Raw genomic sequence first — 57,671 nt, 5'->3', positions numbered from 1 at the left:
CAAGACGAACGCAGAGGTCATAGCGACTCTCGATAAGCCGGTGCATCCCGAGGGCGGGATCGCGATACTCAAGGGGAGCCTGGCGCCTGAGGGTTCTGTCGTGAAGCAGACCGCGGTCTCGAAGAAGATGCTCGTGCACAAGGGCCCTGCGGTCGTCTACGACTCCGAGGAGGAGTCGATGAAGGGCATACTGAGCGGTGAGGTCAGGGCCGGGGATGTTGTGATAATAAGATACGAGGGGCCGAAGGGCGGACCTGGCATGAGGGAGACGCTGGCGCCGACATCTGCGATCGCAGGCGCAGGGCTCAGCGAGTCTGTGGCTCTCATAACAGACGGCAGGTTCAGCGGCGGCACGCGCGGCCCCTGCATAGGCCATGTCTCCCCGGAGGCAGCCGTCGGCGGGCCGATAGCGCTCGTCGAAGATGGGGATATGGTCTCCATAGATATACCGAACAGACGGCTCGATCTGCTCGTCGATGAGAGCGTGCTGGAGAGAAGGCGCGCATCCTGGAGGCCGCCCGAGCCGAAGGTGATGGGTGGGGTCCTGGAGAGGTACAGAAAGTCTGTGACGTCTGCGAGCAAGGGCGGAATCCTCAGATGAGTCTCAGATGCTTTGTCGCTGTCGACCTGCCTGAGGAGATAAAGCTCAAGATACCCGAGGTCCAGCAGAAGATCGCGATGGACGGTCTCAAGCTGGTGGAGCCGGAGCTGGTGCACATAACCCTGAAGTTCCTGGGGGAGGTGCCGGAGAGGAGAATCGATCAGATCACAGATGCGCTTGCGCGCATAAGGTTCACCCCCTTCCAGGCGCGCATCAGGGGTGTCGGCGCGTTTCCGGGCAGGACCATCAGAGTGATCTGGCTCGGAGCCACAGGCTCATTTGAAGAGCTCGCAGCCGCGGTTGAGAGCGCGCTGGAGCCGTTCGGATTCGAGCAGGATAAGCGCTTCAGCGCGCACGCGACCCTGGCGAGGGTGAAGGATCCGTCGCTGAGCCGTCTGCTGTCGGAGAGGATATCAGGGATGTCAGACCTCGATCTCGGGGAGTTCACGGTCGAGAGGTTCGTGCTCAAAAAGAGCACTCTGACGCCGAGGGGGCCGATATACGAGGACATCGCAGAGTTCAGAGCTTCTCAGTGAGGTCCTCAGAAGGATAAAGCCATCAGAGGAGGAGCGCAGGCAGATCGAGAGGATCTCATCCGACCTCCTCCGGCGGGTAGGAGAGGTCGCAGGGGCAAAGGGCGTCGCGTGCCGCGGAATTCTCGTAGGATCTGCCGCCAGAAACACATGGCTCTCCGGGGATCGCGACATAGACATATTTCTCGCCGTACCTGAGGATGGGGATCTCGGCGTGGCGTTGGAGATCGCGAGGGAGATCGCGCCCGCGCACGAGGAGAGGTACGCTGAGCACGCGTATGTTCATGCTGTCATTGATGGCTTTGAAGTAGATCTCGTGCCGTGTTATGACGTGAGGGATCCTGCAAGGATAAAATCAGCCGTCGACAGAACGCCGTTCCACTCGCTCTATGTCTCTGAGCGCATAAAGGGGCGTGAGGACGACGTTCTCTTGCTGAAGCAGTTCATGAAGGGCGTCGGTGTCTACGGCTCTGACCTGAAAACAGGCGGATTCTCCGGCTACCTGGCTGAGCTTCTCGTGATCCATTACGGCTCGTTCCTCAGGGTCCTGGAGGGGGCGAGCTCCTGGCGCCCCGGAATTAGGATAGATATTGCGAAGGGCGCGGACATCAGTGCGCCACTTGTGGTCATAGATCCTGTGGATCCGAACAGGAACGTGGCCGCTGCCCTGACTCTGGACAGGATGTCCCAGTTCGTCGCAGCGGCGAGATGCTTCCTGAAATCCCCTGACATCAGCTTCTTCTTCCCGCCGGAGTCTCATACGATGAGACCGGATGAGATCAGGGCCGAGATCGAGCGGAGGGGCACGGAGTTCATCCTCCTGGAGATCATCGCCCCTGATATGGTCGATGATGTCCTCTATCCTCAGATGAGAAAGGCCGAGGCATCTATCAAAAACCTCCTCGAGAGGGAGGGTTTCCAACTGCTACGAAGCGATGTCGATCTCCTCCGCGGAGGGGATGTCAGGGCGCGCCTGCTCTTCGAGCTCTCGATCTGGGAGCTCCCGTCTGCGAGGAGACACACAGGACCTCCGGTCTGGGAGGCGGAGCACGCATCCAGGTTTGTCAGAAGCAACCCCTCGCCGCTCTCAGGGCCGTACATCGAGAATGGCAGGCTCGTCGTTGAGATCACCAGAAAGTACAGAAGGGCTGTGGATCTGCTCAGAGGTGAGATAGACAGGATATCTCTTGGGAGGCATCTCTCCTCGGGCGAGCGGAGGATCTTATCCACGCGCGAGATGCTGGAGCAGATGGACGGGGATCTTGCGGGGTTTCTCACAGCGTATCTGAATAAAAGGGTCACAGTGTGTTAGAGTGACCCCCTCTCCACCCTGAAGAGCGGAGCTTCCTGCGCTTCGACTTTGCCGAAGCCCTTCGACGTCAAGTCAAAGATCCGGGTGTTCCCGCCAAATGCACTGCCTCACGGTCCGTTGATCACTTCTATCAGGCGAGGCTCCGCCAGTATGCTTTCTGGACGCTCTTGACCTCCTCGATCCTGCGGGTGAGCTGCGCATCTTTCAGCGGTCTGACCTCAGGAACATCGCCCTGGAATGCCCTGAGGACAGAGACGACTGATTCTGAGAGGGATTCAAGGCGGTAACCGCCCTCGAGCGCTGCGACGAGACGCCCCCCTGCGTGCCTCTCAGCTATATCCTTCACCAGTCCCGCGAGCGCGCCGAAGCCGTCCTCTGTTATCCGCATTCCACCCAGCGGGTCCATCTGGTGAGGGTCAAAGCCAGCGGACACAAGCACAATATCAGGCCTGAATTCATCGGCTACCGGCACCAGTATCTCTCTGTACACAGCCAGATATCCGCTGTCGTCCACCCCAGGAAACAGCGGAACGTTCACAGTGAAGCCCTTCCCCTTCCCATCGCCCACCTCGGTGATCCTGCCTGTTCCAGGGTAGTGCGGGTGCTGATGTGTGGAGAAGTACAGAACGCTGTCATCCTCATAGAATGCAGCCTGCGTGCCGTTGCCGTGGTGCACATCCCAGTCGACGATGAGCACCCTTTTCAGCCCCAGTGATTGAGCATACCTAGCGCCTATCGCAACGTTGTTGAAGACGCAGAAGCCCATGCCTCTGTGTGGCGTAGCATGGTGTCCAGGAGGCCTGACCAGGGCGAACACGGGTTCCGGTCTCTTCATGACGTGATCAACGCCCGCGCAGACGCCGCCGGCGGCCATGAGCGCGACATCGTACGAGTCCTTCGAGAGGACTGTGTCTATATCGAGACGCCCGCCACCACGCTCGCAGATGCTCCTCACTTGCTCGATGTAGCGGCGCGAGTGGACTGCCTCGATTTTATCGAGGGACGCAGGTCTGGGCTCTATTCTGTTCAGATTCAGCTCCGCCTCCTCGATCCTCTCCATTATGGCTATCAGGCGCTCCTTTCTCTCAGGATGCTCGTGGGTCTCGTGCATCAGGTACACAGGGTGGTAAACGATGGATGTCATATATTTGTCATCTAGCTGCATGGCGTTAAAATGTTTTTGTTTACATTAAACCCTCTGCCAGCACGCATTCAAAATCCAGCTCTGCAGCCATCTTGTCTGTATCGACCGCATGCACAGATCACAAAATGCCCAACTGCCATCACTAAAGCAAACCCTGGCATCTGAGATTCGATGTTGTTTTTCATCTCATATCTGCTGCCGGTAAAGGCCGACACCGCGGCTCTTGGGGTTAGAGCCCATCTTAGATTACGCCCTTTGTTGCTGTTCGATATGCACAGCGCGGTACAAGGACCAAAAAGGATATAATAGGGAAATACTCTATCACTACGCTATAATTCCCATCAAAGGGGGAATTTATGGAGGGTGATGAAGCTATAAGTCTGTGAGGCTGATGCCACAGGGTCTCTGCGGTGCGTTCCCTGCATGGCATATTCCAGACTTTACTGGGGCAATAGTTTTAAGAATAATCAGACTGTATGTTGCAAAATAATCCGATATGGGAAGATAGGAGGTTAAAAGATGAATAAGACTGCAATAATGATTACAGCGCTGGTAGCGGTACTAGCGACAGCGATGGTAGTCGGCGCAGTCGATAAGGTGGAGATCCGCGGTGCTGTTCAGCAGGTCGTTGATGGTGCAACAGTCACCTGGAATCCACAGAACTTCGCCGGCTTCTACTACGATATCGATGACAACATCGGCAACGAGCAGATCACGATGACCATCACTGGCAACAAGCTCGAGGAGCCGAATGGTGTCAAGTACACAACCACGGTCCAGGAGAAGGAGTTCGAGTTCGAGGGCTGGGGCTGGTATAACTCCATAGGGTTCCTCGGTGAGGAGTACTTCGCCGGATACAGCGAGAAGAAGCCCACCTGGAACGGCGCAGAGATCGATCCGGAGCTCTACAAGCAGTCCACCGACAGGAACACGCTTGTCGATGAGCAGCTGCTGAAGGTGCTGATGGATGATGATACAGAGAGGACGTTCACATCCGGCACACCGCTCAAGCTCGCTGATGGCTACGAGCTCGTCATCAAGTCGATCGATGTCGATGGCAACAAGGTCTACGTGGAGCTGATGAAGGACGGACAGAGCGTTGACACAAAGGTCGTCTCCCCGTCCAAGGAAGGCGCCACGATGTCTGACCAGACATACTACTACAAGAAGAACATCGGCGATACAAAGAAGCTCGTCATAATCGGCGTCCACTTCAAGAACGCATTCCGCGGCGCTGACCAGGATATAGCCACAGTCAAGGGCATATTCCAGGTCTCCGATCAGCCGGTGAATGTCTCCGTTGACACAGAGTACGACAAGATGAGGATCTCCAAGGTCGATGCCACATCGATCGAGATGGACAACAAGGACAACCCAATAACACTCAACAAGAACAAGGACGTCACCCTGATGGCTGGCATCCACATCAAGACAGCCGACCAGGATGTGATCGACGCTGAGAACCCGCTCAGGTTCTACATATACAAGGAGGTCACAGAGCCCGGGACATATGAGATCCGCGGTGCTGTTCAGCAGGTCGTTGATGGCGCTCAGGTGACATGGGATCCGAAGACCTTCGCCGGCTTCTACTACGATATCGATGACAACATCGGCAACGAGCAGATCACGATGACCATCACTGGCAACAAGCTCGAGGAGCCGAATGGTGTCAAGTACACAACCACGGTCCAGGAGAAGGAGTTCGAGTTCGAGGGCTGGGGCTGGTATAACTCCATAGGGTTCCTCGGTGAGGAGTACTTCGCCGGATACAGCGAGAAGAAGCCCACCTGGAACGGCGCAGAGATCGATCCGGAGCTCTACAAGCAGTCCACCGACAGGAACACGCTTGTCGATGAGCAGCTGCTGAAGGTGCTGATGGATGATGATACAGAGAGGACGTTCACATCCGGCACACCGCTCAAGCTCGCTGATGGCTACGAGCTCGTCATCAAGTCGATCGATGTCGATGGCAACAAGGTCTACGTGGAGCTGATGAAGGACGGACAGAGCGTTGACACAAAGGTCGTCTCCCCGTCCAAGGAAGGCGCCACGATGTCTGACCAGACATACTACTACAAGAAGAACATCGGCGATACAAAGAAGCTCGTCATAATCGGCGTCCACTTCAAGAACGCATTCCGCGGCGCTGACCAGGATATAGCCACAGTCAAGGGCATATTCCAGGTCTCCGATCAGCCGGTGAATGTCTCCGTTGACACAGAGTACGACAAGATGAGGATCTCCAAGGTCGATGCCACATCGATCGAGATGGACAACAAGGACAACCCAATAACACTCAACAAGAACAAGGACGTCACCCTGATGGCTGGCATCCACATCAAGACAGCCGACCAGGATGTGATCGACGCTCAGAACCCGCTCAGGTTCTACATATACAAGGAAGCAACCATTGAGGGTGCAGCTCCTGCGCCAGTGGTCGAGGAGAAGCCCGCCAACGTGACTGCGGAGAAGCCCGTCGTTGAGGAGAAGCCTGTAGTCGAGGAGAAGCCCACCAACGTGACTGCGGAGAAGCCCGTCGTTGAGGAGAAGCCCGCCAACGTAACCGAGAAGAAGCCTGTAGCTGCGGAGAAGAAGCCCGAGGAGAAGGGCGCTCCCGGATTCGAGGCTGTCTTCGCAGTGACCGGACTCCTGGCGGTCGCATACCTCGTCAGCAGGAGGAACTGAGGAGAGCTTATCGCTCTCCAGCTCTTTTTTGTGAAGTCCGGTTCAAAATCAGACCTGAGCCGTTGAAATCCCAGGTCACAGATACCTTCCTCTGGATCGTATCTCCTCGACCCTGGCGAGAACAGCATCTGCTCGCTTGTAGGCTCTTCTGTAGCCGCGCATGAACGATTCTATCAGAATATCCGCATCATCATGCGTGCTTCTCAGGGTCTGGAAGTAGACATGAACATCGACGCCCTGCGCCTCGATGCTCTGGTCGTGGTAGGCAAGGCCGAAATCTATGAGGTATATCCGGTTGTCTTTCAGGAGCATGTTGGAGGTGGTGAGGTCTCCGTGAACGATTCCAGCTCTGTGAAGCCTTCCGACCAGCTCCCCGACACGCTCTGAGAGCTCCGGCGTTATGATATCCCTGAGCTTCTTTCCATCAATATACTCCATCACGAGCTCGAACCTCGAGAGGTCCCTGATTATAGGCGTCGGGACTCCGGCACGCCTGGCCTCGGCCATTATCCTCGCCTCCATGACGGTCCTCTCAGCGCGAAGCCGCTCATCCAGCTCCTTGAGGCGGTAGCTCTTCGGAAGTCGCCACTTTCTCACCACATCACCATCCCGGGTGAGAATCGCCTCAGCGCCCCTGCCTATCTCCATCGCCATCACCCCACGAGCGCCATGCCCTGACGAGTCCAACGCATCCGGTTATCATCATATCCCCCCAGGGGGCAGCCTGTATGAGCTTCATCTTCGTTCTACTCACAAACCCACCTCTTCTGGGTCCGGTAACAAGAATCGATCTCACCTCACCAGGAACGCACTCTATATGCGCCCCATGGCCGCCATCATCGAAGATCTCGCTGTTCGTGAGCTTTCCGGCGCAGAACCGCTCCACTATGGAGTTGAGCTTCGGGGGATCCAGTGCAGATGTGTGGTGCTCGAAGATCGCCGTGATCCTCTGATCGTCCACCAGAGCGCCGATCGTGTGGCCGTTCCCTATATTTAGGACGAGAGCAGGCAGTCTGCAATCTGGATCTTCGAGAGCGCCAAAGACAGCGGCAGGACCTGTGTCCATGAGCATGACATCCATCCCCTGATCACGCAGATACCTCCAGACAGCACGCATCCTGCTCAGAGCCTCTGGAGGCTCTCGGTGCGCGAAATCCCCGATCCGGCCGCCGTTTTTTAGAGATCTCCTCATTATATCAAATCTCGTGGCCCTGTTCGATCTCTTCGGAGAGAATCCATGATCCTGGACCGCGACCGCGATCGCCTCCGGCAGATCCACATTAAAAGAGATGAGAGCGCTTCTGAGAGCCATGAGATCTATATCTCCGGTCCGGATTTCCACGCAACCCTCAGGTGGGTCCTCGGTTATCACAACCCCCATTGAACTGACGCGCTGGATGTTATCGTGTATGCTGAGAGCCGCATCCGTTGTCGCATAGACTCTGAAACCGGACGCTATATGATTCTTCACCGCAGCAGCCATAGGCCCGCCGCCCATAGTGTATCCATGCAGAAAGACATCCTTTCCCTGCTCCGTCGCCTTTCTGATCCTCCTCGCGACTATCACAGTCTGACTTGGCATGATCATCTTGTACAAACCCTCAGGCTCCACATCCTCCCTGTAAAGGAGAATGTCCTGGGTGCCAGCACCAACATCGATCGCCATCATCATACATCGCATGGGAGTGCCGGCATCTTAGATATTCCCATCGATTCATCCGCCCGGAATTTCATCCTTTTTAGATAATCATTAGCCATTTTGTTTCACAATAAGGCATCCTAATTGTACAAAATAGAAAAGATTATATGCAGAGATGGCCAACCTGGAAGCATGGGCAAGTACACTCTGAGGTGTGCCGGCTGCGGGAATGTGCTGAGCGACACCATCACCTCATGTCCTATGGACGGCGGTCTTCCCAGGGCGGATTATCTCAAGCGGAGATTCAATCCCAGGGAGCTTCCTGGCATCTGGTCTTTCATCGACTGGCTGCCTGTGGATGGATGGAATCCGGGCACAGGCGCATCGTCTGTGACCTACAAGAGCTCCGGGCTCGCAGACGAGCTGGGTCTGAACAACCTCTACATAAGCTTCTCGGGGTACTGGCCGGAGCGCGGGGCGCAGATGAGAACTTGCAGCTTCAAGGAGCTCGAGGCAGCGCCGACGATGCAGATGCTTCTTGAGAGTGGGGTGAAGGAGATCCTGGTGGTCGCATCAGCCGGAAACACAGCAAGGGCATTCGCAGAGGTCTGCTCGATCACCGGCCAGCCAGTTATCCTTTTTGTACCAACTCAATCTCTGGATCGACTCTGGACGACCATCGAGCCTGGCAGGGTGCTGGTTGTTGGGGTGGATGGGGATTACGCCGACGCGATAAAGCTCGCAGGTGTTTTATCCTCCAGAACCGGCTTCAGGCCAGAGGGCGGCGCCAGGAACATAGCGAGGAGGGACGGCATGGGCACTGTGCTTCTCGATCATGTCAGGCGCTTCGGTTCCCTGCCGGACCACTACTTCCAGGCGATAGGCAGCGGCACAGGCGGGATAGCTGTCTGGGAGGCATCGATGCGCCTCATCGGTGACGGCCGCTTCGGATGCACGCCCACACGCCTGCATCTGGCGCAGAACATCCCATGCGCGCCTGTGCATGCGATGTGGATCGGCCTGAGCCCTGAAGAGATGAATTTCGATGCGCACGGCTGCCCCGAGGGAATGCACGACGACGTGCTCTTCAACAGGAACCCACCCTATGCGGTTCCGGGCGGCGTCAGGGATGCGGTCATCTCCTCCAGTGGGAGGATATACGGCATAGACAACGCCCGGGCGGCGAGCGCCCAGAAGCTCTTCGAGGGAAGAGAGGGGATAGACATACTCCCAGCCGCGGCGGTTGCGGTCGCGGCGCTGATCGAGGCCGTAGGGTCAGGGGCTGTCGGAAGGGATGACGAAATCTTGCTGAACATAACAGGTGGCGGCGTGAAGCGCCTCGCCGAAGATCACAGCCGTATAAGGCTTGAATGCGATATCAGGGTCGATGTGGAAGATTCTGCTAATGTATTATCATCGATAGAGGAGATGATCTATGCATGATTATCACGATAAAAGGCGGATTTGATAAGGACGGCGCGCCTGAGTGCGTTAGAAGGGTGGATGTATCGAGTGGAGAGGTTATAGGCATCGTCGGGCCCACGGGTTCTGGCAAGAGCTCTCTGATATCTGACCTGGAGCAGTTCGCCCAGGGCGACACGCCGTCGGGGCGGTATGTCCTGATCGATGGCTCCCCGCCGGATCCAGAGCTGCGGCACGATCCGAGAAGGAAGCCGGTCGCCCAGCTCTCCCAGAACATGCATTTCCTGGCTGACATGAGCGTCTGTGATTTCATTTACATGCACGCCAGGAGCAGGGGCAGGGACACGGGGCTGCTCTCCAGGGTCCTGGAGATGGCGAACACCCTGACAGGAGAGCCCATACATGGAGATGACAACCTGACAGAGCTCAGCGGCGGCCAGTCCAGGGCGTTGATGGTTGCGGATATCGCGGTCATAAGCGATTCGCCAATCGTCCTCATAGACGAGATAGAGAACGCTGGCATAAGGAAGAAAGAGGCTCTGAGGCTCCTCTCCGGGGAGGGGAAGATCGTGCTGGTTGTGACACACGATCCGCTTCTCGCGCTCATGACCGGGCGCAGGATCGTCATGAGGAACGGCGGCATGGTCAAGGTCATAAGCACCACAGAGGAGGAGAGGCGCTTCTGCGATTCTTTATTTAGAGTTGACACCTGGCTCCTCTCTCTGAGAGAGCTGATAAGGCGGGGGGAGGTGCTGAGCGCGACGGAGGCAGCTATTTGAAGCTGGTGATAGTGGCGGGAACACCTGGATCCGGGAAGACATCTGTTCTGATGCATGCAATAAAAAACCTCCAGGAGATGGGGATGAGGCCGGCTGTTGTCAAGGTCGACTGCCTCTGGACAGAGGACGACTCCCGGATAAAGCGGCTTGGTGTGCCTGTGCGCGTCGGTCTCGCGAGGGATATGTGCCCTGATCACTACTCTATATACAACACAGATGAGATGCTATCTTGGGCGAGCTCGCAGGGCGCGGATGTTCTCCTGAACGAGACAGCTGGGCTCTGTCTGAGATGCGCCCCGTATCCGGACAGGGCTCTGGCGGTCTGCGTGATAGATGTCACCTCTGGGCCGAACACGCCTCTCAAGATCGGCCCGCTGCTCACGACAGCTGATGTTGTGGTGGCGACAAAGGGTGATCTTGTATCTCAGGCGGAGCGGGAGGTCTTCCGGGAGAGAGTCGTCGAGGTCAATCCCGGATGCAGGATAGTTGAGGCGAACGGGCTCACCGGCAAGGGGTCGAGGGAGCTTGCTGATCTCATAAAAGGATCTGGTGAGGTCGAGGGGGAGATGCACCTGAGGCACAACCCGCCGCTTGCAGTATGCACCCTCTGCACCGGCGAGATCAGAGTGTCGAAGAGGCATCATCGCGGGGTTCTGAGACATCTCGACGGATTTGCAGAGTACCTGGGGGAGTGAGATGCTGGAGAGGCTTCTTCCCGGCTATAACTGTGGCGAATGCGGATACAGAAGCTGCAAAGATTTCGCTGAGCACATCTCATCCGCTGATGATATATCGCGCTGCCCGTTCATCTCGCAGGAGCGCTTCCGGGATCGCGCTGAGGAGATCCGGAGGATCATCGAGAAGGGCGTCTCGCGCGAGAGGATCGTGGGCGTCATGGACGGTCTGGAGGCTGAGTTCTCGCTGGGCCCACTAAGCGGAGAGAGATCGTGCATAGAGGATATTCACCCGCTGGAGCAGTGCACCCTGAAGGCCGGGGACCTGATAAGGTACAGGCCTCTTGGATGCCCGATAACACATTTCGCAGAGGTCCTGGAGTTCGACCACGGCGTGGCGAGGGTCCGCATCGTCGGCCCGCTCCACGGGGATAGGAGTGAATACAGGGACCTTGGTATATGCATGGTCCTGGCCTTCGAGGGCAGGGTTGTACGTGGAAGAGTACCTGAGGTCGGGAGGACCGTCAGATTCCTGCCAGATCACTGCATGATGCAGAAGGTCCACTCAGGGGTTGTCGTCCACTCAGAGGGATCGAGGGTCAGAATAGAGTCAATCGATCTCAAGGTATGGTAAAACGCTTTAAGCATTGAAATCACATCCTTTTTCAGGAGGGATCTCATGCTCAGAAGGAACCCGAGAACGTCCTGGAACAGACAGGAATCGATGCCCACTGTAGCATCAACAGCCTACGTGGATGAGACTGCTGTAGTGATAGGTGACGTACGCATAGGTGAGAAAGTTTATGTCGGGCCGTGTGTCTCGATAAGAGCAGATGAAGCGACGCCGATAATCATAGGGGATGAGTGCAACGTCCAGGACGGCGCGATATTTCACGGGCTCAAGGGCAGCTCGATAAAGCTCGGAAGGAAGGTCAGCATCGCACACGGCGCCGTGATTCACGGCCCGCTGGCGATCGGAGATGAGAGCTTCGTCGGTTTCAACGCGGTTGTGCACGCGTCCACTCTGGGAGAGAGATGCTTCATAGGCCACAGGGCTCTCGTGATGGGTGTTACGCTGAAGGATGGAAGCTTTGTGCCGCACGGAAGCGTCATCGATACCCAGGATAAGGCGGACGCCCTCGGGCCGGTGCCCGATTCCCTGAAAGGCTTCAACGCCGAGGTAGTCGAGGTCAACTGCGAGTTCGCAAGTGGCTACAGATCAATGCGCTGAGCACAGGCGATGGGTTAATCAGGAACCTGTGCATATTATTTTTTATGACACAGAAGTTCTATACACTCCCGGATCTGCCATACGGCGCAAATGACCTCGAGCCATACATCTCCGAGGCGCAGCTGAAGCTGCACCACGACAAGCACCATCTTGCCTACGTCAATGGTGCGAACGCCATTCTAGAGAGGCTCGACAGGGCGAGGAGAGAGGGGACGGAGATCGACCAGAAGTCCACGCTGAAGGAGCTCTCATTCCACATCGGAGGGCATCTGCTGCACAGCCTCTTCTGGGCGAACCTTTGCAAACCACCGAGCTCCGGTCCGGTGGGCGCTCTGGCTAAGGAGATCGAGGGCGAGTTCGGCTCTTTCGAGCGGTTCAGGAAGGAGTTCACAGCAGCCGCTGTGAGCGTCGAGGGCTCGGGCTGGGCTGCGCTTGCGTACTGCATGCAGACCAGAAGGCCTATAATAATGCAGATCGAGAAGCACAACGTCAACGTGTACCCCATGTTCAGACTGCTCCTGGTGCTTGACGTCTGGGAGCATGCGTACTATCTCGACTACAGGAATGAAAGAGCCAAGTTCGTGGAGGCATTCTGGCACATAGCCAACTGGGAGGAGGCCAACAGAAGGTTCGAGGGCCTGATCGGGAGATGAGTTTAAGAGATCGGTTGCCAGATCTCTGCCTGAGGTTCCTGGGGATGGATGCTGCCGGTCCTGAGGGGCGGGGGGAGTGGAGTCCATGATATACACAATCACACTGAACCCGGCAATAGATCGGACGATGTGGGTCGAACGCATCAGTGATGAGGAACCCAACAGGATAGTCAGAGAGGAGAACTACGCCGGCGGAAAGAGCGTCGATGTCTCGAAGGTGCTCAAGAACCTCGGGGTAGAGAGCACCGCGCTCGGGTTCATCGGAGGGTTCGCCGGAATGGAGCTTGAGGGCAGGCTCCTCAACGAGGGCATCGGCACCGACTTCATCAGGGTATCTGGAGAGACGAGAACGAACATAATCATCCATGAGATCTCAACAGGTCGACAGCTCTCATTTTACGCGCGCGGTCCGGAGATCAGGCCCCATGAGCTCGTCATGCTCATAGAGCAGATCGAGTCCCTGAGGGCGCCCGAGATCGTGACGATCGGCGGCAGCCTCCCTCCAGGCCTGAGCCCTGCTGTGTACAGGAGAATAGTGGCAGAGGCGAAGAAGTGCGAGCACAACGGCTGCAAGGCAAAGGTCTTCCTGGACGTGGATGGCTCATCGCTGAGATCCGGCATAGAGGCAGGCCCTGACGTGATAAAGCCAAACATACACGAGCTCAGCGAGCTCGTTGGCAGGGAGCTGAAGGAGATAGAGGAGGTTCTCGCTGCGGCCAGGGAGATAAACAGAAAGGGCGTGGAGGTGGTGCTGGTCTCCATGGGACCTCGCGGAATAGTTCTTGTATCGGCCCACGAGGAGTATCATGCGATCCCTCCCCAGGTCAGGGTCGAGAACACAGTGGGCGCTGGAGATTCGTCAGTCGCTGGCTTCATCTACGGCATGGTCAACGGAAGATCTCTGGATGAGTGTTTGATATATGCTGTGGCGGCAGGCACGGCGACGACCCTCAGGAAGGGCACAGCCCTCGCCAGCAGGGATGACTTCGAGCAGCTTATCCCCCAGGTAACGCTCAAGACCCTGAAGCGATCGTGATGCAAGGGGCGCCGGAATCAATCGCATCAGACCAGCGCAGTCTTAGACCGCCTGGATCTGGAGGTTGGAATCGAATGCAGATCCTGCTCCGATCGTTTGGCAATCTGAGAAGAATTATCGGAAGTGAGCTCCATCTGGAAATGTGCGAGGGCTCTCTGCTCAGGGATCTCCTCCTCTCCCTGCCAGGGCATGAGCGGCTGCTCGATGGTTTGAAAATAAGGGATGATGTCTATGTGCTGGTGAACGGCAGGAGCGTGACCGATATCAACACAGCTCTCAAGGATGGCGATGAGATCGCGATCGTGCCAGCCATAATCGGAGGTTGACTGTGCTCACAGAGGCAGAGGCAGGGAGGTATGCAAGACAGATCCCGCTTCTCGGAATCGAGGGGCAGGAGCGGCTGAAGGGATCTGGAGTCCTGATAGCAGGTGCCGGCGGCCTGGGATCTGCATCCTCCTGCTATTTAGCGGCAGCAGGTGTTGGGCACATAAGAATCGTGGACTCGGATTCCGTCGATCTCAGCAACCTCAACCGGCAGATACTGCACCGCGTTCCAGGCGTACGCAAGGCTGTATCAGCTGAGGAGGCGCTGCGCTCACTGAACCCCATGATCGAGGTGGAGGGTGTTGATCTCTGCATATCAGAGAGCAGCATTGATGATCTGGTGGATGGTATTGATATCGTAGTCGATGCCATGGACAGCTTCGAGGCCAGGTACATCCTGAACTCGGCTGCGCTTGAGCATGGTCTGCCTATGGTCCATGGCGCTGTATCCGGATTCGACGGCCAGGTTACCACCATCATTCCCGGAAGGACCGCGTGCCTGAGATGCGTCTTTCCCAGACCTCCGCCGCGGGATGCGCCTCCTGTCGTAGGCGCGACGTGCGGCATTATCGGCTCGATCCAGGCGATGGAAGCGATTAAATTGCTGACAGGCCTCGGCGAGCCGCTCGCCAACAGGCTCCTCATCTGGGACGGGAGATGCGCCCAGATGGATGAGATCTCGATTGAGAGAAATGAGCGCTGCCCGGATTGTGGTCTGTGAGCATATCTGATGACATAATTTCGCGACGACCCGCGGAGGGATCATGAAGGCACCTGAGAGGATAACGATATCCATGGACGAAGAGACCGCCAGGCTCTTCAGGAAGCTCAGGGACGAGCTCGGCGTCTCTCAGAGCGAGATGATGAGAGAGGCACTGAAGTTTTACAGCCGCCACAGGGGCATATTCGAATCTGTGGAGGACAGAAAGCTGTACACACACGCTGAGATGCTCTCCGCAGGGGAGCACGTGATTCTTGACATAGACCACTGGCTCCTCTTTCTCAGCTTCATCGAGACGCATCCCGATGCAGAGGCGTTCTGGGAGAAGCATAAGGACGTATGCAAGGCTCATGCGGAGCAGTTCCGGCACAGGCTCTACAACGCAGATGTTATTCTGAAAAGGCTGGAGGCATGCAACCTCTTCAAGCTGAGCAGGATATCTGAGCGCGAGTACACGCTTATACTCTCATCGGATCTGAGCAAGAAGTTCGTCAGGACAGAGGTCGAGGAGATCCTCAGGGGCATGGGGTTCGCCGTCGAGATAAAGGAGGACTTCGGGAAGATAAGGGTTAAGCTGCTGCACTGAGGCATCAGTGCTTGAAGCCGCCTGAATATGTGGATGTAAGCTTCATTTGCACAATCTCTCAGCGGGCTCCAAGCAGAGAGCAGCTGCTGGTGGCTGTTCTGGCCCGAATACGGAAGGTTCCGATGCCCCATGGCTCACTCTGTGATGGCCCTCATCCTCCCCAGGGCGAGCCTCAGGCTCTCGTCGGATGCTGCATATGATATCCGTATGTACGGTCGTCCATTCGCCCCGAATGCAGATCCTGGCACTGTTATGACGCCGGCTGAGCTCAGCCTGGCCGCGAACTCATCGCCGTCTCCGACCCTGGGGAATATGTAAAACGCCCCCTTCGGGATCACCAGATCAACGCCGAGATCTCTGAGACCGCGAACCATCATGTCCCTCCGCCGCTGGAAGGTCGCCCTCATCTCCCGCACGCAGTCCTGCGGCCCTGTTATGGCTGCGAGCGCTGCGGCCTGTGAGATGGAGGATGCACATGCCTGGATGTACTGATGGATTTTAAGCATAACATCGATAGCTTCAGGAGGTGCGGCCAGGTAGCCGAGCCTCCATCCGGTCATGGCGTAGGTCTTCGAGACCGCGTTAACTGTTATGACGCTCTCACTGTAACTGCCGGGGCTGACGTGCTCCCCCTCGTATATGAAGTGCTCGTAGACCTCGTCCGAGATGAGGGCGATGCCGTTATCCTCGGCGAGCTCTGCCAGCCCCTTGATCTCGCTTTCCGACTGGACTGCGCCTGTCGGGTTCGCGGGCGAGTTCACTATGATCGCGCTCGTCCTTGGAGTGATGTGCTCCGCGACGGTATCGACAGAAAGCTTCAGCTCCTGATCGAGAGGCAAACCTACCGGACGCCCTCCCGCTGTCTGGACCAGCGGCCTGTACGAGACGAAGCCCGGATCCGGGATCAGCACCTCATCCCCAGGCGACGTGACGGCTGCGATGGCCAGGAAGAGGGCCTCGCTTGCGCCCGATGTCACCATTATCTGATCCGCAGAGCATGTAATTCCATTCTCACGTCCGAGCTTCTCGCATATCGCAGCTCTCAGCTCCGGTATTCCGAGGTTTGGCGTGTAGCCGGTCATCCCCTGCTCGATAGCCCTTATCGCCGCCTCTTTTATGTGTCTGGGCGTGTCGAAATCAGGTTGACCGATGCTCAGGTTGACCGCGCCAGGCCCGGCTCCATCAAAACATTTCCGTATACCAGAGCTCTCAATCTCCATGATGTGCTTCGCAAATCGCATTCCTATCACTCATCTGTTCTGTAGTTTGATATGAATCTGGTGAAGTAGTTCAGCCTTTTTAGCTCCTCGCAGAGAGCTCTCATGCGCACAGGGCCGCCACGCCAGCGCAGGCTCACGCTGACGTCCCCTCTTGAGATGGCATCGAGGATCGAATTGATGAACAAATCAAGAGCCTCCTCCCTGGAGAAGGGAACGACGAAGATGGCTCTGTACATATCGCCGCTTCGCGCGTATGATGTCAGAACATACCCTCTGCCCTCAAAATCGCCTATCTCATCGAAGTCGCAGATTATCACCCTCTCGTGCTCTGCCGCGCAGTCGATTCTTGCGATCGTTCTTATGACGCGGGATACGAGCGACGGAGTCGCGCTCCTTCCGAACCAAAGGTTTATTGAGCCGTGTGTCATGAGCAGGGATGCGCTGAGGCCGCTGACCTCCACGGAGACGAGATCCTGCGTCTTCTGAGGCTCGGGCATACGGATCCAAGGTTGAGGAGATCGGATTTAACTCTTTTCGCTTGTTCTCAGATCGCCGATCTATGTCATCCTCAGACAGCGCTTCGGTTTCGCTGCAGGAAAGAATGGAGATCAGTGTTCTCGGAATCTGTTTGATCATATTGCAATCCAGCACGCTTCCGTTTCGTCTGATCTCTCATCACCAGATCAATAGCATGCGACCTCACCGAATTCATGCGAATCCAGACGCAATTAGAATACCAGCTCGATTTCACTGGCAACTATGTGATCTCCACATTAAAGCACTTTTTCCTGCTGTGTTGAATAATTAAGAGCTTTAAGGTCGATAGCTATTGATTTTTACTAGGATTGCAATTCGTATGAATCCAGCCTATGCTATCGGATTCTCAAACATTATTCAACACAGCACTTTTTCCAAAAAGACTAAATACCTTTTTGTAGAAAAATACAATAAACAATTGGAGGTTTGTGGTAAAATGAAAAATGTCTTTATGTACTGGATAGGTATTCTCATAATAGCATGCGCAGCCATGTTCATATCAGGTCTGCTCTGATGCAATCCGGTGCAGCTGATAGATCAAACATATTGCCAGGCTATGGGCACCGACGCGACAGTAACAGGGGCGAGAGCGCTGTTCTGGAGTTCGAAACTGTTGGTTAGCTAACGCTCTTCTCTATTTTTCAACTTGCGACCATGCAAGTGAGTCAGATCGCACTCATCCATCGAAAAAACACCACTGAGCCAAGATGATTCAGGCAGTTAAACGGATAAAAGCGACTTCCTAAATGCTCCTGATCTCGGGGAAGACCATCACCTCGCCTTCCATCTCGACCACGGGATGGAGTTTTCCGATGTCCAGTCTTCTCAGCAGAGGCGACAGCAGATCTGAGCTCTCCAGGTGGTTCACTGCCACGCCCTGGCAGAACGGGTTGAAGGCTGGCAGGACGATGATGTCCATTCCGTCCATTAGACCCCTGCCGAAAAGGTAGCATGGTATGCGCATCATATCGACATCCAGCACCGGATGCTCGTGGCCAATTATCAGGTGGCCGTGCTCCCTCAGGTCCTCGTCCCCGTGATGTATCGTGTATTCGCCCTCATCGTATCTGCTCTGAGCTGTGAATCCCATGTAGGGCAGCATACCGTCGTGTGTGCCTGAGACGATGATCATATCACACCTCGACCTGATTGTTTTTAAGATCGCCTCAACCTTCCTGCGTATCCTCTGATCCGCACGTCCGAATGAATGCACCACATCCCCGGCGAGAACGAGCTTTCTTGGATTGAATCGCTTGAGGATGATATCAATCCTCTTAAGGAGCTCATCCCTCTCTCTCAGCGGAAAGAGTAGCCCCTGGGCGAAGAGCTCCTCCTCCAGACCTATGTGGATATCAGAGAGCACACATGTCTCGATCTCTCTGATGTAAAGAGCTCCCAGAAGGAAATCGAATCTTTTAATAAGATGCTCCCGCAGATCCTCGATGCTCACGCTGCGCTCTCTCCCGCGATCCTCTCCATTACCCTTCTCTGGAACTCCTTCAGGAGCGCAAGCCTGTCCTGCGCCAGAACGACATCAGGAGCTCCGATGGATGCAATTCCGAATGCCATCGGGCCTGGCGATGGGCTCCTCTTTCTCACGATCTCTATATCCCCGCTGTTTATTGCTCCCACAACGCTCTTTATGTTGTCAAGCTCGAACTTGTCCTCCACGATCTCGCGGTAGCTCTCCTTCAGGACAGCGAAGTCCTCGAGCCGCTTTGCGAGACCTATGAGCATATCTGCGGATACCTGCTGCCTTCTCGCGCTCTTCCTGTGTCCCATGTAGTTCCTCAGGATCATGAAGAACCTGGTGGCGTTTATCCTGAACACCCTCTTCAGGAGGTTCGTGTTCTCGACCGCTCTTCTGATCAGATCCTCGCACATCTCTGGTTTGATGGATCTGAGAGCTGTAACAGGATCAGCTCTTGATCCCTCAGGGATTGAGAGCATGAAGCCTGTGTCCGCGATCGATACCAGAACATTGCTCCTGCCATCCTTTGAAATGAGGTAAGCGACCATCCTGCTGAACCCGTCATTGAACCTCAGCCCGTAGTTGGTCATGAAGTAGTACACCATTCTCCCCTTCACATCCCTAGTCTCCTCCACCACAATGCGCCTGTCGGTCGAGACCGAGTCCTCTCCGAGGTACCTGATCTGCTGCTCGAATATCTGGTAGATGCTCCTGGCGCTGTTCTCGTCTATCGGGAGCGTCTCGAGGAGGTGCTGAACGACCATTTCCTCATCAGCTCTCAATATGAGATCGAGCATGTGCGCCCTGAACCGGAGCACCCTAAGGCCGAGATCGAATGAGAGCGGGAGCTTCTCAGAGAACCAGCTCGGTATCGTCGGGCGCTCTCCGGTGGGATCGACGTAGATCTTTCCGCCGCGCCTGTATCTGAACGCATACGATCTGCCGCCAAGGACGAAGACATCTCCCTTTGAGAGACGCTCCAGGTATTTCTCATCCAGGTTCCCGACCCATCTTCCATCCCTTGTGACGACATCGCAGGAGAACTCATCCGGTATCGTCCCCAGGTTGAGCATGTATATCATCCTGGAGTTCCTGCCGCGTTTACCGAACTCTCCTCTCTCAGGGTCGTACCAGATCTTCGCGTAGATGTTTCTCTCCTCAAGATCGGCATAGGAGCCGGAGAGGTATGTCATTACAGACCTCATATCGTCATCGCTGAGGTCTTTGTAACAGTACGATCTTCGTATGATCCTGAGCGCATCATCGATCCGCCACTGTCGCTCCAGGGCCATTCCGAGGATGTGCTGGCATAGAACATCAAGACAGTTTCTGGGGATGTGTATCCTGTCGACGAATCCCTCTCTTGCGCATCCGAGCATCACCGCGCATTCTATGAGCTCGTCCCTGTCGAGAACAACGACCCTTCCTTTGACAACCTGATCCAGGCTGTGGCCCGCCCTTCCTATTCTCTGGAGCAGGGCTGCCACCGACTTCGGCGATCCTATCTGGAGAACTAGATCGAGATGTGGCATGTCTATCCCTAGCTCCAGTGAGGTGGAAGAGGTCACAACCTTCAGATCCCCTGATTTCAGCCTCTCCTCGACATCCAGCCTGCTCGTCTTCCCCATTGAGCCGTGATGGCATCCTGAGTTGCTCTCGTTGTATCGATCCGGATACCTCGCCCTGAGGTTGTAGAGTATCCGCTCGGCCCCGTTCCTTGTGTTCGTGAATATGAGCGTGTTTTTGTGTGTCTGTATCAGCTCATCCAGCGCCTCGTAGAGCGCACGGCTGAGCTCTCCAGGGGTCGTGGAGATGAGATCGGGCACTGGGCATATCAGCCTGAGATCGAACCTTCTGGAGAATCTGGTGTCGATGATCTCAACCTCTCTGCCCACACCACCGAGGAACGCAGCGACCTCCTTTAGGGGCTCGATGGTCGCGGAGCAGCCGATCCTCACAAAGCTCTCCCCGCCTGTCTCTCTTTTGAGCTCCTCCAGACGCTCCAGGCTGAGCGAGAGGTGAACGCCCCTCTTGGAGCCCGCGAGCGAGTGTATCTCATCGACGATGACCCACCTGACGGTCCTTAGCTTCTCCCTGAAGCGCGGTGAGTTGAGCAGCAACGCCAGGCTCTCAGGCGTCGTGTTAAGTATGTGCGGGGCCTTTCTGAGCATCTTCGCCCTCTCCGATGATGATACGTCACCATGCCTGATTGAGTGCCTGATCTCCACCGCATCTATTCCCCGCTCTGCAGCGATCTCCTGTATCTCAGCCAGCGGGCGCTCCAGGTTTCTGTGTATATCGTTGGCCAGCGATCTCAGCGGCGATATGTACAGGCAGTAAACGCTGTTCTCGAGTCCGTCCGTTCTGGAGAGTATGAAGAGGCTGTTTATTATGGAGATGAATGCAGAGAGCGTCTTGCCCGAACCAGTTGGTGAGCTTATCAGCACGCTCTTTCCCGCGTGGATCAGGGGCACTGCGAGCCTCTGGGGCGGTGTGAACATCCTCTCCCGGCCGCCAAAGCTTCTGATCCACCATTCCCTAACCGTATCATCGAACAGAGAGAGTATCTCATCGTCTGAGTGATCCATCCTCATGAGTTATCTTGGGCGTGGACATAGATCTTGTGGTCAGCTGAGTTCTGATGGTTCATGGGCTCGAATGGCCGAAGGGTAAATCGGCAGCATCAGAGAGCTACTTCGTGTGCTCGTATCACTGAAAACCCCGCATGCGACTGCAGAGGCTTGCCAAAGAAATCAGCAGCATGTGGACCCCGCAGAAACCATGGGGAATTATGCCATTTGACGGCGATCCTGAAAGACAATTCATCGAGCAGGACCCAAGAGCACGACCCCAAAATCTGTTGGCAGTGGGATCTCCGAAGATCGAGATCCTCAAAGCCTGACGGGATGTGATCGCCCACGCTCGATGGCGAGATCGAAACGCTTATAAATAGCTTTGTCATATTACCGACGCGGGCCGGTAGCTTAGTCAGGTAGAGCGAAAGGCTCTTAACCTTTAGGTCGGGGGTTCAAATCCCTCTCGGCCCGCTAAGGGGCTGTGGCCTAGCCAGGTAGGGCGACGGGCTCCAGCGGTATGATTGGATGATGAGCAACGGGTCTGCTGAGCCATCCCGACGGGGATGGTGTTGATGATCCGTTGGAGCACTGAGATGATCATGTCTTCTCAGAATCGGAGAGACCCGTCGATCGTGCGTTCGAATCGCACCAGCCCCACCTTTCTGACGGCACCGTTAAATAGAATGCTCCACGTTCTCTGGGTGGTGCTGAGATGTACTCAGATGTACTCACGATGTGCTGGTCAATAAAAGAGGTCAACAAGAACCTATCAGATAGAGAGCCACTGATGGATTACACCGTGCGCTATCTGAAGAATGCGTGCTCCCGTCTCGGCGAGATGCTCATTCAGATAGACGCGCAGTCTCCGGGCGAGGAGATCGGCGTCAGGGACAGGGACGGAAGAGAAAGGCGATTCTCGCTCAAGGAGATAGCAAAGATGCTGCTTGACGCGAAGAAGGTCGTGGAGTTCAACCTCATCGATAACATCGAGTCCTGGGCGAGATCAAAGGCGTGATTATGGTTTCAGGGCGCAAACTCCGATCTTTGGAGCGATCCTGTAGCGAAAACACCCCGCCCTGAAGGGCGGGGTCTTGCTTCGCGTTCTCCACTCCCAAAGATTATTTTCCTGTCTTGTTGATGTGTTGGATAACTTTTTCAGAATTCCATCTCTAGGCATCGATTCTTGGCTAATTTCCATCTTTACCCCTAATGGCCTTCAGGTTGCGAATTTTTATCCAACACAGAATGTCTTGTTAATGAATCTACACCGTGGCGTTCGTTGGCACAGTACCTGAACCAAGCATGTTATTGGTCACAAAACCGCATGCTACATGAGATGCATGCAAAAATGATGGGGGATCTGCTGTTAGTTTGATCCACGGAAATTCGCCACAGGAGGTTAACTCTCCATATATGCTTTCAGCAAACGCCACAGGACTCGCCTCAACACGATTTCGAAAGGCGCGCTTATGTGTTGTAGATCGCATTGGGTCATCGTCCGCATCTCATCGATACCAGGGCGCTCGCCAGGATTATCGGGCCGATGAACTCGGATCTGGCCCTGGTGGAATCGACAAAGACGATCTCATCTGTGAGAACGGGCGCGCCCATGGCGGTTGCGCCGCATACCATCAGCATCGTCCTGAAGAGCAGGTTGCCTGATATGCCATCCGGCGCGAGCACGAGATCATCTCCGCGCGCGGATTCTATCAGTATTCCCCTGTGGATCGCATCGAAGCCGTTCTCCCTAAGCCGCGCAGCCACGAACTCGCCGTGCGCCAGACTCGTATCGACATGCTCGCTCCTTCCCACATCCTCTAGCCTGCCGCCGGAGAGAACCGAGACCGTGGGATCTACGCCCATTCCCCTGAGAAAAGATGCCCCGCGCATGCCAAGCTCCAGCTTGTCCTGTAGAGTCTCCCCCTCATCGATGCCGACTGGAGCCAGGAAGAACGCCCATCCACCGAGCTCCAGCAGGGCCATCCTCATGACATCGATCCCGGCCCTCGAGAGAGCCCTCATAGTCCTTGTGGCGGATATGTTGCCCCTCACAGCCCCGTCGATCTCTGAGCTCATAAGAAGCCGGATCAGCTCCTCCTCAGGCGAGGCAGAGCGGATCAGCTCGATGCCCTCAGGAGCTGCATCTCCTACAGCGATGATCTCAGCGTATTCCCCCGCCGGGACGAGGCTCTCGAGAACATCCCTCCCGGGGTTCACCAGCCCTATTCCGATCCTCGCCCTGCAGCTGCGTGCTTTTTCCTCAAGCAGATCGATGAATCTGCGATCCATCTTACCCCTCAGTTTATGCCAGTCACACGATCCCTCTCGAAATCGAAGAGAACTGCTCTCCTCTCCCCGCTCACAACCTCAAGCCTTCTCTCCTCGATCACCCTGCCGATCCTCGCAGCACTCAGCCCGTGCCTCCTGAATACATCCACGACCTCAGATGGGTCTCTGGTTGTGACAACGAAACCCATGCCCGGATACATCTTCAGCCACTCCACGAGAGCCAGTGAAGCGGGCACCGGTATCGCGTCGATCTCAACCTCCGCGCCGACACCGCTGGTCTCGAGCAGCATTCCGAGAGTCCCGAGCATCCCCGGATTGCTGATGTCCTTTCCGGCTGTGACAAGTCTACTCTCACCGAGCGCACGCATAGAAGTGATCTGGCGTCCCAGCGTCTCCCTGTCCTTGTGGCTGGTTGAGTCGAAGTTTATCCTGAAGCTCGGATGAACTGTTCCCTCAAGATCAACCCCGACCACCACCGCGTCACCAGGCTCTGCGGTGCTGCTCAGTATCACGCCGTCCCTCCTGGCCTTGCCCAGAATCGCCACATCCAGTGCGTTGTAGGGCGTGTCCGGATGGAGATGGCCGCCCACTATCGGGACTCCAAACTTCTCAATCCCCTTCTCGACCCCCCGCAGGACAGCATCCGCAATTTTTGGAGAGTTCACGGATAGAACATCCACCATGGCGATCGGGGTGCCTCCCATGGCAGCTATATCATGGACGTTCACAAGAACAGCGCAGTATCCGGCCCATTCGGGATCGGCATCCATCAGCACCGACCATATCCCGTCTGCGGCGAGGAGAAGAACCTCATCGCCGTTATCTATGACGGCAGCATCCTCGCCGAAATCCGCTATCACCCTATCAGAGACGGCAGGAAAATACCTGAGCATATCGCCAATGCTTCGCTTTCTGGTTATGCCCACGAAGCTCCTGAGCTCCGATACCAGAGACTCCAGTGTCATTGCAACCACAGAATATTTCCTATCAAAAATAGATGCCGGTAGTCTGCTGCTCCGAGGGCGTTCCATATACCTGCACCCTTGCGGGATGACCGGCTCCACTGGAAGCTATGGTATGTGGAATATGTCTACGTTCTACAGATATCGAAAACTCCCCACTCTGTAAATATAAGTGCATTATCTAATTTTGTTTTTTGCGATTAACAAGATGACGTAAATGCAGGGTCACACTGGAAGCAAAGGGGTAATTGTATCAAAATATGGCTGGAAGCTGCAGACACATATGTAAATACAGTGTGACCGCGACTTCCTCCCCCTGAAGAGCGGGGCTTCCTGCGCTTCGACTTGGAAGCAAGTCGAAGGTTTCACAGTTCTGATCATCCGGCATCCCCACAGGCTCCACCCCTCAGAGTGTGAGCATGTTCAACGCTGCATTACGATCTCGATCCAGTTTCAGTCCGCAACTCAGACGTTATTTCTTGACCATATAGGTCTCTTACTCCTAAAAATGGGGGTTTGCGCCCTGCTCGCTCCTATCAGGACGTGCACGGTTCTCACTTCAGTCTCGCTTCGATGGCATGGGTGCTTCTCACGCTGCGGTGGATATATCTTGTAGGATCGCAGAAGATCGACCATGGTTACACTGACAATAGATAAGAATGATCTGAGGGATGCCAAAACAGAGGTCTCCAACCTGGCAGGTGCGTTCTTTGCAGGCACAAGCCCCCTGATACGGCCTTTCATGGACATGCTCGAGTCGATAGTTCCGGCAGAACAGCAGGGGAGGGGGACCAGCTATCTCATCAGCGCCCTCAGATACCACATAAGATCGATAAGGGCGGATGAGAACGGCATAAGGGTTGAGAGCGATATCGGCTCTGTGGATATACCGCGCAGGATGCTCGAGGAGAGGATCGAGGAGAGGTTTCCGTCGTTCGGGCACGACTCTCTGAACCTGCCAGGGCTGCTGTTCCTGCAGAGCGGTCCAGCAGTCTACGCTGCGAGCGTGAGCAAGCTCCGAAAGGTCCACAGTATCCTGATTCCCGAGGGAAGACGAACGCAGCGATACATATTTCATGTGATCGTGAGATCTCTGGAGGCAGATCAGGACGTGATAAAGATAGAGATAGATATGGAGAGACTGCCGCGGATAGGCAGGCCGGAGGAGCCAGAGAACTCAGGGTGAATGCTGCAGCATATGGATACATTCAATAAAATGCGATATGGAAACCACGACATTTCAGATGCTCAAGGGGAAGGCTGCAGCATATGCTCTTCATTGGCTCGAATCACGGAACGCCTGCGCAGGCCGAGCACCAACGCGCCGAATTCATGGTCGCTCCGTTGATTTCAGTGAGGAGCCGTACCATTCAAGCATGTAAATAAAATATAAATACTAAAATGAATGTAAGTGCAGATCTCCACATACACTCAAAGTACTCAGCTGCCACATCTGGGATGATGGATCTCGACACCATCGCGGCTGAGGCGCGCAGAAAGGGCATACACCTCGTTGGCACTGGCGACGCGCTCCACCCGCAATGGCTTGAGAATCTCAGGCGGCTTCCGGAGAGGGACGGGATCCTATGGCATAACGACCTGACAGGATTCGTCGTGACAGCCGAAGTCGAAGATTCAGAGGGCGTTCACCATCTGATTCTCATCCCCGATCTCTCCAAGGCCGGGGAGCTGAGGGAGATCTTCCGGAAGAGCTCGAGCAACATAGATACTGATGGCAGGCCAAGAATCCTTTTAAGCGGAGCAGAGATCGCGGATCTCTGCCTCGAGGCGGATTGCATCATCGGGCCGAGCCACGCGTTCACGCCATGGACAGGGATCTTCGCGCATCACAGATCACTTAAAGAATGTTACGGAGATCGAGCCGATGATATTCTTTTCATAGAGCTCGGCCTCAGCGCCGACTCAGACTACGCGGATCGCATAAGCGAGCTGAGGGAGAGGACGTTTTTGTCGAACTCGGATGGCCACTCTCCCTGGTCGAACAAGCTCGGAAGGGAGTTCAACCAGTTTGATATCAGAGATATAAGTTTTCAGGAGCTCAGGCTCGCGATAGAGCGCAGATCGGGGCGCAAACCCCTTCTCAACGTCGGCTTCTACCCGGAGGAGGGAAAGTACAACAGAACCGCATGCACCAGATGCTACAGGCAGTATACAATGAAGGAGATGGATGAGCTGCTGGGACGGTGCGGATGCGGCGGATCGATCAAGCTCGGTGTCAGGGACAGGGTCGAGATCTTAGCAGATCTGCCGCAGCCGGTGCACCCGGATCACAGGCCTCCGTACATCCACATAATCCCCCTGGCCGAGATAATCGCGATGGCCCTCGGCCACAAGAGTGTGTTCACAGCAGGCGTGAGAAAGATATGGAGCGATCTGGTATCTGAGAGGACCGAGATAGAGGTGCTCCTGCTCGCGGAGATCTCTGAGCTGAATACAGATGAGAGGGTCGCAAGGGCGATAGAGGCGTTCAGATCAGGAGATGTCGTGGTTACCCCAGGAGGTGGCGGGAGGTACGGAAGGATATCCCTTCCCCCGCCCAGAGCCCCTTCCTCAAAAGAACCATCCCAGAGGTCGCTTCTGGACTTCTAGTCGCTGCAGCACTGTGCAGGCGATGTTCTGTTCATCGCATACACCCACCGCCCATCGAATCCGCCTGCGGCCCTGACAAGGATCTCCCTGCTCAGGGCATCCCTCACATCAAGCCGCAGGGTTATCACGAGAGGCTCGCCAGCTCTCAGCACATCCTGTCTCCACCTCATCACATCGTTATCGATCTCCGGCTCTGGATACGCGCCCAGAACCCTCGATCCGTTCGGAACCACCGAGGTGATGTAGACAGGGGAGAGATCCCTGACCCCGTCGTTCTGTATTTTCACAGTGAGACGCATGATATCCGATCCCTCCATGTACATCTCTGTGGAGATGTTCATGTGCGGCGATCCATACTTGTATGAAACAGGCAGGCTGATGCTTCTCCTCATTGTGTAATTTCCGATGTAGATATCGCTCAGATGTGAATCAATGGTATGCGTATCTGTGACCGCCATTCCGGAGAGGTTCACGTTCGTCTCAAGCCCTCTGGCGGTGAGCACCGTCTCCTTCTCGATCCTCGATCCGGAGTACTCCTCACGTATGCTCTGTCCGCCCCTGAGCCATGCGCCTGAGCGCCATTTAGAGATGTTGGCCGCAACGCTCAAGCTCTCTTTGATCGATCCATGGCTCACGGACCCCTCTGAGATGTATCTTCCTGAGCCGGAGGTGTGAATCTGCAGCGCTCCATAGCTCCGGCCTGATACGAGCGTGCCACTTCCGAGGTAGGAATGGCCATAGCTCCCGTACTCCCCGTGCTCCTCGAACCTCACTGATATCTCCGATCTGCCGGAGTGTCGATCGTATGCTCTCATAGCCCCCGTGATGTTTGAGATCTTCTCCGCCAGAATGCTTCCGGATCCGATGAGCACCATATCAAGAGAGACCACAGTGCCGTTGGAATCTGCAGCAGCCTCGATGCTGCTGGTCTCCCTTTCAGCCCTGGCGAACGACCTCATGCCCCCATGAGTGGCCCTGTTCGAGATCTCGAAGTAATCGCTCCACGGAGATTCGAATGCAACGGATCTCCTGCGAACATCACCTTCGTACATGCTGCTTTCAGCCGCCTGAGACCTCGATATCCTGATGGATCGATTTTCTGTGCTCATGGACATCCCCTCCTGCGAGCGGAGAGATCCACTGCCGTGTTCCATCATCCGGAGCTCCGATCCCTTCTCAGCTGCTATCCTCACAGTGACGCAGTCACCTGCAGAGAGGTTCCCAGAGAAGGCCTGGACGCAGTTGCGCAGCGCTGCGCCCTCGAAGCCCGAAGTGCACTCCCTGTATGTTCTGGTGAACCCCCTCCCCTCAACGCTCCCGGCCATGTCGAAGTACATCTCGCTCGTCGGAATCATCCCGCTGATCCTTATCAGGGTGCACTCTCCAGCACGGAGACGGCCGATATGCCACATGCCATCAGGTCCTGGTGCAGGATCTGCCTCCTGGATTATGAATCCTGGATCCGGGATCTCCTTCACGGTGATGTTCCAGAGATCTGCATCAGATGGGTTGCAAACCCTGATATCATACTCCACAGTATCGCCGCGCCTGCACTCTGTGCACGATGGCTGCTTTCTGACCGTGATCTCTCTTTTGGGGACATGAACATGCGTGGATACCTCCGCGGATACAGGCAGCGACTCTGAGCTCTCCAGGGTGAAGGTCGCCTTCACCACATCATCTCCGTTCACAAGAGCGCTGATGCGTACGGTTCTCTCATCTCCAGGCATGAGCTCAGAGCCCTCCGACCAGACGATCTCTTCACCGGTGGAGATACTCGGAAGCGGGGTCGCGCTGATGATCTCCACGCTGGATGGGAACAAGGCTCTGAGAGATACATTTGTCACCTTCAGAACTCCCGTATTTCTGTATCTCACTGTGTAGATTACAGTTTCACCGCTCTTAACGTCCTCGGGAGAGCCTGTTGCATTGATTGAGAGCTCTGGGGCGATCAGGATCGTCCTCTTGGAGATATTCTCCTCATGCCCCTCGAACGACATCGTAAAGGTGGTATCCACAGCACTCCCATTCGCAGCCCTTCCGGCCCTTGTGATGATTCTTATGGTGCCCTCATCCCCCGGATGAAGCACATCCGGCAGCGCACATCCCGACCAGATGCTCCCGTCCGGGGCGCACGGCACAGGGCTCGATGATACGAAGGCGAGAAGCGGATCATATCTCGCCTTGAGAACAGCACCCCTGATATCCCTCTCACCGATGTTCCTGTAATGAACTGTGTAGTTCACGAAACCGCATGCCATCTCCGGCGCAGCCACGCTTAGGTATGAAGATCCGACGATGAACTCTGACGATGCAGATGCAGTGTAATTACGCTCTCCGCTCTCAGCGCTGGACCATGTGAGTCTTGACTCTGAGAGAGATCGGCCGTCTGAGAGGGCCACGACATCGTACTCCAGCAAGGCGCTCTCGCCGAGCCCTAGCCTCCCGATCCGCCAGAGCAGGGAGCCTTCACCGATCTCAACATCTCCTCTCTCCGGAGACGTTCTCACGCTCTCCCGAAGGATCCTTATGCCCGGGGGAATGCTCTCCCTGAGAATCACATTCCATGCGTCGCATGCGCTCTCGGGCGAGTGATCGATCCTCACAGAGCACCTCAAAATATCGCCCGTCTCCAGGCTCCTCAGAGCCGGAGCCCTCTCCACCCTCAACCGCGGCTCGGCGATCTCCACCGGCCCTGTCGCCACAGAGATGGATCTAGTGAGACCATTCGAGATCCAGCTCAGCTCCAGGACCGCCCCGGGCGCATAATCATCGACGATCGCTTTCAGGGAGATATCAACATGCATGGCCTGCACGCCCCCAAGGTGCCAGCAAATCCTATCCCCGCGAACGATCTCCTCCAGCGGATTGAAACTCCGTCTGATGCCAGATGCATCGTATTTCAATCCCCTGAGGCTCAGGTTCATCCATGCATCCCTCATGGAGGGGAGCTCGCCGTAAAAGCGAATCATGAGATCCTCTCCAAAGCCCCTCCTCACAGGCCCTTCAGGCTCGCATCTAATGCTGAAATTCTCCACCGCGACATAAGCCTCTGCGGTCTTGTTGTAACAGTCGAGATCGTTCCAGAGCCCTGACCTCTCGTTCGGGTCATCGCCCTCCCTGCTCGACCAGTACAGCCTCGCAGCGCCTCCTGCACTGCCTGCGGTCTCCGGCAGGATCGTGTATGTCACAGTGACGGATTCCCCTCTCCCAAGCCTCTGAATGGACCATACAAGATCTCTGCCAATTTGCTCGAAGCCCATCGGCCGGCTCGTGTTGATCCCTACAAGTCTTGCGCCCTCCGGGATGGAGTCCGCGAGGATGACATCATAAGCATCGGATCTACTACCACCATCATGAGAGCACGAGAGCGTGAACCTCACCTCATCACCCACGATCGCATATGATGGCGCGCTCTTCACCAGGGCCAGCGATGGCTCCACGACCTCTATGCTTCCTGCCTTGCTGTCGGTTCGCTGCCTCGATGAGCCATCGTAGCTCTTCCAGGTGATCCTGGCTGCTCCTGGTATCAGGAAGACACCGTTCCTGTTCTCCCTCCGGTTCGCGACAATCACGCTGTACCAGATGTCCATATCGACATCTTCTGTGTTGTTCAGATCGCCGAAGGAGAGAACAAGCGTGTCGCCCTCAGGGGCTGGTGGCTGGATGTCATTTGGAACGAAACCGCTGGTCCTCAGGCTCGATGGGTCGTAGATCGTGCCATCGGGAATGGTGTCTGTGATGATCACCTCCCTGAGAATGGCCCTCGGGAGGTTCAGGTGGATCTTGTACGTCACAGAATCACCGATGGCACAGCTCCTGTTCGTATCGGGCGTCTTGGATATGCTCACGTCTCCTGACACTGTGAGCTTCGCAGATGTAGACTCATCATAATTATTGAGACTCGTTCCTCCGCCCCACCGCTCATTGGGGTCTTTCCCGGGCAGGCTCGTCCACGTCACATAGGCTCCGGTGCTCAGGCTCTCCCCGGATACGACTGTGCTTCTCACCCTGAGAGCAAGCCTCAGAGTTTCAGCATCCCCGGCGCGGATTTTGTCATAAGTGCATGCTATGTTTCTCCCATCAACAGCATGCTCTGGATCCGTGCTCAGAACCTCAAGCCCATCCGCGATCGTCACACTCAGATTGACATCGTATGCATTACTCGAGCCCGTGTTGCGCAGGGTCACGATCTGCTCCACGATATATCCAGCATGAACGGTCGTTTTGTTGGAGCTGATGGAGATCTTTATGTCTGGCTCTGTGATGGTGATCGGTGTGCTGGCGTTTGTGGAGCAGAGCGTCTCTGTATGGTCCTTCCATGTGGCCTCAACTTTGTTGAGAAGCACTGTGCCATCCTGGTTCGTTATTATGTTCCGAACAACTGCATAGATCTGAAAGGCGATCTCGGTCTTCTCTGTATATCCAAGATTCCACAGCAGGGTCCTGCCGTCCAGATGCGGAGCGGGAATGTCTCCCTCACATTTGAGGTAATTGAGACCTGAAGGGAGAACATCCATGATCTTCAGTTCGTGAACGTCCCCGGGCAGCTCAAGACTTACAGAGAAAATAACCACATCGCCTATGGCCCTTCTCGAATCCGGCTCCACAACGACTCTCAGCGCACCGCTGCTTCCCAGAGGTTCGTATAAATCCGTAGCTATACTGTCAACTGTATAAACTGACGTAGTATTCTTGACTGACGATCCCGAGGCTGCATGTAACGAGATGCAGAGACACGCTGCTGCGATGATGATAGTAATTATATGAATAGCTTTAAACCATGCACAAAGATACTGGCAAAAATCATCAAAATTTAATTTTTTAAATAATGCTTTATTTTTGGATCCTGTCCAGTACACGCACATGTTGCCACCCCACCTCCTGGTTTGCACAATCTGCCTTGATCCAGGCAAATTCAATCGTTTTTAGATATTTATATCACACTAACACTATGAAAGTACATCCCCGTGTAAAGAGAGTTGACGTTATGACCTGGATTTAACCCTTTCCAAACTATGTAAACATTTACAGATAATTTTTATAATGTTATCTGACAAACGATGCTCGATCTGCAGAAAATTGCCATGGTCAGTATGCCCTCATAATGTCTCGATGGGGTTTCGCGTCCGGGCATCATAAAACCCCCTGGGGTGTATGGGTGGAGGAGACTCCGGTCTTCAGGCCGGAGTTGCTGACGTATTGATCACAAGAGATCGGTCGCCTGCACAGCTCTTGTGGCAGAATATGGTATGCTCTTTCGCGAGGCATCTTTTACGCTTTGACCAGATGGTTCTGAGGGGAGATGCAATATGGAAAGCTGCACTGCTCAGGGGATCTCCAGCAACCCATAGCCTCAGAGATGAACCACTGGCTTTTGCTCGTATTGTGATATCAACAGCATCCACACAAGAGCTGTGTGGCATATTGTCTTATGATCTTCCGAGACCTTTTAGCGAACCACACTGACCTCAGGCAAAGCGAATCGAGATCGTTGCGTGATCTGCATGGGTTATTTGAGGGTCGTCGCATGAGCCATCGAAAGGCTGATATCCCTTGTCAAATTCGAGGATATCGATGCTGAAAATAGGGTACGCATCTCTGAAGAGCCCGGTGGCCATGATATGCCACGGAAACGCATGCCCGCCGGGTGTGGGGCTTGCAGTCCTTGAGGATGTAGAGGAGAGAGACGATATCGAGGCGCTCGTCAGGGATGCAGGTGTGCCGGCTGTGCTATCATTCAGATCAGCATCTCCCGACAGGCTCCCGGAGTTTTCAAGAACCGCGGCCAGGATGCATGCGATCCTGGAGCTCGATCTCTCCGATAGGGATTCAATTGATCTCACCAGAGCATGCAGCCTGATTAAGCTGATCAAATCAGCTGGGGCTGCAACCTCGCTGCGCATTTCGCCGGCTGCTTTGAGCCCGAAGTCGAACCCGGGCGCGGTTAAGAGCCTCGAATCTGCAGGGCTCGATCTGATTCACCTCGATCTCAGAGGCTGTGATGGATCTGCGACCTCGGTTCTGAGGAGCATATCAGATGTCAGAGGACCAAGAATAATGGCGCTATCTGAGATAAAATCATTCGAAGACGCGAAGCGCCTGCTCTCGATGGGCGCGGATGCGATCTCGCTCAAGGAATCCACAGACGAGGAGTTTGCAAGCTGGATCTCCTCTGCCCTCAGGAAGTTCGAGGATATCACAGGATGGTACAACGCTCCGAAGCACATATGCGCCGGCGGCGACCTTCGAGGCCTCGCATTCTGCTGCCCTCCGGTCAAGCCATGCCCTGTCCACGGCGCCCTGAAAAGGCTCGGCATGACCCCTGATGAGTTCGTGCGGAGGAAGCTCGAGCTCGCAAGGGGGACACCCCTCGAGAAGGGCGATGGAACATGCTTTGGCAGCCTGATATGGTGCTGCAAGATAACAAAACCATGCTACCTGAGGGATGTGGCGCTTAGAAGGGCAGGTCTGACACCTAAGGAGTACATGATCCTGAAGAGAAGAGTCGCTGAGGGACTGCTGCGGTGAATGCCTCCTGTCTGTCCTCCTGTTAAATCCTGCTGAGATGATGAATGAGATGATAATTGATCCGGAGAGGGTCGCCCAGATGGCCCAGCTGGCCATGCTGCTGGAGCTCTCCTCAAGCCCCAAGCCAGGAAATGTGGACAGATGTCACGATTACGAGGACATGAGCTTCAGCCACTTTGTCGCGAGCGCCGTGCTCTCATATCCCTCATTCAGGAGGGCCGCGTCTGGGGCGTCGGGGGTGGGCAGGCTCATTCTGGATACAGTCTCGGCATGGCGTGAGTGGGGGCTGAGTGGCAACACACACTTCGGGGAGATAGCCCTGCTCATACCGCTCGCATCTGCAGCATCCAGGCCCGGACCGCTCGGATCAGAGATCCTCAGAGTTGTGGAATCGACCACTGTGGAGGACTCGATATGTTTTTACAGAGCATTTGAGCTTGCTGGTGCCAGGGCTGCTGATGTGAAGGAGATGAGCCTGAAGGATCCAGGAGCAGTTGACGAGATCGCAGCGAGGGGCATGCGGCTGATAGAGCTTATGCGCATCTCTCAGGGGCACGACCTGATCGCGAGGGAGTGGGCCACAGGCTTCTCGAGGAGCTTCGAGCTCGCGGATGTTCTCTGTGAGATGGCTCCGAGGCACGGGCTGAACAGAGGTGTTGTTCTCACGTACCTGACCGCGCTATCAGAAGAGCCAGACAGCCTTGTGGCTTCCAAATTTGGAATCGATGTTGCTCTTGAGGTCTCAAGGATGGCAGGCGCGGCTCTCAGATCTCAGGATGTCATCTCGAGCGCAATGGAGATGGACAGGGTGCTGATCTCAAGGGACATCAATCCGGGATCCACAGCTGACCTGATAGCATCATCTTTATTTATCGCGCTGATGAGGGGCCTGAGGTTCTGAGGAGATGCAACAAATGGATGCAGATAGTGTTCTTGATGAGCTTGGCATACTTCCAGGCATAAACGAGGTCATCGTCACGACCGAGCGTGATGGCGTCCCGAATGCAGCCCCAATCGGCATAATAAGAGGAGAACGCATAACCGTCCGTCTCTTTCTCGGGACGCACACATACGAGAACGTCCTCGCCACCGGCCAGCTCGTGGCGAACGTCACCCATGATCCGATGATATTCGTAGAGGCTGCGATGACTGATCTTGGAGAAGAGTGCTTTCTCAGAAGGGGCGGGGTTCTTACCTTAAAGGATGCCGAGTCCTGGGCGCTTTTCAGGTGCAGCCCGTACAGAACAGACATAATCATGCCAGAGCTCGAGTTTGTCAGGGGAGAGGTCATCAAAAAGGAGTTCCGCGCCATCAACCGCGGTGTATCGTGCGTTATCGAGGCTGCAATCGCAGCCACCAGGTACAACGCGCTTCGTGTCGATTCCTACCTCGAGGAGATAAGAAAGCTCAAAAGAATTGTGCAGAGATGTGGGGGGCCGAGAGAGATCGCGGCCATGAAGCGCCTCGAGGAGCATCTCGCTCTACCGTGAGCTGGGATGCATCTCCAGAAGCATCAAATATCGGGAAAAGATCTGCCATCCAGCTGATTATCAGCGGCAGCCAGAGGGTTCCTTATCCAGATCTCCGATGGTTCGGAGATGAGGAAAAATGTGGGAGGGACTGGGCTCAGTCGAAGTCCTCGCCCATTCCGCTGGGCTCCTTCTCCTTGCCCTCCTTGCCCGCGCCGGTCGACTTGGAGGCGATCACGTCGTCTATCCTCAGTATCATCACAGCAGCCTCGGCGGCTGAGCTGATCGCCTGTGTCTTGACCCTGAGAGGCTCAACGACGCCGCGCTCCAGCATGTCGACCGCCTCTCCGGTATCCATATCGAGACCTGCGGCTTTCATGCCCTTCTCGTGCTTGCTTCTCAGAGCGACCAGAGTGTCGATCTGATCGAGGCCGGCGTTCTCAGCGAGCGTCTTCGGGATGATCTCCATCGCCTCGGCGAACGCCTCTATGGCGAGCTGCTCTCTACCACCGACAGTGGCTGCGTACTCTCTGAGCCGGAGAGCGAGCTCTACCTCGGGCGCTCCACCGCCGGGCACAAGCATGCCATCCTCTACGACCACGCCCACGACGCGGAGCGCATCCTCCATGGCCCTGTAGAGCTCATCGACCACGTGCTCTGTGCCGCCGCGGAGGATTATGGACACTGACTTCGGATTCTCGCACTCCTCGACGAAGGTCATGTCGTCTCCGGCGATCTTCCTCTCCTCGACCAGCCCGGCCTTGCCGAGATCGTTCGGGGTCAGCTCATGCAGGCTTGTCACGATCCTGGCGCCTGTCGCGCGGGCCAGCTTCTCCATATCGCTCTTCTTCACCCTCCGGAGCGTGTAGATGCCTGCCTTCGCCAGGAAGTGCTGCGCCAGATCATCAATGCCCTTCTGGCAGAAGACGACATTTGCCCCTGTGGAGACGATCTTGTTGACCATCTCCTTTAGCATCGACTCCTCCTGATCCAGGAAGGCCTGGAGCTGATCAGGCGAGGTGATCTCGATCTTCGCGTCGACCTCGGTCTTCTCTATCTCGATCGGCGCGTTGAGGAGCGCTATCCTGGCATTCTTCACCTTCTTCGGCATGTTGGGATGCAGGCGCTCCTTATCGATCACCATACCATGGATCAGCTGGGAGTCGGTGATGCTGCCGCCCACCTTCTTCTCAACGGTGATGTTGTCGATATCCACGGAGCCGTCCTCGTCCACGATCGCCTTCACAGCCTTGACCGCGAGCTCTGCGAGCTCTCCCCTCGCGTTGCCGCTGCCCTTGCCGGTCATCGCTGTGATGGCGATCTTCTTCAGCAGCTCCTCATCATCCGGCGATACCTTCACCGCGAGATCCTTCAGGATCTCGATGGCCTTCGTTGCGGCGTCCCTGTAGCCGGTGGCTATGACGGTCGGGTGGATCTCCTGCTCGAGAAGCAGCTCTGCCTGCTTCAGAAGCTCGCCAGCCAGGACAACAGCCGTTGTGGTGCCGTCGCCTACCTCCTCATCCTGAGTCTTGGCGATCTCCACCATCATCTTGGCGGCCGGATGCTCGATATCCATCTCCTTAAGAATTGTAACGCCGTCGTTTGTTATGACCACATCTCCAAGGGTGTCCACAAGCATCTTGTCCATGCCCTTGGGTCCCAGCGTGGTTCTGACGGCACTGGCCACAGCCTTGGCCGCCATTATGTTCGACCTCTGCGCCTCCCGGCCAGCAGTCCGCTGGCTTCCCTCTTTGAGTATCAGTACAGGTGTTCCACCTAGTCCAGCCATTCCGACACCTCTTCTTACAGCGGGGATGTAAGTGTTTTGAAGTTCTATATAAAGATTTCGCAAGCTCCTGCCTCTATCGCACAGGCAAACATTTTTCTCAGATCTCCGCATCAGAGCAAGAGATGCCATTCAGAAATCCATATGCACTCCTCGGCCTTCTCAGCATACTGCCGCTGATCGTGCTCTACCTGATAAAACCGAAGCCCCGTGACGTTCTCTTCCCCAGCATAAGGTTCCTCGAGGCTGGAAAGGCCAGGAGATCCGCAGCCCTTAGCAGGATGATAAAGGATCCACTCTTCTGGCTGCAGCTTCTCATTCTCATTATCCTCTCGATTGCCGCTGCCGGGCCGTACACCCTCGAGAGAGGGAGCCCCGGCTCGCATCTTGTTCTTGTTATGGATGTATCTGCGAGCATGGAGAGCACATTCCAGAACGCTCTGAGCATAGCATCATCAGAGCTCTCCGGATACGACAGGGTGAGCATCGTTCTGGCAGAGTCAATACCCGTCGTGGCGCTGAGAGAGGGCAGCGCTGATGAGGCCCGGTCTATTCTGGATAAAATCGATGTGCTCGATCTCCCTGCTGACATATCGAGCGCGATGAACCTGGCATATACACTGACAGGACCGGAGGGTGGTGACATTCTCGTCATCTCTGACTTCATAAGCTGGATCGGAGACGACCCCGGTGCCACAAGGGACTCCCTCACCGCGACAGGTGCCAGCATAGTCTTCGCAGACACCGGCGGAGGGGGAGATAACGTCGGGATTGTCGGGGGCTGGCTGACAGAGACCTATGAGGGTATCAATTACACATGCAGAATTCACAACTATGGATCTGCGAGGAGCCTCACGATAAGAGTTCAATCCCAGGGCGGAAGCTCAGAGCACAGCGCGTTCATAGGTGCAGATGAGGACTACTACCTTTCAGTCAGCCTTCCATCCGGCATCAGCACGGTATCTCTCGATGTCAGGGATGCGGTATCTGCTGACAACACGGCGTACATCTACGCCCCGCTGCGGGATGATACGAGGATTCTCTATCTGGGAGATAGCAGCCCTGCCCTGGCGGCGCTAAGGGCGATTGGCAGCGTTGATACCATGGGCAATCCAGATGGCTACGACCTGGTGGTCATCAGAAACAGCTCGATAGATGGAGGAATCAACAGGTATGTGGACTCAGGGGGGAAGATAGTTTACATCCCTCAGGAGAACTCCCCGAGCCCTGAGTATCTGCCGGTTAGGATCACAGGCGCTGTAAACAGGACCGGCATCCCATGGGCGAGAAATCCCGTCTTCGGAGAGGGGATCCACTTCGAGGAGATAGGGATAAGGTCTTACATTGATGCAGTGCCAAGGCGCGGATCGACGATTATGGTGGAATTAAACAGCGTTCCCCTGCTCGCATACTGGAATCTCGGGAGAGGGACGGTCGTCTACAACGCGCTCGAGTACGGCAGCGATTTCCATCTCAGACCTGAGTACCCCGTCTTCTGGTATGAAATGGTGAGATGGCTGACAGGCGCCCCGTCGCTGGATGATGTCAACAGGAAGACAGGGGAGGTGGTGCCGCTCGAGAGGCAGGCGACCGTCAGCACGCCCGGAGGCACGGTCACAGCACAGCTCCTGCTTCTCGACAGGGTGGGCCTCTACACTTTTGATGGAAGGAGGCTCGCTGCTAATCTCTATGATCCCGCTGAGTCTGATCTGAGGGGCGGCAGATCCTTCGCTCCCGGAAGCTTCAGATCCAGCGCCAGTACTGAGAAGCTTGTGGAGAGGGATCTCTCGGCCTGGCTCATCCTGGCGGCTCTGCTGCTGCTCATGGCCGAGCTCGGGATAATAAGATGGAGGAGGGAGCTTTGACAGAGATGTACCTCCAGAGGCCGGAGCTGCTCTGGCTCGTCCCAGCTGTCCTCGCAGCGGGGCTTCTGTACACGAAGCGCACACCCCGGAAGCTTCTGGTCATCACGAGAACCCTGGTGGTGTGCCTGATCATAATCGCGCTTGCGAACCCGTACACAGTAACGACCCACACAAAGGACGTGAGCAGGCCAAGGATAACGATACTCTCGGATCAGACAGCATCCATGGAGATCTTCGACTTGAAGGTCGCAGAGCGCCTGAGCGGTAGGATCCAGGACTCCCAGCTGAGGTACTTCTCGGGCGAGAGCACGCCGCTGGGGGACAGGATCATACAGTACATGCCACAGGCTGATTCAATCCTGCTTGTGAGCGATGGGTACAGCAACAGCGGACGCCCGCTCAGGGATGCCCTGCTCCTTGCCAGAAGCTCGAACGTCTCGGTCTTCGCAGTCGAGATGAAACCTGAAGCAAAAGAGGCAGGCATCGAGATATCGGGAAGCAATATTGCAGTTCTGGATGGAGACTATCCATTCAAGATAGTGATCAGAAAATCCGGAAGCATCAGCGGGGATCTTGTGGTATATGCGGATGACCTGGAGATCTTCAGGAGCTCCCTGGAGAGCATAAACGAGTCGCTCAGGATATCACACAGGTTCCGGAGCACAGGAACGCACATGCTGAGAGCTGAGATACATCCGGACGAGGACCACTTCGAGAGTAACAACAGATACACAAAAGCTGTGTACGTTGTGCCGAAACCGCGAGTTCTGCTCCTGGGCAGATCCTCTCCTCTGATGGATGTGCTCGGGGATCTTTTCGATCTGAGCACTGCAGATGCTCTCCCACAATCTCTGAGCGGTTACAAGGCGGTCGTCCTGGATAACATCAAGTACGATCCTGAGCTCGACCGCCTGAAGGACTACGTGGCAGGCGGCGGCGGCCTGGTCGTCGTCGGAGGTCCTGATGCATATGAGCTGGGTGGCTATTACAGCACTGTGTTTGAAAGGGCCCTCCCGGTCGTATCATCCCCGAGCCTCTTCGAGGGCGGGAAGGTTATGATCATGGTCATGGACATCTCCGGAAGCACCATGGCGCCGATGAGGATCGGTGAAAGCACTACATATCTCGATTACGAGAAGTCCCTCGCGATAGAGCTCCTCAGATCTCCGGAGCTCAGGGACGCAAGGGTTGGCGTTGTGGTCTTCGGCACCAAACCCTACGTCGTATCACAGCCGGTGCCTGTCAGAAACAGGGGCGTCATAGAGGAGAGCATAAAGAGCCTGCAGACCCCCATCGGAAAGGACGAGACGAACCTGGACGAGGGGCTCCGCCTGGCATGGAAGATCATCAACGAGAGCAGGGCTGAGGCAGATATTGTGGTCATATCAGATGGCAGAATAGAGCCTGACAAGGTCAAGGGCGATCGGGTTTTCCTCAACTCTGTCGATATTCTCAGGAAAATGAACGCAACGGTCACCCTGATACAGGTCCAGAGCTATGCAGGGTCTGCGGGCAGGTTCCAGGAGATGGCATCGCTCACAGGCGCCACTTTCCGTCCTGCAGTGTATCCGAGCTCCCTGACGGTGAGAACCCCCGAGATCGAGAGGGAGCATGAGGTCGCAGAGAACGTCTCCGGATACACGCTTGTGATAACAGATGAGAACCACTACATTACAGGGGATATAGAGATCAATGCGACGATAAGCGGTTTCAACGACGTAACCCCGAAGCCCGGCGCCCAGAGGCTCGTGGCGCTGACAGACGGAAAGCCGATAGTCACAGCGATGCGCTACGGACTTGGAAGGAGCGTCTCCCTGGCCACAGACGATGGCAGTGCCTGGGCTCAGCCGCTTTACGCTGAGGATAACTCTATGCTCATATCGTCCATGGTGAACTGGGCTGTCGGCGATCCGAGGCCGGAGAAGGAGCGGGTTGAGTCTGGAGATGGGTGGGCTGGAAGCCCTCTGGAGATATACGTCTCAAGCGAGAGCCCGCCCAGGATCGGGGCGGGCGCGAGGATCGAGAGCACAGCCCCCGGCAGATACACAGTGACGATCGTCCCGGAGTCAGAGGGAGTCTATTACGTTAACGACTACGGGATCGCCGTGAACTACCCGCTGGAGTACAGGGAGTTCGGATTCAACCCGGAGCTGAGAGGGCTGATAGAGGCAAATGGTGGGAAGATATTCACAGAGGAGGAGGCGGGAAGGAGCATCGTGGAGGAGGCGAGAAGGGCAAGTGAGCGTCTCGTTCAGGAGAGGGCCAGCATCAGCTGGCAGCCGCTTCTGGCCGCGCTGGTATTGTTCCTGCTGGAGGTCACGATCAGGCGCCTGAGGGAGATAAGGGGCTGAGACGCTCCTGATGCCCGTTGCCCCATTGTTTCGCATTCAGAAGACCTAGGTTATGCGATTGGGCTGAGAGAGCACCTGCTCAGATCATCAAATGTTGCAGGCATGCAGTCTGGCATGAGAGGCGCATCAGGTCTTCTCCCTCTCAAGCTCGCGCCTCAGGATCTCTATGATCTCCAGCAGCTCATCCCTTCTTGCGGCGCAGATGTGGCGACCGGCGATCTCCTCGAGCCTCCGTATCGCCTCCTCGATCCCTGACATTCTATCTCCTGTAGGAATGGATCTGGTTTGACGAATATGCATTTCTTACGGTGTCTGGTGTTATGCCGGAGATGATTGCGGAACCGTTCCAGCACCCCTCGAGTCGTGCGATCTCCAGATCCACAGATCGGTGTGGTTCACAGAGACAGTGCCCAAAGGGCAACACAATCAAGCGATAGAGGCCTCGGTGAGCCTTCGTTTGACGAAACCCCTCTCGAGGCTTGCGAGGAACCACCCGGCCTTCGGCCCCTGACGCTCCCCCAGAAACGCAAGGTACACCGCCTGGAAGAACTTCTTCGGATCTATGCCGAGCTCGTTTGCCACTGCATATATCTCGTCGTGGATCTCCGGCGCGCTCTTTCCCTCGATCCTCTCCGCCAGCATGCCAAGACCCCGGCGCTCCTCCGGGGTGATGTTTCTGACCGCCTGGGGGAGGGTCTCCTTCACCTCGAACTTCACAAATGGCGGTGCGTACCGTTCCAGCCATATCCTCACATTCCGGGCGCGCGCGAGTATCTCATCCCTGCGTGATGTCTCGTATCCGCTCCTCTCCAGAACTTTTAGCAGGAGATCCTCGTCATCACGTGCGATCTGGACAGCAGTCACCATGTGCCTGAACGGTATGGTGAATGGCTCGCTGTCTCTTATGGAGGAGAGCTCAAGCGCTCTTGCATCCCCCCTCCTCTGGTCGTACTCATCCACAAGGGTGAGGAGCGGAAGTCCGGGATCGAACTCTATGTGCTTCTCGGGCTTTGTTCTGATTATGAGGTAACGCAGGACCTCAGGAGGCACGACATCGAGCATCTCCTGGACAGTCACAACAAGCCCTGTCGAGCTGTGCATCGCGCCCTTCCCCTTTAGATGGATCCACTCGTAGACGATAGGATACGGTGCAGGATAGCTGTAAATATCCTCGCTGATCCGCTTTCCCGTATCGTAAGATCCGCCTGCTGTTGCGTGATCCTTTCCGAAAGGCTCGACCGTCACCCTGAAGATGTGCCAGCGTGCAGGCCAGTCGACCCTCCAGACGAGCTTGCCACCACCACGCATGCTCACGCTCCCTGAGGACCCACACTCGCATACATAATCGACCTTCTCGGAATCGAGATCGAATCCTGTCACACGGGTGGTGTTCATGCGGCCGCAGTCCCTGCAGATCGGATCGAATGGACTCCAGGTAGGCGCAACATCCCTGCCGGAGATCTCCTTCAGTATCTTTGCGATCTCGTCCCTCTTTTTCAGCGCGGTCTTTATGGCGTTCAGATAAACGCCCTCTTTGTAGAGCTGATCCGCCCTGTACACCTCCGGCTTTATATCCAGAATATCCATGGATCTGAGGAAGGGCTTCAGGAAGTGCTCTGAGTAGCTGCTGCAGCACCCTTCCGGGCATGGGATCTCGGACAGAGGCTTGCCCACGTGCTCCCTGAAGCTCTCGTCCAGAAATGGATAGAGCCTCCGCAGGCGATCATATGTATCAGCTATGTAAATCAGCCTCGCCTCCACGCCCCTGTCCAAAAGAGCTCTGTATACAGCATCAGCTGTCATGACCTCGCGCAGGTTGCCTATGTGCACAGGCCCGGATGGAGTTATGCCTGTGGCCAGAGTATGCGGGCCACCGTCCTTTAGCCTCTCCGCAATCACATCTGCCCAGTGGATGATCATAAGCCGAGATCGATGCAGAGCGGGATATTAAGCTTCCGGCCACGACAAAGCGCATCTGAGAATGTATGTACAGAATTAGCGCTGGCCGAAGAGACGGCGCAGGTGTCTGGTTATCTCAGACCTTGGTATAGTTATCGTGAAACCGATTTCACGGGGCAGTTCCTATGTGCCATCTACCTTCCTCAGCTGATATGCCCGGTCCGGCCCCCATCTAGTTTGGGGAGAGGGCGAAGCTGGAAGACCCCGTAAGGCCGGGATGAAAGCGGAGCACTCCTCTATTTCGAGACGATCACCGATGAAGGGGTCCCAAAAATGATTTGTGCTCGGACCACTGATGCGAACCACTAGCTTTGAGACAAACCAGTGCTGGCATCAGTGGCAGGAGTACGTGACCTCCTCCCCTGAAGGGGAGGGGTCTTCTGCCTGATTTCCTATAACAATCTCCGATCTCCTGGATCTCTGAGCTGGCCTTGTAAATGCGCGGGCAGGTTCTCCGCTCTCAGTCCTCCTCCTTCTCGTACTTGAACGATAGCTTCACCTTCGCCCTGTACTCGACGATCTTGCCCTTGTCCAGCCTCACATCAAGCTCGGTGACCTCGGCAACCCTCAGATCCCTCAAAGTCTTTGAGGCTGTCTCCACGACTGTCTTCACCGCATCCTCCCACCCAACCGTCGATGTGCCGACGAGCTCTATGAATTTATATACATCCCCGTTCAAGCAAATCACCTCACGAATTAATTGATATAATGATTCTATATCTTAATATAACTTTCGAGATTGTGGTGCACGCACCAGCGATCGTATCCCGTGGGCTGTTGATCGTTGCTGTACAGGGCGCGATTCGTCTGATTGACCCCTCCTTACCAAGGGTTTTGTCTACACTCTCGAGATGCATCTCTCACAGAATCCTCAAAAGCTATAGCGATGAAGTACAACCGAATTCTGATGATACGGGAGCACTTCAGGCTTCATCAGACGATAGCCACAATCGTGGCCAGATCTCAGGAGCACATAGAGATAGCAAAGAGCGCGATAATAGACAGCAGGATCCAGCTCGAGGAGTTCATAGCCTCTGACCCAATCTTCCAGCTGACCCTAGAGCCGTACGATCGCCCTGTGGATGATGCCCCGGCTGTTGTGAAAAGGATGTGCCATGCATCGTCCCTCTTCCACGTCGGACCGATGGCTGCGGTCGCCGGAGCGATAGCCGCATCTGCGGTCGAGGCCATGGTGGAGGCAGGGGCAGATTACGCTGTCGTTGACAACGGCGGGGATATAGCGATATGCTCAGATGAGCCTGTGCTGGTCGGGATATACGCCGGAGCATCTCCGATAAAGGACCTGGCTCTTGAGATTCATCCTGCAGAAGGCATTCTGGGGGTTTGCAGCAGCAGCGGGACCGTCGGGCCGTCGATAAGCTTCGGGTGCGCAGATGTCGCGACCGTTATATCCAGAGATCCGGCGATAGCAGATGCTGGAGCAACTGCGCTTGGCAATGCTGTCACTCCTGATATCAGCCTGGAGGAGTGCTTCAGTGCGGTTGATAGAACTGGGGTGATCGCAGCTCTGGTTATAAGAGGGGATGAGATGGCTGTGTGGGGAGACATGCCTCCCATACGGAGGGCGCGGGTTGGATACGATCTCATAACAAAGGGATAGGCGCCTGGTGCTTCTCCGACCTGAAGAGAGGAGCTTCCTAGAGATCTCCACAGGCAATGCCCCATGGTACGTGGCTGAATCTTATCGGCACTCAGCCTTGTAAACATTCCTTACATATTCCGCAGGTCATTCATAGTTTCCTTACGGGCAAAAATTGGAGTCTGCGCCCTGCTCGCTCCTGTCAGATGGATCAGTTCGCTAGCGCCGCACAGACATCTCTCTCACAACTCCGGTTCCATCTGCGCCTCCGGCTGAAAAGCAAAGTTTTATCTTCCACGCGATTCAACCCTGCGTGCATGTCAGTAGAAACTTCTGCGTGGGATCGCTTTCTACCATCTTGAGCACCTTCGCGGCCAAGAGGTGAGGATATTCGACACGACCCTGAGGGATGGGGAGCAGACCCCGGGGGTATCGCTCACCCCTGAGGAGAAGCTCATAATCGCCAGGCAGCTCGACAAGCTCGGGGTCAATGTCATTGAGGCTGGCTTTCCTGTATCTTCAAAGGGCGAGTTTGAATCCGTCAAGGCCATAGCGAATGAGGGGCTCACCGCCACAGTCTGCGGCCTTTCGAGGATCATCAGGAGCGATATCGACAGGTGTCTGGACGCGGGTGTCGGCATGGTTCACGTATTCGTCTCGACCTCCGACATCCAGATAGCACACACGATAAAGAAGAGCAGGGAGGAGATAGTCGCGGACTCGATAAAGGCGGTCGAGTACGTGAAGGACCACGGGGTGGTGTGCCTCTTCTCGGCCATGGACGCCACCAGGACGCCCCCGGCCTTTCTCAGGGAGATCTTCAAGGCTGTTGAGGGCGCAGGGGCGGACATAATAAACATACCTGACACCGTGGGTGTCATGGCGCCGTCCGCGTTCCACCGGCTCGTGAAAGAGGTCTGCAGCTACATGAACATACTCGTGGATGTGCACTGCCACAACGACTTCGGGCTCGCGGTGGCGAACAGCCTCGCAGCTGTGGAGGCTGGTGCGCGAGAGGTCCAGGTCACGGTCAACGGTCTGGGTGAGAGGGCCGGCAATGCGAACCTCGCAGAGACCGTCATGAGCCTTCACTCGATATACGGAGCGAAGACATCGATAAAAACGCAGTACCTCGTTGAGACGGCAAGGCTTGTTGAAAGGCTCACAGAGACGCGGATACCGATAAACGCGCCAATCGTCGGAGACAACGCGTTCTCCCACGAGAGCGGCATACACAGCCATGGGGTTATAGAGAGGAGCGACACCTTCGAGCCTGGCATAATGACTCCCGAGATGGTCGGCCACAGGCGCAGGATCGTCCTCGGAAAGCACACGGGAAGGCATGCGGTTAAGAAGGTGCTCGAGGAGTCTGGCTATCATCCGACAGAGGATCAGCTCCAGGAGATCCTCCGGAGGATAAAGGAGCTCGGCGACAAGGGCAAGCAGGTTACGGATGCGGATCTCCAGACCATCGCAGAGGTCGTCCTGGGCGAGATCGCGAAGGGAGAGCAGGCGCTCGTCCTCAAGGAGGTGGCCGTGATGACCGGGAACACGATCACGCCCACAGCCACCGTAAGGGCCCTCTTCAGGGGCGAGGAGAAGGTGCTCGCAAACATCGGGGTTGGTCCGGTGGATGCTGCAGTCAAGGCTGTGAGGGAGATACTCGGCCAGGACAGCCTGATCAGGGTGAGGGATTTCAGGATAGAGGCCATCACAGGGGGATCTGATGCCCTCGCAGAGGTCGTTATAGGGGTAGAGGATACCGAGGGCAGAAAGGTATCCGCCCGGTCTGCGCGGGAGGACATAGTCATGGCATCGGTGGAGGCGCTTGTCAGCGCCATAAACCGTCTTCTGCTCCTCGAGGAACGTGCATCCAGGTAGCAGATCAAAGAAATGATCAGGAGATGTTCTCTTGGTAGCGGTCATAGATGCACACTGCCATCTCGATTTCAAGCACTTCAATAAGGACAGGATGGATGTTATAGAGAGGGCGAGAGCTGCAGGCGTCGTGGAGATGATCAACTCTGGAGTTGACCTTCATACGAACAGAGAGACGCTGAAGCTGGCCAGGTCGCATGAGTTCATACACGCGACCTTGGGCCTCAGCCCCAACTCCCTCGACCGGATGAGACCTGGGGATGTGGATCTCGTCCTTGATGAGATCCGGCAGAACTCCGGGGAGATAATCGGGGTCGGCGAGGCGGGGCTGGATTACTACAGGTGCAGTGATCCAGCCCTCAGAAAGCAGCAGGTCGAGGTCTTCCGCAGAGTGATACAGCTCGCAGAGGAGCTCGGCAAGCCGCTTGTGATACACGCCAGAGATACCGAGGATATGGCATTCGATCTCGTTAAGGGTATGGAGAAGGTGGTATTCCACTGCTACAGCGGAAGCCTGGAGACCATGAGGAAGATCGTCGACAGGGGATTTTACGTATCTATAGCAACAGTTGTGTGCAGATCTGTGAAGCACCAGGCTCTGGCGAGGAGCGTGCCGGTGGACCAGCTACTCCTCGAGACAGACAGCCCGTTTCTCTCTCCGAGAAAAGGCAGGAACGAGCCGTCCTTCATACTGGACTCGCTCAACCTCATAGCGCGGATGAGGGGGATGGAGCCTGAGGAGCTAGCCAGGGCGACGGTGAGAAACACCAGAAGGATTTACGGCATGTGATCTCCAGCCGGGCGCCTTGTATGTGTATCTACGCTAATTCGTGTGCGCAGGCAGCGGTTCTCGATGCCTTCCGACCGCTTCGGGTTCAAGGCATTTCCGCGCGTCGAGAGGGGATTTAGGGCACGGATCAATGAAGGGATCGGCTTTCATCGCATATAACTCATGACTCCCGCGATGCCATATGATGCTGAGAATGAACTCGTCACAGAATTGAATGGGCAGGCGACTTCGATAGGTGATCCTGCAGTGCCTCTCCACGCAAGGACCTCATACGAATCGATCGAGCACCTCCTGGCTATTTTGAGTTGAGAGAGGTTCAACGGTAATATAAAAATGATCAGAGAAAATCTGGGAGAGATCGTTAAATTTAGTGCCTGCAAACCACGATGGTCAAACCATACACCACCGTCATCGATAGAAAATTATATGAATCGACCTGTGGACATAATAAAGATTAGGGTTCTGAAATAGAGGATTAGCGATCATGGCTATACACTTCGAGCACATCCTGAAGTACCTCGGATCCAAGAAGGAGAAGGGAAGGAAGAAGATAGGTCTCCTGGTAGATGGTCCCAACATGCTGCGCAAGGAGTTCCAGATGGACCTGGAGGAGATCCGGAACATACTCAGGGATTACGGCGACATAAAGGTTGGAAAGGTCTTCCTGAACCAGTACGCCTCAGAGAAGCTTGTAGAGGCCGTAGAGAACCAGGGATTTGAGCCGGTGATATGCACCAGCGATGTCGATGTGCGGATGGCCGTGGAGGGCGTCGACATGATCTACAACCCTGTCATAGACACCATAGCGCTCGTCACCAGAGATGCGGATCTGAAGCCAGTGCTCATGAAGGCGATGGAGCACGGCAAGGAGACGATAATCTTCGGTGCAGAGCCCGGCTTTTCTGTTGCGCTGAGGAACTCCGCAGATTACGTCATAGTGCTCAGAAACGGCGAGTACGTCACAGAGTCCTGAAACTGGAAGTGGTACCATAAGAGATATCGTCAGAGGATTGTTGTCATTTGGCATGGTCTCCGATCAGATCTGGGATGATATCAAGCCCAGAGGCTCAAGCATTCCGGCATCTCTTGCTGTAATCGCTCTGTGCATCATCGTATCGATCGCAATGGCCGTGAACCCCTGGGCTGTGAGGGGATACCTCTCCCTGAATCCGGCACTTGTCGAGTCCAGGCCCTGGACGCTGGTAACGCATATATTCGTTCATGCTGACATAGGCCATCTCTTCTGGAACATGCTGGCTCTCTTCTTCTTCGGGACGGAGCTCGAGAGGAGGGTTGGGGAGAGGAATTTCCTCCTGGTGTTCCTCGCGTCCGGAATATTCGGCGGCATCATAGAGATGCTTGTGGCCACCGGATACATGATGGGCGCCAGCGGAGCGATCATGGGGGTCATGGGCGCCCTGGCGATAATCGCGCCCGAGATAAGGGTGATAATCTTTCCCATACCGATACCTCTGGGGATACCGCTGGCGATAGCCCTCCTGGCGTTCCTGGATCTCTATTACCAGATAAGCCTGAGGGGAGCAGATGGCATAGGGCACATGGCACATCTCGCTGGCCTTCTCGCCGGTCTATTCTTCGGACAGAGCTTTGGAAGGAGGAGAAGGTACTACTGATCCTGAGATATGGTGTGCACCGCATCACCGAGATCTGATGTGCTATCAAGATCTCATCGAAATCTCATGTGAGGCTATCGATTCATGTCGTTCCAATCAGCTTCCAAGAACACGACCAGAAGCTCTGATGGCGGAGAATCCGGTGGAGATATCTCCACGGCGTGCCCGCTGGATGCAGAGGATTTATATTCGTTGAGATCGAGAGATAAAGAGCTGCATCGGAGTGTTTCTGAGCACCGTGAGGTGTTGCCTGGAATCGCAGTCTCATCGCCTGCGGTATTTTTAGGGAGGATCCACCATGCGTCAGAGATCTAAAAAGGGTATGCGTTCGAAGGAGGAGGTCTCACAGCTGAGAACCCCCATAGTCTGCGTTATGGGGCATGTCGATCACGGGAAGACAACGCTGCTGGACAGGATAAGGGGCACCACAGTCGCACAGTACGAGGCCGGAGCCATAACGCAGCATATAGGCGCTACCGAGATCCCTCTGAGCGTGATACAGCAGTTCTGCGGTTCTGGATTCAAGGCGAGCCTCATGGTGCCAGGGCTGCTCTTCATAGACACCCCGGGCCATCATGCGTTCACATCGCTCAGAAGCCGTGGTGGGTCGCTCGCGGATCTTGCCATACTTATAGTGGATATAAACGAGGGGTTCCAGCCGCAGACAATCGAGTCGATAAACATCCTGAAGAGGTTCAGGACTCCGTTCGTGGTCGCTGCAAACAAGATAGACAGAATCCCAGGCTGGCGACCTGTCGAGAACGCCCCCATGGCCAAGAGCCTATCGGGACAGACCGAGCGGGTGGTGGAGGCGCTGGAGACGAAGATATACGAGCTCGTCGGAGAGCTCTACAAATACGGCTTCGACTCCAACCGCTACGACCGGATAACAGATTTCACTAAGACCGTGGGCATAATCCCGGTCAGCGCCATAACCGGAGAGGGAATTCCCGATCTTCTCCTGGTCCTGGTTGGCCTTGCACAGAGGTTCCTGAAGCAGAACCTGGAGATCGAGTCGAACCGTCCGGGTGTGGGAACGATACTTGAGGTGAAGGAGGAGAGGGGGCTCGGCACAACCCTTGATGTCATACTTTACGATGGCATGATCAGCGTCGGGGATACGATCGTGGTCGGGACGCCACGCGAGCCGATAATAACAAAGGTGAGGGCGCTTCTCAAGCCCAGGCCGCTCAAGGAGATACGGAGCGAGGAGCGGTTCACCCCTGTGAAGCATGTCGTCGCTGCCTCCGGTATAAAGATATCAGCCCCGAAGCTCGAGACCGCGCTTGCAGGATCCACCATCCGTGTCGTTGGCGAGGGAGAGGATCCGGAGGCGATAGCCAAGGAGATAAGGTCTGAGATCGAGGCCGTGAGGATCGATACAGACACAGTCGGCGTGATACTGAAGGCAGACACCATTGGATCTCTTGAGGGGCTTGTCGGCGAGCTTCGCGCCAAGAACATACCCATACATGTGGCTGATGTGGGCCCGATAACTCGCAGGGATGTCATAAGGGCCGCTGCACTCAAGGACCCACTTCTCTCAGTCATCCTGGGATTCAATGTAGAGATACTTCCGGATGCCCTCTCGGAGATACAGAAGCTGGACGTTCCTGTATTCCAGAGCGATGTCATCTACACGCTACTCGAGAGCTACGAGGCATGGATGGAGGAGAAGAAGATGCAGATGGAGCAGGAGCGGCTCGAGGCCATAATCAAGCCAGGTTGTGTTCGCATACTGCCCGACTGCGTCTTCAGGCAGTCAAAGCCTGCTATAGTCGGAGTGCAGGTGGTTGGAGGGACAATAACACACAACGTGCCGCTGATACGCGAGGATGGCGCTGTGGTTGGCACCATACGTGGAATACAGCAGAGGAACGAGAACATACCCATGGCGACGGTCGGCCAGGAGGTCGCGATATCGATCGATGGTCCGACTGTTGGGCGCCAGATTCACGAGGGAGATCTTCTATACGTCAACATACCTGAGAAGCATGCCAGGATCATAGAGCAGGAGCTCAAGCAGAAGATGTCTCAGGACGAGATAGAGGTCTTCGAGAAGTTCCTGGAGATCAAGAGGAAGAAGGACATATTCTGGGGAAGATGAGCCTTCCCAGTTGTGGGCCCGAATCGCCGAACATTCTTACAGGAGCCGGCATTCTGTTGGCACAACACATCATTATCCTGCGACGCCGTATACTCCTGTAATCCAAGAAATGACCACTGATGACCAATGGCCGGATGCTGCGGATATGCCTCACTCAAATGTATCGCATGCCAGATCGCGGATATCCAGCGTCTCAAATCATGCGACCAGATGCTCTCCCGTCGTCCTGCTGCTCAGATGGTCCATGATCCTGTTCATCACATCATAGACCTGATAGACATGATCCTCTTTGAGGTCTATCTCCCGTATCGGAAGTGACATGAGCACACCCACCTCCAGGCTGCGGCTCATATCATCACGCATCGCGATGCCTCTCACGCTCTCGAGCATCTCCAGGACCATCTCTGATTCAGCAGCATCATCGTCGACCATCTCCATCTTCCAGCCTGCTGTTATGGATCTTATCAGCTCCGTCCTGAGATCATCATCGATCCTCAGAACGTCCAGCATCTCGATGATCATCCCCAGAACGTTGCTTCTGAACCTGCCATGCTCCATGGCCGCCGGCCCTGTGAAGACCGCCTCATAGTAATCTGCTATGCCCAGAAGTTTGTTGCAGATATTTGATCTCATTTCAGACCACCGCTTCGAAGCCCAGGCCTCCTACATGCACTGCAACGCATCCGCAGCTTTATAGTTGTCACAAATTAACTAAATAGATGAAAATACCCTATAGATAATTTATAGATCAATCGACTGCTCCAGTAAGCGGCCAGAGTGCCTCTGCATTTAGTGCGGATCGTACTGGGTGTGGGAAATGGTTTATCTACGATGCACCCAACCGGGGCAGCATGTTCACGATAATCACAGGTGCACAGTTTGGTGATGAGGGAAAGGGCAAGATTGTGGATCTGCTTGCTGAAAAGTATGATATCGTAGCGCGCTTTCAGGGTGGGGATAACGCGGGGCACACTGTTAAGGTGGGGGATAAGACATACAAGCTCCATCTGGTGCCCAGCGGCGTTCTTTTCAACAAACGGCTTCTGATAGGCCCGGGCGTGGTGCTCAACCCGAAGATCCTGTGGGGGGAGCTCCAGGCCCTCTGGGGAGAGGGCATGAAGGTCGATCTCGGCATAGATCCCAAGACGAGCATAATAATGCCCTATCACATAGAGATGGACGCCTTGAGGGAGAGGGCCAGGACAGCAAAGATCGGCACCACCAAGCGCGGGATAGGATATGCGTACATCGATAAGATCGCGCGCGAGGAGGTGCAGATGGCCGACATCACGGATCCGGAGCTGCTAAGGAAAAAGCTGGAGGAGATAGCGCCGGCGAAGGAGGCCGCAATAAAAGAGATGGGAGGAGACCCCTCTGTTGTGAGGGACGAGGCGCAGCTGGGCGAGTACCTGGAGATCGGAAGGGCTCTGAAGAACAACCTCACAGATGTCTCTCTGGAGATAAACCGTGCGCTCGATGAGGAGAAGATGGTGCTCGCAGAGGGCGCGCAGGGATCTTTTCTGGATGTGATCCACGGCACGCAGAAGTTCGTCACATCGAGCTTCACGACAGCAGGCAGCGCATGCGCCAACCTGGGCGTCGGACCGGTGCGTGTCGATAACGTTGTCGGCGTTGTGAAGGCATACATCACGCGTGTGGGCGAGGGGCCGCTGCCCACGGAGCTGAAGGACGAGACCGGAGCCAGGCTCAGGGAGGCTGGCGGAGAGTACGGGACGACGACAGGAAGGCCGAGGCGCTGCGGCTGGTTCGACGCGGTTCTGGGGAGAAAGGCGGTGTATCTGAATGGATACACAGAGCTGGCTCTGACAAAGCTGGATGTGCTCACCGGCCTCAGAAGGATAAAGATCTGCGTCGCGTACGAGCTCGATGGTGAGATCTTAGAGTATCCGCCGGAGAGCACATCGGATCTTGAGAGATGCGTCCCTGTTTATGAGGAGATGGAGGGGTGGTCTGAGAGCATAAGCGATGCCCTCGACTACAACGACCTGCCTCAGAATGCGAGGGCGTATGTGGAGAGGATACAGGAGCTCATGGATGTGGATATAGCTGCGATATCGGTCGGCCCTGCAAGGGAGCAGACCATTTACCTGGAGTGATCGCGCGGAGCGAGCCCGAGGTCGTCTCTCGTGAAGAGCGACTCGAGCTCGAATCCCGCATCCCTCAGAGTCTCTCTTCCTCCCTCCATCCTGTCCAGGACTGCGAGGGCCTGGACGGGCCTGTACCCCGCCTCCTCGATCCGCTCGATCGATCTGAGCAGTGAGTTCCCTGTGGTGACGACATCATCGACGACCGCAACCCTCGCGCCCGGCTCCAGCACTGGTCCCTCGATGAACCTCCTCATGCCATGCTTCTTCGGCTCCTTTCTCACGATCAGGCCGCACAGATCCCTTCCCTCTAGATGGCCAACCACAATCATGGAGGAGACGATCGGATCCGCTCCCAGCGTCATCCCTCCGATGGCACTCACCTCTGGCCTGACGAGATCGAGGAGAAGTTTTGCTGTCAGATACGCTCCCCTTGGAGTGAGAACCATCCTTCTTAGGTCCACATAGTAGTTGCTGGTGCGACCTGAGGAGAGGACTACTGTGCCGACCTCAAGCGCAGTCTCTTTTATCAAGCTGAGCAGCTGCTCCCGCTCTGGGGACATCGGAACCTCACTGTGAGGCTGCGACCTCTTCTCTGTAGATGGGCGTGCCCTCTGACTCGGTGCACTCCTTGAAGAGCTTCATCAGGAGTTTTGTCAGAGGTCCCGGCTTACCGTTTCCTATCACTCTGCCGTCTATCCTGGAGACAGGAGCTATCTCCGCTGCAGTTCCCGTAACGAAGACCTCATCTGCGGTGTAGAGATCGAAGAGCCCGAGCCTGGTCTCCTGGACAGGTATGCCGTTCCTGCTCGCGAGCTCCAGCACGACCTCTCTCGTTATGCCCTTCAGGTTGTTCAGAGTCGGTGGGGTGTAGATCCTGTTGTCTCTTACGACGAATATGTTGTCGCCGCTGCCCTCTGAGATCGTGCCCTCTGCATCCAGGAATATCGCCTCATCCCCTCCTTTTATATTGGCCTCTATCTTCGCGAGGATGTTGTTCAGGTAGTTCAGAGACTTTATGTTCGGTGGGAGCGCAGCGGGAGAGTTCCTTCTCACGGTGACGGTGATCGCGTTCAGCCCGACCTCATAGAGGTCTCCGTACATCGCGTCCCACCTGACAGCTATTATTATGACAGTGGGCTTTGGGCACTTTCTCGGATCGAGGCCCAGGTCGCCAACGCCCCTGGTGACCACGGGCCTGATGTACGCGTCTCTCAGGTTGTTTCTCCGCAGGGTCTCGAGTATCGCCTCGCACATCTCCTCCTGCGTCATCGGTATATCGAGCATTATGGCCTGCGCTGAATCGTAGAGGCGCCTGACATGTGCCTCGAGTCTGAAGACCCTGCCTCCGTATGCGCGAATGCCCTCGAAGACTCCATCTCCATAAAGAAGACCGTGGTCGAAGACAGAGACCACCGCCTCCTCTCTAGGGACAAAGCTGCCGTTGACGTAAACGATGCTCATGGAATGACCTCCCAATTTGCTTAGGATAAATGGGTTTTGATGCATGGTATCGATGGATTTATTAAAGAATGGATGAAGGTAGATGGTTACATCTTCATCGGACGTTGATGTTATGGTACGACTTGGTTTCGTGGTTTCAGAGTTCAATAGGGATATAACATACCAGATGGAGCTTCTCGGGAGGGAGCATGCGCGATTTCTCGGCGCTGAGGTTGTCCAGACGATAATGGTTCCCGGCGTCTACGACATGCCGCTGGCTGTCAGAAAGCTCCTGAAGAGGGATGGGATAGATGCTGTTGTGGCGATCGGATGCGTGATCCAGGGCGAGACCGCGCATGACGAGATCGTCGCACAGCATGCTGCAAGAAAGCTCATGGATCTCTCGCTGGAGTTCGACAAGCCCGTCACGCTCGGCATCAGCGGCCCGAGGATGTCGAGACCGGATGCTCACAAGCGTGTCGATTACGGCAAGCGCGCGGTTGAGGCTGCCGTCAAGCTGGTAATGCGCCTGAGGGAGGAGTGATATGGTCTCAAAGAGGCTGGCCTCGATAGAGGAATCCGCCACCATGAGGATCTCTGCTGAGGCCAAGCGCCTGAACGCTGAGGGGTTTGATATCATAGATCTCGGGGTTGGTGAGCCGGACTTCGATACACCCAGGCACATATGTGATGCGGCGTGCAGATACATGATGGAGGGGAAGACTAGATACACGCCTACAAACGGGATACCTGAGCTCAGAAGGGTGATCGCGAAGAAGCTCCGCGAGGAGAACAGGATACCAACAGTGCCTGATGATGTGATAGTGACTCCTGGCGCGAAGATGGCTGTATTTGCGGCTATCCAGGCGCTTCTCGATGAAGGGGATGAGATGGTGCTCATCGGCCCATCATGGGTAAGCTACGAGCCATGCATCAGGTTCGCTGGCGGCAGGCCTGTATGGGCTGATGTCGATCAGGATTTCATGCCGATAGATCTTCCTGAAGCGATAACAGATAGGACAAAGGCGATACTCGTTAACTCCCCCTGCAACCCGACCGGCGCAGTCTTCGGGCGCGATGTGATGAACGAGATCAGGGATCTCGCTATCGACCACGATATCTATGTCGTATCCGATGAGGTCTACGAGAAGATAATCTACGGGCATGAGCACATCAGCATCGCCTCCCTTCCTGATATGGCAGAGAGGACCGTTACCATAAACGGCTTCTCCAAGTCTTATGCAATGACAGGCTGGAGGCTGGGATACCTCACAGGTCCCAAGGATATTTTGAAATGGGTCAGCAGGCTTCTCTCCCATTCTGTATCTCATCCTACCACCTTCGTCCAGTGGGCCGGGATCGCAGCGCTCGAGGGGCCCCAGGATGATGTGAAGAGGATGACCGAAGAGTTCAGGGCCAGGCGGGATATCCTGGTAGAGGGGCTGAGATCGCTTGGGATGAGATGTGCTCTCCCTGGCGGCGCATTCTACATCTTCCCGGACGTCTCCCCTCTCGGCGGAGGGGATGCATTCGCTGAGCGGCTGCTTAAGGAAGCGAAGATCGCGGTCACCCCTGGATCTGCATTCGGTCCTGGCGGAGAGGATTACGTGAGGATCTCATACGCGACATCGCGAGAACGCCTGAATGAGGCGCTGGAGCGGATGGGGAAGATGCTGGGCGATTAGCGCCAGCCGGGAACTGAGCCGCAGCGATCGATTCGCTGCGATCCCGTAGTTGGCCTCAGTTCACCATCATCGGGCTGTATCCTGCAAAGGAACAGCCAGCTCTACCTCTTTTGTTGTGCGTGAAGCCACTTTTTTAGAATGCATCGCAAAAAAATTATATGAGATCGCGATAAGTGCCACCTGCGAATGGTACACACATATTCAGTCTCGGAGCTCTGCACCAGGATCCAGGACAGGCTAGCAGGGGATGTGAGGCTCCGCGATATATGGACGCGGGGTGAGCTCTCGAATGTCGTGAACCACAGCTCAGGCCACAGGTACTTCACGCTCAAAGACTCTGAGGCACAGATATCGTGCGTCATGTTCAGAGCATACGCATCTGATCTCGATTTCGTTCTCAGGGACGGAATGAACGTCAGGGTCTTCGGTGATGTTGGATTCTACAGGGCGAAGGGTGGCGTCCAGCTTCAGGTGCGGTTGATCTCTCCGGACACGGGCATCGGAAGGAGCGCGATGGAGCTCGAAGCGATCAGGAGAAGACTGGCAGCTGAGGGCTTCTTCACTCCTGAGAGAAAGAGAGCGCTTCCCAGGTATCCTGAGAGGATCGGGATAGTCACATCCATGGATGGGGCTGCGCTTCGCGATGTTATTCGCTCTCTGGGGAGATATCCTGCAAGGATCATCCTCTCTCCAGCGACCGTACAGGGGGATGCTGCTGCGCACAGCATGATCTCTGCGCTGAGGGCGCTCCGCGGGATGGCGGACGTCATAATACTCTGCAGGGGCGGTGGCTCCGCTGAGGACCTCTCCCCCTTCAATGACGAACAACTCGCCCGGGAGATAGCTGAATGCGATGCTCCTGTCATATCAGCAGTCGGGCACGAGGTGGATGTCACAATCGCCGATCTGGTCGCGGATGCGAGGGCGTCGACGCCAACAGCTGCCGCGAAGCTTGCAGTGCCTGATTTGGAGGAGGTCGGACTGCGCCTGCGAAACCTGGAGGATCGCATGACATGGGCGATCGATTCGCGGCTGGAGCGGATCAGATCGAGACTGGATTATTTAAGTAGGGGCATCGGGGCGCGTCAGATGTATGCTCTCTTGGAGAGAAGAAAGGTCAGGCTCCGGGATCTGTCGAGAAGACTTCTGGATGCGGAGAGATCGATCGTTGATTCGAGGGTGAGACGGCTCGAGATCGCCAGGGCAAGACTGGATTCTGCCAGCCCGCTCGCGGTGCTCTCGAGGGGCTACACCATGGTCATAGGTCCAGGGGGAGTAGCATGCAGCGCAGCAGATCTCAATAAGGGAGATGAGATCAGGCTTGTGTTCTCAGACGGCGAGGCTTACTGCAGAGTGAATGGGATCGAGCTCAGGGAATCCGCGCGGGGAGGATCTGAGTGAGGCTCGAGGATATTCGCCCGAACATCGCACTTCGTGGGGTGCTGCCGGACTGCACTGTGAGT

Annotated in this window: 49 protein-coding genes and 2 tRNA genes (1 of these 51 running past the window's edge); 34 read left to right on the top strand and 17 right to left on the bottom strand. The window is 55.6% G+C overall.

The annotated features are described in order from the left end of the window. The 3 genes in view from ilvD to cca are tightly spaced (at most 13 nt apart) and all read left to right on the top strand, a layout consistent with a single transcriptional unit that may run on beyond the window. Positions 1-601, top strand: the final stretch of a protein-coding gene (gene ilvD / locus NQU42_RS02160; protein WP_366070024.1) for a dihydroxy-acid dehydratase. 1,046 nt of this gene lie to the left of the window's left edge; only the last 601 of its 1,647 coding nucleotides appear in the window; the start codon falls outside the window, past its left edge; its stop codon occupies positions 599-601. Then, positions 598-1,137, top strand: a complete 540-nt coding sequence (gene thpR, locus NQU42_RS02155; RefSeq protein WP_296608666.1) for an RNA 2',3'-cyclic phosphodiesterase — start codon at positions 598-600, stop codon at positions 1,135-1,137. Before ilvD ends, thpR begins: the two co-directional genes overlap by 4 nt. A gap of 13 nt (positions 1,138-1,150) precedes the next feature. Beyond that, positions 1,151-2,446 carry a CCA tRNA nucleotidyltransferase gene (gene cca, locus NQU42_RS02150; RefSeq protein WP_296608705.1) on the top strand — a complete coding sequence of 432 codons (1,296 nt, stop codon included), beginning with the start codon at positions 1,151-1,153 and terminating at the stop codon, positions 2,444-2,446. Positions 2,447-2,576: 130 nt separating this feature from the next. Here the strand turns inward: cca and NQU42_RS02145 are convergent, their stop codons facing one another. Then, positions 2,577-3,590 (bottom strand): histone deacetylase, encoded by a 1,014-nt coding sequence (locus NQU42_RS02145; protein WP_296608665.1) that lies wholly within the window; start codon positions 3,588-3,590, stop codon positions 2,577-2,579. A 519-nt stretch (positions 3,591-4,109) separates the two neighbouring features. On the opposite strand from NQU42_RS02145, the gene NQU42_RS02140 reads away from it, so the two are divergent. After that, a complete protein-coding gene (locus NQU42_RS02140; RefSeq protein WP_296608663.1) occupies positions 4,110-6,275 on the top strand; it encodes an S-layer protein domain-containing protein in 2,166 nt (721 codons plus the stop codon). A gap of 75 nt (positions 6,276-6,350) precedes the next feature. Here the strand turns inward: NQU42_RS02140 and NQU42_RS02135 are convergent, their stop codons facing one another. Together NQU42_RS02135 and NQU42_RS02130 are read right to left on the bottom strand one after the other, a co-directional pair. Further along, complete coding sequence (locus NQU42_RS02135) at positions 6,351-6,923, bottom strand: Kae1-associated kinase Bud32 (RefSeq protein ID WP_296608661.1); 573 nt, start codon at positions 6,921-6,923, stop codon at positions 6,351-6,353. Further along, positions 6,901-7,956, bottom strand: a complete 1,056-nt coding sequence (locus NQU42_RS02130; protein ID WP_296608659.1) for a DUF1786 family protein — start codon at positions 7,954-7,956, stop codon at positions 6,901-6,903. The genes NQU42_RS02135 and NQU42_RS02130 overlap by 23 nt, the downstream gene beginning before the upstream one ends. 150 nt (positions 7,957-8,106) lie before the next feature. On the opposite strand from NQU42_RS02130, the gene NQU42_RS02125 reads away from it, so the two are divergent. The 10 genes from NQU42_RS02125 to NQU42_RS02080 all read left to right on the top strand — a co-directional run bounded on the left by NQU42_RS02125 (position 8,107) and on the right by NQU42_RS02080 (position 15,340). Continuing rightward, positions 8,107-9,357 (top strand): cysteate synthase, encoded by a 1,251-nt coding sequence (locus NQU42_RS02125; protein ID WP_296608657.1) that lies wholly within the window; start codon positions 8,107-8,109, stop codon positions 9,355-9,357. Beyond that, positions 9,354-10,115 carry an ATP-binding cassette domain-containing protein gene (locus tag NQU42_RS02120; protein WP_296608656.1) on the top strand — a complete coding sequence of 254 codons (762 nt, stop codon included), beginning with the start codon at positions 9,354-9,356 and terminating at the stop codon, positions 10,113-10,115. Before NQU42_RS02125 ends, NQU42_RS02120 begins: the two co-directional genes overlap by 4 nt. Further along, positions 10,112-10,810, top strand: a complete 699-nt coding sequence (locus NQU42_RS02115) for a GTP-binding protein (protein WP_366070018.1) — start codon at positions 10,112-10,114, stop codon at positions 10,808-10,810. The genes NQU42_RS02120 and NQU42_RS02115 overlap by 4 nt, the downstream gene beginning before the upstream one ends. Before the next feature lies 1 nt (position 10,811). Further along, positions 10,812-11,423 (top strand): (Fe-S)-binding protein, encoded by a 612-nt coding sequence (locus NQU42_RS02110; protein WP_296608654.1) that lies wholly within the window; start codon positions 10,812-10,814, stop codon positions 11,421-11,423. Between the two features lie 45 nt (positions 11,424-11,468). Next, positions 11,469-12,020 carry a DapH/DapD/GlmU-related protein gene (locus tag NQU42_RS02105; protein ID WP_296608652.1) on the top strand — a complete coding sequence of 184 codons (552 nt, stop codon included), beginning with the start codon at positions 11,469-11,471 and terminating at the stop codon, positions 12,018-12,020. 44 nt (positions 12,021-12,064) lie between these two features. Beyond that, positions 12,065-12,673, top strand: coding sequence for a superoxide dismutase (locus NQU42_RS02100; RefSeq protein WP_296608651.1), 609 nt, complete (start codon positions 12,065-12,067; stop codon positions 12,671-12,673). Positions 12,674-12,758: 85 nt separating this feature from the next. Beyond that, on the top strand, positions 12,759-13,709 hold the full coding sequence (gene pfkB / locus NQU42_RS02095; RefSeq protein ID WP_296608650.1) for a 1-phosphofructokinase: 951 nt from the start codon (positions 12,759-12,761) through the stop codon (positions 13,707-13,709). After that, entirely contained in the window at positions 13,709-14,035 is a 327-nt protein-coding gene (locus NQU42_RS02090) for a MoaD/ThiS family protein (protein WP_366070014.1), read from the top strand. The genes pfkB and NQU42_RS02090 overlap by 1 nt, the downstream gene beginning before the upstream one ends. A 2-nt stretch (positions 14,036-14,037) precedes the next feature. Continuing rightward, positions 14,038-14,754, top strand: a complete 717-nt coding sequence (locus tag NQU42_RS02085; protein WP_296608646.1) for a HesA/MoeB/ThiF family protein — start codon at positions 14,038-14,040, stop codon at positions 14,752-14,754. A 43-nt stretch (positions 14,755-14,797) separates the two neighbouring features. Continuing rightward, positions 14,798-15,340 (top strand): ribbon-helix-helix protein, CopG family, encoded by a 543-nt coding sequence (locus NQU42_RS02080; RefSeq protein ID WP_296608644.1) that lies wholly within the window; start codon positions 14,798-14,800, stop codon positions 15,338-15,340. A 134-nt stretch (positions 15,341-15,474) separates the two neighbouring features. On the opposite strand, the gene NQU42_RS02075 is transcribed toward NQU42_RS02080, so the two are convergent. From NQU42_RS02075 to NQU42_RS02060, 4 genes are all read right to left on the bottom strand, one after another. Continuing rightward, positions 15,475-16,581, bottom strand: coding sequence for a pyridoxal phosphate-dependent aminotransferase (locus tag NQU42_RS02075; RefSeq protein ID WP_296608643.1), 1,107 nt, complete (start codon positions 16,579-16,581; stop codon positions 15,475-15,477). A 5-nt stretch (positions 16,582-16,586) separates the two neighbouring features. Then, a complete protein-coding gene (locus NQU42_RS02070) occupies positions 16,587-17,057 on the bottom strand; it encodes a hypothetical protein (RefSeq protein ID WP_296608641.1) in 471 nt (156 codons plus the stop codon). 782 nt (positions 17,058-17,839) lie between these two features. Beyond that, the gene (locus tag NQU42_RS02065) at positions 17,840-18,547 is read right to left on the bottom strand and encodes a metallophosphoesterase (protein WP_296608640.1); all 708 of its coding nucleotides are present in this window, start codon (positions 18,545-18,547) and stop codon (positions 17,840-17,842) included. Next, positions 18,544-21,156: an ATP-dependent helicase gene (locus NQU42_RS02060; RefSeq protein WP_296608638.1), complete on the bottom strand. Its 2,613-nt coding sequence runs from the start codon at positions 21,154-21,156 to the stop codon at positions 18,544-18,546. Before NQU42_RS02060 ends, NQU42_RS02065 begins: the two co-directional genes overlap by 4 nt. Positions 21,157-21,541: 385 nt before the next feature. On the opposite strand from NQU42_RS02060, the gene NQU42_RS02055 reads away from it, so the two are divergent. The 3 genes from NQU42_RS02055 (at position 21,542) to NQU42_RS02045 (ending at position 22,159) form a co-directional block, all read left to right on the top strand. Beyond that, positions 21,542-21,615 (top strand) — tRNA-Lys (locus tag NQU42_RS02055). Positions 21,616-21,619: 4 nt separating this feature from the next. Then, a tRNA-Trp gene (locus NQU42_RS02050) sits at positions 21,620-21,801 on the top strand. 55 nt (positions 21,802-21,856) lie between these two features. Continuing rightward, a complete protein-coding gene (locus tag NQU42_RS02045; RefSeq protein WP_296608636.1) occupies positions 21,857-22,159 on the top strand; it encodes a hypothetical protein in 303 nt (100 codons plus the stop codon). A gap of 476 nt (positions 22,160-22,635) precedes the next feature. Here the strand turns inward: NQU42_RS02045 and mtxX are convergent, their stop codons facing one another. Then, positions 22,636-23,433, bottom strand: a complete 798-nt coding sequence (gene mtxX, locus NQU42_RS02040) for a methanogenesis marker protein Mmp4/MtxX (protein WP_296608635.1) — start codon at positions 23,431-23,433, stop codon at positions 22,636-22,638. Between the two features lie 8 nt (positions 23,434-23,441). After that, a complete protein-coding gene (locus NQU42_RS02035) occupies positions 23,442-24,398 on the bottom strand; it encodes a methanogenesis marker 2 protein (protein WP_296608633.1) in 957 nt (318 codons plus the stop codon). A gap of 631 nt (positions 24,399-25,029) precedes the next feature. Between NQU42_RS02035 and NQU42_RS02030 the strand changes: the two genes are divergently transcribed. Together NQU42_RS02030 and NQU42_RS02025 are read left to right on the top strand one after the other, a co-directional pair. Continuing rightward, positions 25,030-25,581 (top strand): hypothetical protein, encoded by a 552-nt coding sequence (locus NQU42_RS02030; RefSeq protein ID WP_296608632.1) that lies wholly within the window; start codon positions 25,030-25,032, stop codon positions 25,579-25,581. 215 nt (positions 25,582-25,796) lie between these two features. Then, the gene (locus NQU42_RS02025; RefSeq protein ID WP_296608630.1) at positions 25,797-27,005 is read left to right on the top strand and encodes a TIGR00375 family protein; all 1,209 of its coding nucleotides are present in this window, start codon (positions 25,797-25,799) and stop codon (positions 27,003-27,005) included. Here NQU42_RS02025 and NQU42_RS02020 read toward each other — a convergent pair. Further along, a complete protein-coding gene (locus tag NQU42_RS02020) occupies positions 27,002-31,615 on the bottom strand; it encodes a hypothetical protein (RefSeq protein WP_296608629.1) in 4,614 nt (1,537 codons plus the stop codon). The two genes, NQU42_RS02025 and NQU42_RS02020, sit on opposite strands and share 4 nt — an antisense overlap. A 967-nt stretch (positions 31,616-32,582) precedes the next feature. Here NQU42_RS02020 and NQU42_RS02015 point away from each other — a divergent pair. Genes NQU42_RS02015 through NQU42_RS02005 form a run of 3 tightly spaced genes read left to right on the top strand, consistent with a single transcriptional unit; the run spans position 32,583 to position 35,026 of the window. Next, entirely contained in the window at positions 32,583-33,536 is a 954-nt protein-coding gene (locus NQU42_RS02015; protein WP_296608627.1) for a methanogenesis marker 9 domain-containing protein, read from the top strand. A 49-nt stretch (positions 33,537-33,585) separates the two neighbouring features. Further along, entirely contained in the window at positions 33,586-34,437 is an 852-nt protein-coding gene (locus NQU42_RS02010) for a triphosphoribosyl-dephospho-CoA synthase (RefSeq protein WP_296608626.1), read from the top strand. A 13-nt stretch (positions 34,438-34,450) separates the two neighbouring features. Further along, positions 34,451-35,026: a DUF447 domain-containing protein gene (locus NQU42_RS02005; RefSeq protein WP_296608624.1), complete on the top strand. Its 576-nt coding sequence runs from the start codon at positions 34,451-34,453 to the stop codon at positions 35,024-35,026. Positions 35,027-35,162: 136 nt separating this feature from the next. Here the strand turns inward: NQU42_RS02005 and thsA are convergent, their stop codons facing one another. Continuing rightward, positions 35,163-36,794: a thermosome subunit alpha gene (gene thsA / locus NQU42_RS02000; protein WP_296608622.1), complete on the bottom strand. Its 1,632-nt coding sequence runs from the start codon at positions 36,792-36,794 to the stop codon at positions 35,163-35,165. A 122-nt stretch (positions 36,795-36,916) separates the two neighbouring features. On the opposite strand from thsA, the gene NQU42_RS01995 reads away from it, so the two are divergent. Next, entirely contained in the window at positions 36,917-38,656 is a 1,740-nt protein-coding gene (locus tag NQU42_RS01995; RefSeq protein ID WP_296608621.1) for a VWA domain-containing protein, read from the top strand. A 5-nt stretch (positions 38,657-38,661) separates the two neighbouring features. Continuing rightward, positions 38,662-41,007 (top strand): VWA domain-containing protein, encoded by a 2,346-nt coding sequence (locus tag NQU42_RS01990; RefSeq protein ID WP_296608702.1) that lies wholly within the window; start codon positions 38,662-38,664, stop codon positions 41,005-41,007. Positions 41,008-41,133: 126 nt separating this feature from the next. Here NQU42_RS01990 and NQU42_RS01985 read toward each other — a convergent pair whose 3' ends face one another. From NQU42_RS01985 to NQU42_RS01975, 3 genes are all read right to left on the bottom strand, one after another. Beyond that, on the bottom strand, positions 41,134-41,265 hold the full coding sequence (locus NQU42_RS01985) for a hypothetical protein (RefSeq protein ID WP_296608619.1): 132 nt from the start codon (positions 41,263-41,265) through the stop codon (positions 41,134-41,136). 168 nt (positions 41,266-41,433) lie between these two features. Next, complete coding sequence (lysS, locus tag NQU42_RS01980) at positions 41,434-42,927, bottom strand: lysine--tRNA ligase (RefSeq protein ID WP_296608617.1); 1,494 nt, start codon at positions 42,925-42,927, stop codon at positions 41,434-41,436. A 499-nt stretch (positions 42,928-43,426) separates the two neighbouring features. Next, positions 43,427-43,645, bottom strand: a complete 219-nt coding sequence (locus tag NQU42_RS01975) for a dodecin family protein (protein ID WP_342766388.1) — start codon at positions 43,643-43,645, stop codon at positions 43,427-43,429. A 207-nt stretch (positions 43,646-43,852) separates the two neighbouring features. Here NQU42_RS01975 and NQU42_RS01970 point away from each other — a divergent pair, with 207 nt between their 5' ends. The 6 genes from NQU42_RS01970 (at position 43,853) to infB (ending at position 50,975) form a co-directional block, all read left to right on the top strand. After that, positions 43,853-44,587 carry a UPF0280 family protein gene (locus tag NQU42_RS01970; RefSeq protein ID WP_296608614.1) on the top strand — a complete coding sequence of 245 codons (735 nt, stop codon included), beginning with the start codon at positions 43,853-43,855 and terminating at the stop codon, positions 44,585-44,587. A 360-nt stretch (positions 44,588-44,947) separates the two neighbouring features. After that, a complete protein-coding gene (locus tag NQU42_RS01965) occupies positions 44,948-46,447 on the top strand; it encodes a 2-isopropylmalate synthase (protein ID WP_296608613.1) in 1,500 nt (499 codons plus the stop codon). A 31-nt stretch (positions 46,448-46,478) separates the two neighbouring features. After that, positions 46,479-47,234: a TatD family hydrolase gene (locus tag NQU42_RS01960; RefSeq protein WP_296608612.1), complete on the top strand. Its 756-nt coding sequence runs from the start codon at positions 46,479-46,481 to the stop codon at positions 47,232-47,234. A 484-nt stretch (positions 47,235-47,718) separates the two neighbouring features. Beyond that, positions 47,719-48,207 carry a TIGR00288 family NYN domain-containing protein gene (locus tag NQU42_RS01955; protein WP_011696470.1) on the top strand — a complete coding sequence of 163 codons (489 nt, stop codon included), beginning with the start codon at positions 47,719-47,721 and terminating at the stop codon, positions 48,205-48,207. Positions 48,208-48,259: 52 nt separating this feature from the next. After that, positions 48,260-48,868: a rhomboid family intramembrane serine protease gene (locus tag NQU42_RS01950; RefSeq protein WP_296608608.1), complete on the top strand. Its 609-nt coding sequence runs from the start codon at positions 48,260-48,262 to the stop codon at positions 48,866-48,868. Positions 48,869-49,166: 298 nt separating this feature from the next. Beyond that, the gene (infB, locus tag NQU42_RS01945) at positions 49,167-50,975 is read left to right on the top strand and encodes a translation initiation factor IF-2 (RefSeq protein ID WP_296608606.1); all 1,809 of its coding nucleotides are present in this window, start codon (positions 49,167-49,169) and stop codon (positions 50,973-50,975) included. A 198-nt stretch (positions 50,976-51,173) separates the two neighbouring features. Here infB and NQU42_RS01940 read toward each other — a convergent pair whose 3' ends face one another. Beyond that, positions 51,174-51,608, bottom strand: a complete 435-nt coding sequence (locus NQU42_RS01940) for a hypothetical protein (protein WP_296608605.1) — start codon at positions 51,606-51,608, stop codon at positions 51,174-51,176. A 218-nt stretch (positions 51,609-51,826) separates the two neighbouring features. Here NQU42_RS01940 and NQU42_RS01935 point away from each other — a divergent pair, with 218 nt between their 5' ends. Next, positions 51,827-53,092, top strand: a complete 1,266-nt coding sequence (locus tag NQU42_RS01935) for an adenylosuccinate synthase (protein ID WP_296608604.1) — start codon at positions 51,827-51,829, stop codon at positions 53,090-53,092. Here NQU42_RS01935 and pyrE read toward each other — a convergent pair. Continuing rightward, a complete protein-coding gene (gene pyrE, locus NQU42_RS01930) occupies positions 53,080-53,643 on the bottom strand; it encodes an orotate phosphoribosyltransferase (RefSeq protein WP_296608602.1) in 564 nt (187 codons plus the stop codon). The two genes, NQU42_RS01935 and pyrE, sit on opposite strands and share 13 nt — an antisense overlap. Positions 53,644-53,650: 7 nt before the next feature. Beyond that, positions 53,651-54,544, bottom strand: coding sequence for a branched-chain-amino-acid transaminase (gene ilvE / locus NQU42_RS01925; protein ID WP_296608601.1), 894 nt, complete (start codon positions 54,542-54,544; stop codon positions 53,651-53,653). A gap of 112 nt (positions 54,545-54,656) precedes the next feature. Here ilvE and ribH point away from each other — a divergent pair, with 112 nt between their 5' ends. From ribH to xseA, 3 genes are all read left to right on the top strand, one after another. Continuing rightward, complete coding sequence (gene ribH, locus NQU42_RS01920; RefSeq protein WP_296608599.1) at positions 54,657-55,067, top strand: 6,7-dimethyl-8-ribityllumazine synthase; 411 nt, start codon at positions 54,657-54,659, stop codon at positions 55,065-55,067. Between the two features lies 1 nt (position 55,068). Then, positions 55,069-56,208: a pyridoxal phosphate-dependent aminotransferase gene (locus tag NQU42_RS01915; protein WP_296608598.1), complete on the top strand. Its 1,140-nt coding sequence runs from the start codon at positions 55,069-55,071 to the stop codon at positions 56,206-56,208. A gap of 186 nt (positions 56,209-56,394) precedes the next feature. Beyond that, entirely contained in the window at positions 56,395-57,609 is a 1,215-nt protein-coding gene (gene xseA / locus NQU42_RS01910; protein WP_296608596.1) for an exodeoxyribonuclease VII large subunit, read from the top strand. The last annotated feature ends 62 nt before the right edge of the window (positions 57,610-57,671 follow it).

The sequence above is a fragment of the Methanothrix sp. genome (genome assembly GCF_024518575.1).
Taxonomy (GTDB): domain Archaea; phylum Halobacteriota; class Methanosarcinia; order Methanotrichales; family Methanotrichaceae; genus Methanothrix_B.
This window is presented reverse-complemented; position numbering and strand designations above follow the sequence as displayed.

Bases quoted from the DNA above. Each gene is read 5' to 3' on its own strand.
- xseA (WP_296608596.1), top strand. From the start codon at position 56,395: ATGGTACACACATATTCAGTCTCGGAGCTCTGCACCAGGATCCAGGAC.
- NQU42_RS02015 (WP_296608627.1), top strand. From the start codon at position 32,583: ATGCTGAAAATAGGGTACGCATCTCTGAAGAGCCCGGTGGCCATGATA.
- NQU42_RS02110 (WP_296608654.1), top strand. From the start codon at position 10,812: ATGCTGGAGAGGCTTCTTCCCGGCTATAACTGTGGCGAATGCGGATAC.
- ilvE (WP_296608601.1), bottom strand. From the start codon at position 54,544: ATGAGCATCGTTTACGTCAACGGCAGCTTTGTCCCTAGAGAGGAGGCG.
- NQU42_RS01950 (WP_296608608.1), top strand. From the start codon at position 48,260: ATGGTCTCCGATCAGATCTGGGATGATATCAAGCCCAGAGGCTCAAGC.
- NQU42_RS02060 (WP_296608638.1), bottom strand. From the start codon at position 21,156: ATGGATCACTCAGACGATGAGATACTCTCTCTGTTCGATGATACGGTT.
- NQU42_RS01955 (WP_011696470.1), top strand. From the start codon at position 47,719: ATGGCTATACACTTCGAGCACATCCTGAAGTACCTCGGATCCAAGAAG.
- NQU42_RS02135 (WP_296608661.1), bottom strand. From the start codon at position 6,923: ATGGAGATAGGCAGGGGCGCTGAGGCGATTCTCACCCGGGATGGTGAT.
- NQU42_RS02145 (WP_296608665.1), bottom strand. From the start codon at position 3,590: ATGACATCCATCGTTTACCACCCTGTGTACCTGATGCACGAGACCCAC.
- NQU42_RS02105 (WP_296608652.1), top strand. From the start codon at position 11,469: ATGCTCAGAAGGAACCCGAGAACGTCCTGGAACAGACAGGAATCGATG.
- NQU42_RS02035 (WP_296608633.1), bottom strand. From the start codon at position 24,398: ATGACACTGGAGTCTCTGGTATCGGAGCTCAGGAGCTTCGTGGGCATA.
- NQU42_RS01995 (WP_296608621.1), top strand. From the start codon at position 36,917: ATGCCATTCAGAAATCCATATGCACTCCTCGGCCTTCTCAGCATACTG.
- NQU42_RS02090 (WP_366070014.1), top strand. From the start codon at position 13,709: ATGCAAGGGGCGCCGGAATCAATCGCATCAGACCAGCGCAGTCTTAGA.
- NQU42_RS02130 (WP_296608659.1), bottom strand. From the start codon at position 7,956: ATGCGATGTATGATGATGGCGATCGATGTTGGTGCTGGCACCCAGGAC.
- NQU42_RS02080 (WP_296608644.1), top strand. From the start codon at position 14,798: ATGAAGGCACCTGAGAGGATAACGATATCCATGGACGAAGAGACCGCC.
- NQU42_RS02030 (WP_296608632.1), top strand. From the start codon at position 25,030: ATGGTTACACTGACAATAGATAAGAATGATCTGAGGGATGCCAAAACA.
- pfkB (WP_296608650.1), top strand. From the start codon at position 12,759: ATGATATACACAATCACACTGAACCCGGCAATAGATCGGACGATGTGG.
- NQU42_RS02010 (WP_296608626.1), top strand. From the start codon at position 33,586: ATGATAATTGATCCGGAGAGGGTCGCCCAGATGGCCCAGCTGGCCATG.
- NQU42_RS02070 (WP_296608641.1), bottom strand. From the start codon at position 17,057: ATGCCCGAGCCTCAGAAGACGCAGGATCTCGTCTCCGTGGAGGTCAGC.
- NQU42_RS01990 (WP_296608702.1), top strand. From the start codon at position 38,662: ATGTACCTCCAGAGGCCGGAGCTGCTCTGGCTCGTCCCAGCTGTCCTC.
- lysS (WP_296608617.1), bottom strand. From the start codon at position 42,927: ATGATCATCCACTGGGCAGATGTGATTGCGGAGAGGCTAAAGGACGGT.
- NQU42_RS02005 (WP_296608624.1), top strand. From the start codon at position 34,451: ATGGATGCAGATAGTGTTCTTGATGAGCTTGGCATACTTCCAGGCATA.
- NQU42_RS01970 (WP_296608614.1), top strand. From the start codon at position 43,853: ATGAAGTACAACCGAATTCTGATGATACGGGAGCACTTCAGGCTTCAT.
- NQU42_RS01935 (WP_296608604.1), top strand. From the start codon at position 51,827: ATGTTCACGATAATCACAGGTGCACAGTTTGGTGATGAGGGAAAGGGC.
- NQU42_RS02120 (WP_296608656.1), top strand. From the start codon at position 9,354: ATGATTATCACGATAAAAGGCGGATTTGATAAGGACGGCGCGCCTGAG.
- ribH (WP_296608599.1), top strand. From the start codon at position 54,657: ATGGTACGACTTGGTTTCGTGGTTTCAGAGTTCAATAGGGATATAACA.
- NQU42_RS02140 (WP_296608663.1), top strand. From the start codon at position 4,110: ATGAATAAGACTGCAATAATGATTACAGCGCTGGTAGCGGTACTAGCG.
- thpR (WP_296608666.1), top strand. From the start codon at position 598: ATGAGTCTCAGATGCTTTGTCGCTGTCGACCTGCCTGAGGAGATAAAG.
- NQU42_RS02100 (WP_296608651.1), top strand. From the start codon at position 12,065: ATGACACAGAAGTTCTATACACTCCCGGATCTGCCATACGGCGCAAAT.
- pyrE (WP_296608602.1), bottom strand. From the start codon at position 53,643: ATGTCCCCAGAGCGGGAGCAGCTGCTCAGCTTGATAAAAGAGACTGCG.
- mtxX (WP_296608635.1), bottom strand. From the start codon at position 23,433: ATGGATCGCAGATTCATCGATCTGCTTGAGGAAAAAGCACGCAGCTGC.
- thsA (WP_296608622.1), bottom strand. From the start codon at position 36,794: ATGGCTGGACTAGGTGGAACACCTGTACTGATACTCAAAGAGGGAAGC.
- NQU42_RS01915 (WP_296608598.1), top strand. From the start codon at position 55,069: ATGGTCTCAAAGAGGCTGGCCTCGATAGAGGAATCCGCCACCATGAGG.
- infB (WP_296608606.1), top strand. From the start codon at position 49,167: ATGCGTCAGAGATCTAAAAAGGGTATGCGTTCGAAGGAGGAGGTCTCA.
- NQU42_RS02125 (WP_296608657.1), top strand. From the start codon at position 8,107: ATGGGCAAGTACACTCTGAGGTGTGCCGGCTGCGGGAATGTGCTGAGC.
- NQU42_RS02075 (WP_296608643.1), bottom strand. From the start codon at position 16,581: ATGCGATTTGCGAAGCACATCATGGAGATTGAGAGCTCTGGTATACGG.
- NQU42_RS02045 (WP_296608636.1), top strand. From the start codon at position 21,857: ATGTACTCAGATGTACTCACGATGTGCTGGTCAATAAAAGAGGTCAAC.
- NQU42_RS02025 (WP_296608630.1), top strand. From the start codon at position 25,797: ATGAATGTAAGTGCAGATCTCCACATACACTCAAAGTACTCAGCTGCC.
- NQU42_RS01940 (WP_296608605.1), bottom strand. From the start codon at position 51,608: ATGAGATCAAATATCTGCAACAAACTTCTGGGCATAGCAGATTACTAT.
- NQU42_RS01985 (WP_296608619.1), bottom strand. From the start codon at position 41,265: ATGTCAGGGATCGAGGAGGCGATACGGAGGCTCGAGGAGATCGCCGGT.